Origin of the sequence: Nocardia sp. NPDC050717, assembly GCF_040654275.1 — a bacterium.
In the GTDB taxonomy this organism is placed as follows: domain Bacteria; phylum Actinomycetota; class Actinomycetes; order Mycobacteriales; family Mycobacteriaceae; genus Nocardia.
The window spans coordinates 1-55,831 of the sequence record NZ_JBFAHR010000016.1; the positions used below are offsets into that span (position 1 = coordinate 1).

General features: G+C 69.9%; 55 protein-coding genes and 1 pseudogene (1 of these 56 cut by a window edge). 35 read left to right on the top strand and 21 right to left on the bottom strand.

The window, feature by feature from the left end:
• Window positions 1-93: pseudogene (locus AB0H56_RS26290) on the bottom strand (proteasome activator); the annotation flags it as partial.
• A 175-nt stretch (window positions 94-268) separates the two neighbouring features.
• Between AB0H56_RS26290 and polA the strand changes: the two are divergent.
• From polA to AB0H56_RS26305, 3 genes are all read left to right on the top strand, one after another.
• On the top strand, window positions 269-3,001 hold the full coding sequence (polA, locus tag AB0H56_RS26295; protein WP_357168061.1) for a DNA polymerase I: 2,733 nt from the start codon (window positions 269-271) through the stop codon (window positions 2,999-3,001).
• Window positions 3,002-3,084: 83 nt separating this feature from the next.
• Window positions 3,085-3,513 carry an SRPBCC domain-containing protein gene (locus tag AB0H56_RS26300; protein ID WP_357168063.1) on the top strand — a complete coding sequence of 143 codons (429 nt, stop codon included), beginning with the start codon at window positions 3,085-3,087 and terminating at the stop codon, window positions 3,511-3,513.
• A 62-nt stretch (window positions 3,514-3,575) separates the two neighbouring features.
• Complete coding sequence (locus tag AB0H56_RS26305; protein ID WP_357168065.1) at window positions 3,576-4,340, top strand: acyl-ACP thioesterase domain-containing protein; 765 nt, start codon at window positions 3,576-3,578, stop codon at window positions 4,338-4,340.
• A gap of 28 nt (window positions 4,341-4,368) precedes the next feature.
• Here the strand turns inward: AB0H56_RS26305 and AB0H56_RS26310 are convergent, their stop codons facing one another.
• A complete protein-coding gene (locus AB0H56_RS26310; protein ID WP_357168067.1) occupies window positions 4,369-4,680 on the bottom strand; it encodes a DUF6191 domain-containing protein in 312 nt (103 codons plus the stop codon).
• A 347-nt stretch (window positions 4,681-5,027) separates the two neighbouring features.
• Here AB0H56_RS26310 and AB0H56_RS26315 point away from each other — a divergent pair, with 347 nt between their 5' ends.
• Window positions 5,028-5,450 carry a 2-keto-3-deoxygluconate kinase gene (locus tag AB0H56_RS26315; RefSeq protein ID WP_357168069.1) on the top strand — a complete coding sequence of 141 codons (423 nt, stop codon included), beginning with the start codon at window positions 5,028-5,030 and terminating at the stop codon, window positions 5,448-5,450.
• Between the two features lie 76 nt (window positions 5,451-5,526).
• On the opposite strand, the gene trxA is transcribed toward AB0H56_RS26315, so the two are convergent.
• Together trxA and AB0H56_RS26325 are read right to left on the bottom strand one after the other, a co-directional pair.
• Complete coding sequence (gene trxA / locus AB0H56_RS26320; RefSeq protein WP_110040420.1) at window positions 5,527-5,898, bottom strand: thioredoxin; 372 nt, start codon at window positions 5,896-5,898, stop codon at window positions 5,527-5,529.
• Window positions 5,899-5,946: 48 nt separating this feature from the next.
• Complete coding sequence (locus tag AB0H56_RS26325) at window positions 5,947-6,459, bottom strand: 2'-5' RNA ligase family protein (protein ID WP_357168071.1); 513 nt, start codon at window positions 6,457-6,459, stop codon at window positions 5,947-5,949.
• 64 nt (window positions 6,460-6,523) lie between these two features.
• On the opposite strand from AB0H56_RS26325, the gene AB0H56_RS26330 reads away from it, so the two are divergent.
• The 4 genes from AB0H56_RS26330 (at window position 6,524) to AB0H56_RS26345 (ending at window position 10,363) form a co-directional block, all read left to right on the top strand.
• Window positions 6,524-7,612 carry an isocitrate/isopropylmalate family dehydrogenase gene (locus tag AB0H56_RS26330; protein WP_357168072.1) on the top strand — a complete coding sequence of 363 codons (1,089 nt, stop codon included), beginning with the start codon at window positions 6,524-6,526 and terminating at the stop codon, window positions 7,610-7,612.
• 159 nt (window positions 7,613-7,771) lie between these two features.
• On the top strand, window positions 7,772-8,644 hold the full coding sequence (locus AB0H56_RS26335) for an ABC transporter substrate-binding protein (RefSeq protein WP_357168299.1): 873 nt from the start codon (window positions 7,772-7,774) through the stop codon (window positions 8,642-8,644).
• 1 nt (window position 8,645) lies between these two features.
• Window positions 8,646-9,584, top strand: a complete 939-nt coding sequence (locus tag AB0H56_RS26340) for an amino acid ABC transporter permease (RefSeq protein ID WP_357168074.1) — start codon at window positions 8,646-8,648, stop codon at window positions 9,582-9,584.
• The gene (locus AB0H56_RS26345; protein WP_357168076.1) at window positions 9,581-10,363 is read left to right on the top strand and encodes an amino acid ABC transporter ATP-binding protein; all 783 of its coding nucleotides are present in this window, start codon (window positions 9,581-9,583) and stop codon (window positions 10,361-10,363) included. The genes AB0H56_RS26340 and AB0H56_RS26345 overlap by 4 nt, the downstream gene beginning before the upstream one ends.
• A gap of 45 nt (window positions 10,364-10,408) precedes the next feature.
• On the opposite strand, the gene AB0H56_RS26350 is transcribed toward AB0H56_RS26345, so the two are convergent.
• Window positions 10,409-11,047, bottom strand: a complete 639-nt coding sequence (locus AB0H56_RS26350; protein WP_357168078.1) for a MerR family transcriptional regulator — start codon at window positions 11,045-11,047, stop codon at window positions 10,409-10,411.
• A gap of 105 nt (window positions 11,048-11,152) precedes the next feature.
• On the opposite strand from AB0H56_RS26350, the gene AB0H56_RS26355 reads away from it, so the two are divergent.
• Both AB0H56_RS26355 and AB0H56_RS26360 read left to right on the top strand, forming a co-directional pair.
• Window positions 11,153-12,103, top strand: a complete 951-nt coding sequence (locus AB0H56_RS26355) for a hypothetical protein (RefSeq protein ID WP_357168080.1) — start codon at window positions 11,153-11,155, stop codon at window positions 12,101-12,103.
• Window positions 12,100-12,546 (top strand): ABA4-like family protein, encoded by a 447-nt coding sequence (locus AB0H56_RS26360; RefSeq protein WP_357168082.1) that lies wholly within the window; start codon window positions 12,100-12,102, stop codon window positions 12,544-12,546. Before AB0H56_RS26355 ends, AB0H56_RS26360 begins: the two co-directional genes overlap by 4 nt.
• Before the next feature lie 68 nt (window positions 12,547-12,614).
• Here AB0H56_RS26360 and AB0H56_RS26365 read toward each other — a convergent pair whose 3' ends face one another.
• Window positions 12,615-13,169 (bottom strand): hypothetical protein, encoded by a 555-nt coding sequence (locus tag AB0H56_RS26365; RefSeq protein WP_357168084.1) that lies wholly within the window; start codon window positions 13,167-13,169, stop codon window positions 12,615-12,617.
• Between the two features lie 128 nt (window positions 13,170-13,297).
• Window positions 13,298-14,206 carry a LysR family transcriptional regulator gene (locus tag AB0H56_RS26370; RefSeq protein ID WP_357168086.1) on the bottom strand — a complete coding sequence of 303 codons (909 nt, stop codon included), beginning with the start codon at window positions 14,204-14,206 and terminating at the stop codon, window positions 13,298-13,300.
• A gap of 83 nt (window positions 14,207-14,289) precedes the next feature.
• On the opposite strand from AB0H56_RS26370, the gene AB0H56_RS26375 reads away from it, so the two are divergent.
• From AB0H56_RS26375 to AB0H56_RS26390, 4 genes are all read left to right on the top strand, one after another.
• Entirely contained in the window at window positions 14,290-15,645 is a 1,356-nt protein-coding gene (locus tag AB0H56_RS26375; RefSeq protein WP_357168088.1) for an FAD-binding oxidoreductase, read from the top strand.
• A 79-nt stretch (window positions 15,646-15,724) separates the two neighbouring features.
• Complete coding sequence (locus tag AB0H56_RS26380; RefSeq protein ID WP_357168090.1) at window positions 15,725-16,612, top strand: SPFH domain-containing protein; 888 nt, start codon at window positions 15,725-15,727, stop codon at window positions 16,610-16,612.
• Between the two features lie 6 nt (window positions 16,613-16,618).
• Window positions 16,619-16,789, top strand: a complete 171-nt coding sequence (locus AB0H56_RS26385; RefSeq protein WP_357168092.1) for a toxin-antitoxin system HicB family antitoxin — start codon at window positions 16,619-16,621, stop codon at window positions 16,787-16,789.
• A gap of 141 nt (window positions 16,790-16,930) precedes the next feature.
• On the top strand, window positions 16,931-17,512 hold the full coding sequence (locus tag AB0H56_RS26390; RefSeq protein ID WP_357168094.1) for a hypothetical protein: 582 nt from the start codon (window positions 16,931-16,933) through the stop codon (window positions 17,510-17,512).
• Here the strand turns inward: AB0H56_RS26390 and AB0H56_RS26395 are convergent.
• Window positions 17,509-18,360: a class I SAM-dependent methyltransferase gene (locus tag AB0H56_RS26395; protein WP_357168096.1), complete on the bottom strand. Its 852-nt coding sequence runs from the start codon at window positions 18,358-18,360 to the stop codon at window positions 17,509-17,511. The two genes, AB0H56_RS26390 and AB0H56_RS26395, sit on opposite strands and share 4 nt — an antisense overlap.
• A 285-nt stretch (window positions 18,361-18,645) precedes the next feature.
• Between AB0H56_RS26395 and rpsA the strand changes: the two genes are divergently transcribed.
• A complete protein-coding gene (rpsA, locus tag AB0H56_RS26400; protein WP_232997905.1) occupies window positions 18,646-20,115 on the top strand; it encodes a 30S ribosomal protein S1 in 1,470 nt (489 codons plus the stop codon).
• Between the two features lie 149 nt (window positions 20,116-20,264).
• On the opposite strand, the gene AB0H56_RS26405 is transcribed toward rpsA, so the two are convergent.
• Window positions 20,265-20,477 (bottom strand): hypothetical protein, encoded by a 213-nt coding sequence (locus tag AB0H56_RS26405; RefSeq protein WP_110040548.1) that lies wholly within the window; start codon window positions 20,475-20,477, stop codon window positions 20,265-20,267.
• A 152-nt stretch (window positions 20,478-20,629) separates the two neighbouring features.
• Between AB0H56_RS26405 and coaE the strand changes: the two genes are divergently transcribed.
• Window positions 20,630-21,835 carry a dephospho-CoA kinase gene (gene coaE / locus AB0H56_RS26410; protein WP_357168099.1) on the top strand — a complete coding sequence of 402 codons (1,206 nt, stop codon included), beginning with the start codon at window positions 20,630-20,632 and terminating at the stop codon, window positions 21,833-21,835.
• Between the two features lie 119 nt (window positions 21,836-21,954).
• Window positions 21,955-22,386, top strand: a complete 432-nt coding sequence (locus tag AB0H56_RS26415) for a hypothetical protein (RefSeq protein ID WP_357168101.1) — start codon at window positions 21,955-21,957, stop codon at window positions 22,384-22,386.
• A 64-nt stretch (window positions 22,387-22,450) separates the two neighbouring features.
• Here the strand turns inward: AB0H56_RS26415 and AB0H56_RS26420 are convergent, their stop codons facing one another.
• A complete protein-coding gene (locus AB0H56_RS26420) occupies window positions 22,451-22,975 on the bottom strand; it encodes a DUF402 domain-containing protein (protein WP_357168103.1) in 525 nt (174 codons plus the stop codon).
• A 44-nt stretch (window positions 22,976-23,019) separates the two neighbouring features.
• Window positions 23,020-23,637 carry a DUF402 domain-containing protein gene (locus AB0H56_RS26425; RefSeq protein WP_357168105.1) on the bottom strand — a complete coding sequence of 206 codons (618 nt, stop codon included), beginning with the start codon at window positions 23,635-23,637 and terminating at the stop codon, window positions 23,020-23,022.
• Window positions 23,638-24,031: 394 nt separating this feature from the next.
• Here AB0H56_RS26425 and uvrB point away from each other — a divergent pair, with 394 nt between their 5' ends.
• Window positions 24,032-26,212 (top strand): excinuclease ABC subunit UvrB, encoded by a 2,181-nt coding sequence (gene uvrB / locus AB0H56_RS26430; protein WP_357168107.1) that lies wholly within the window; start codon window positions 24,032-24,034, stop codon window positions 26,210-26,212.
• Window positions 26,213-26,277: 65 nt separating this feature from the next.
• Here the strand turns inward: uvrB and AB0H56_RS26435 are convergent, their stop codons facing one another.
• Entirely contained in the window at window positions 26,278-26,745 is a 468-nt protein-coding gene (locus AB0H56_RS26435) for a VOC family protein (RefSeq protein ID WP_357168109.1), read from the bottom strand.
• Window positions 26,746-26,810: 65 nt separating this feature from the next.
• Between AB0H56_RS26435 and AB0H56_RS26440 the strand changes: the two genes are divergently transcribed.
• Window positions 26,811-27,626: a helix-turn-helix domain-containing protein gene (locus tag AB0H56_RS26440; RefSeq protein WP_357168111.1), complete on the top strand. Its 816-nt coding sequence runs from the start codon at window positions 26,811-26,813 to the stop codon at window positions 27,624-27,626.
• Between the two features lie 281 nt (window positions 27,627-27,907).
• Window positions 27,908-28,360 carry a universal stress protein gene (locus AB0H56_RS26445; protein ID WP_110040443.1) on the top strand — a complete coding sequence of 151 codons (453 nt, stop codon included), beginning with the start codon at window positions 27,908-27,910 and terminating at the stop codon, window positions 28,358-28,360.
• Window positions 28,361-28,482: 122 nt separating this feature from the next.
• Here the strand turns inward: AB0H56_RS26445 and AB0H56_RS26450 are convergent, their stop codons facing one another.
• Genes AB0H56_RS26450 through AB0H56_RS26460 form a run of 3 tightly spaced genes read right to left on the bottom strand, consistent with a single transcriptional unit; the run spans window position 28,483 to window position 32,449 of the window.
• Window positions 28,483-30,744: a 3'-5' exonuclease gene (locus tag AB0H56_RS26450; RefSeq protein WP_357168113.1), complete on the bottom strand. Its 2,262-nt coding sequence runs from the start codon at window positions 30,742-30,744 to the stop codon at window positions 28,483-28,485.
• A 42-nt stretch (window positions 30,745-30,786) separates the two neighbouring features.
• A complete protein-coding gene (locus tag AB0H56_RS26455; RefSeq protein WP_357168115.1) occupies window positions 30,787-31,098 on the bottom strand; it encodes an antibiotic biosynthesis monooxygenase in 312 nt (103 codons plus the stop codon).
• A gap of 13 nt (window positions 31,099-31,111) precedes the next feature.
• Window positions 31,112-32,449: a diguanylate cyclase gene (locus AB0H56_RS26460; RefSeq protein ID WP_357168118.1), complete on the bottom strand. Its 1,338-nt coding sequence runs from the start codon at window positions 32,447-32,449 to the stop codon at window positions 31,112-31,114.
• Between the two features lie 225 nt (window positions 32,450-32,674).
• On the opposite strand from AB0H56_RS26460, the gene AB0H56_RS26465 reads away from it, so the two are divergent.
• Window positions 32,675-33,685 carry a beta-ketoacyl synthase N-terminal-like domain-containing protein gene (locus AB0H56_RS26465; RefSeq protein WP_357168120.1) on the top strand — a complete coding sequence of 337 codons (1,011 nt, stop codon included), beginning with the start codon at window positions 32,675-32,677 and terminating at the stop codon, window positions 33,683-33,685.
• A 6-nt stretch (window positions 33,686-33,691) separates the two neighbouring features.
• Here the strand turns inward: AB0H56_RS26465 and AB0H56_RS26470 are convergent, their stop codons facing one another.
• Window positions 33,692-35,515 carry a GAF domain-containing sensor histidine kinase gene (locus AB0H56_RS26470; protein ID WP_357168122.1) on the bottom strand — a complete coding sequence of 608 codons (1,824 nt, stop codon included), beginning with the start codon at window positions 35,513-35,515 and terminating at the stop codon, window positions 33,692-33,694.
• Window positions 35,516-35,667: 152 nt separating this feature from the next.
• Between AB0H56_RS26470 and AB0H56_RS26475 the strand changes: the two genes are divergently transcribed.
• On the top strand, window positions 35,668-36,447 hold the full coding sequence (locus tag AB0H56_RS26475) for a hypothetical protein (protein WP_280220749.1): 780 nt from the start codon (window positions 35,668-35,670) through the stop codon (window positions 36,445-36,447).
• Between the two features lie 3 nt (window positions 36,448-36,450).
• Here the strand turns inward: AB0H56_RS26475 and AB0H56_RS26480 are convergent, their stop codons facing one another.
• On the bottom strand, window positions 36,451-37,083 hold the full coding sequence (locus tag AB0H56_RS26480; RefSeq protein WP_232997921.1) for a response regulator transcription factor: 633 nt from the start codon (window positions 37,081-37,083) through the stop codon (window positions 36,451-36,453).
• Window positions 37,084-37,403: 320 nt separating this feature from the next.
• On the opposite strand from AB0H56_RS26480, the gene uvrA reads away from it, so the two are divergent.
• Entirely contained in the window at window positions 37,404-40,373 is a 2,970-nt protein-coding gene (uvrA, locus tag AB0H56_RS26485; protein ID WP_357168125.1) for an excinuclease ABC subunit UvrA, read from the top strand.
• 447 nt (window positions 40,374-40,820) lie between these two features.
• Here uvrA and AB0H56_RS26490 read toward each other — a convergent pair whose 3' ends face one another.
• Window positions 40,821-41,162, bottom strand: a complete 342-nt coding sequence (locus AB0H56_RS26490) for a DUF1844 domain-containing protein (protein WP_357168127.1) — start codon at window positions 41,160-41,162, stop codon at window positions 40,821-40,823.
• A gap of 357 nt (window positions 41,163-41,519) precedes the next feature.
• Between AB0H56_RS26490 and infC the strand changes: the two genes are divergently transcribed.
• The 4 genes from infC (at window position 41,520) to AB0H56_RS26510 (ending at window position 43,749) form a co-directional block, all read left to right on the top strand.
• Complete coding sequence (infC, locus tag AB0H56_RS26495; protein ID WP_110040457.1) at window positions 41,520-42,200, top strand: translation initiation factor IF-3; 681 nt, start codon at window positions 41,520-41,522, stop codon at window positions 42,198-42,200.
• Window positions 42,201-42,231: 31 nt separating this feature from the next.
• Window positions 42,232-42,429 (top strand): 50S ribosomal protein L35, encoded by a 198-nt coding sequence (gene rpmI, locus AB0H56_RS26500; protein ID WP_357168129.1) that lies wholly within the window; start codon window positions 42,232-42,234, stop codon window positions 42,427-42,429.
• Between the two features lie 100 nt (window positions 42,430-42,529).
• Window positions 42,530-42,916: a 50S ribosomal protein L20 gene (gene rplT / locus AB0H56_RS26505; RefSeq protein WP_067498536.1), complete on the top strand. Its 387-nt coding sequence runs from the start codon at window positions 42,530-42,532 to the stop codon at window positions 42,914-42,916.
• 35 nt (window positions 42,917-42,951) lie between these two features.
• Window positions 42,952-43,749: an RNA methyltransferase gene (locus tag AB0H56_RS26510; RefSeq protein ID WP_357168131.1), complete on the top strand. Its 798-nt coding sequence runs from the start codon at window positions 42,952-42,954 to the stop codon at window positions 43,747-43,749.
• Window positions 43,750-43,755: 6 nt separating this feature from the next.
• Here AB0H56_RS26510 and AB0H56_RS26515 read toward each other — a convergent pair whose 3' ends face one another.
• Window positions 43,756-44,313 carry a helix-turn-helix domain-containing protein gene (locus AB0H56_RS26515; RefSeq protein WP_357168133.1) on the bottom strand — a complete coding sequence of 186 codons (558 nt, stop codon included), beginning with the start codon at window positions 44,311-44,313 and terminating at the stop codon, window positions 43,756-43,758.
• Between the two features lie 130 nt (window positions 44,314-44,443).
• Here AB0H56_RS26515 and AB0H56_RS26520 point away from each other — a divergent pair, with 130 nt between their 5' ends.
• Entirely contained in the window at window positions 44,444-45,877 is a 1,434-nt protein-coding gene (locus AB0H56_RS26520) for an MFS transporter (protein ID WP_357168135.1), read from the top strand.
• A 67-nt stretch (window positions 45,878-45,944) separates the two neighbouring features.
• On the opposite strand, the gene AB0H56_RS26525 is transcribed toward AB0H56_RS26520, so the two are convergent.
• Window positions 45,945-46,160, bottom strand: coding sequence for a hypothetical protein (locus AB0H56_RS26525; protein WP_357168137.1), 216 nt, complete (start codon window positions 46,158-46,160; stop codon window positions 45,945-45,947).
• Window positions 46,161-46,445: 285 nt separating this feature from the next.
• On the opposite strand from AB0H56_RS26525, the gene pheS reads away from it, so the two are divergent.
• A complete protein-coding gene (gene pheS / locus AB0H56_RS26530; protein ID WP_357168139.1) occupies window positions 46,446-47,507 on the top strand; it encodes a phenylalanine--tRNA ligase subunit alpha in 1,062 nt (353 codons plus the stop codon).
• 18 nt (window positions 47,508-47,525) lie between these two features.
• Window positions 47,526-50,027: a phenylalanine--tRNA ligase subunit beta gene (gene pheT, locus AB0H56_RS26535; RefSeq protein ID WP_357168141.1), complete on the top strand. Its 2,502-nt coding sequence runs from the start codon at window positions 47,526-47,528 to the stop codon at window positions 50,025-50,027.
• Between the two features lie 61 nt (window positions 50,028-50,088).
• On the opposite strand, the gene AB0H56_RS26540 is transcribed toward pheT, so the two are convergent.
• Window positions 50,089-50,976, bottom strand: coding sequence for a ribonuclease Z (locus tag AB0H56_RS26540; protein WP_357168143.1), 888 nt, complete (start codon window positions 50,974-50,976; stop codon window positions 50,089-50,091).
• 108 nt (window positions 50,977-51,084) lie between these two features.
• Between AB0H56_RS26540 and AB0H56_RS26545 the strand changes: the two genes are divergently transcribed.
• The 5 genes from AB0H56_RS26545 to AB0H56_RS26565 form a co-directional block, all read left to right on the top strand.
• Complete coding sequence (locus AB0H56_RS26545) at window positions 51,085-52,479, top strand: TerD family protein (protein WP_357168301.1); 1,395 nt, start codon at window positions 51,085-51,087, stop codon at window positions 52,477-52,479.
• Window positions 52,476-53,243 (top strand): alpha/beta hydrolase, encoded by a 768-nt coding sequence (locus tag AB0H56_RS26550; protein ID WP_357168145.1) that lies wholly within the window; start codon window positions 52,476-52,478, stop codon window positions 53,241-53,243. The genes AB0H56_RS26545 and AB0H56_RS26550 overlap by 4 nt, the downstream gene beginning before the upstream one ends.
• Before the next feature lie 23 nt (window positions 53,244-53,266).
• Window positions 53,267-53,773, top strand: a complete 507-nt coding sequence (locus tag AB0H56_RS26555) for a hypothetical protein (protein WP_357168147.1) — start codon at window positions 53,267-53,269, stop codon at window positions 53,771-53,773.
• Between the two features lie 46 nt (window positions 53,774-53,819).
• The gene (locus AB0H56_RS26560) at window positions 53,820-54,842 is read left to right on the top strand and encodes a hypothetical protein (protein WP_357168149.1); all 1,023 of its coding nucleotides are present in this window, start codon (window positions 53,820-53,822) and stop codon (window positions 54,840-54,842) included.
• Between the two features lie 186 nt (window positions 54,843-55,028).
• On the top strand, window positions 55,029-55,831 hold the start of the coding sequence (locus AB0H56_RS26565) for a nitrate- and nitrite sensing domain-containing protein (protein ID WP_357168151.1). Its footprint extends 2,041 nt past the window's final position; the window shows 803 of its 2,844 coding nt (coding positions 1-803); it begins with the start codon at window positions 55,029-55,031; its stop codon lies off the right edge, out of view.

Here is a 55,831-nt window from a genome sequence, read left to right on the forward strand (position 1 = left end):
CCCGGGCGGCAACGCCCCCTGACGCATCTGCTCGAGCTGCGCGCGCGCCGCCATCTGCTGGGCGAACAGCGCGGTCTGGATGCCGTGGAACAGGCACCGTTTCTCGCTCCTTCGTCGCTTGCGAAACGGCGCCTGATCGACGGGACGGGCCGCGACCCCCGCTGCGCGGCGGACCCTCCTCGAGGTCGGGTCGTGGTGGTCCGGTGTGTGGGTGGCGTGGTCGGCGCGGCGTTCGACCGTGTCGGTGGGTGTCCCTACACTCATCCGGGTGAGTTCACCGACGACTGCGCAGGCATCGACCACGACCACCACCTCGGGAGGTGAGCGGCCGACGCTGCTGCTCCTGGACGGGCACTCACTGGCCTACCGCGCGTTCTTCGCGCTACCGGCGGAGAACTTCAAGACCGTCACCGGCCAGACCACCAACGCGGTGTACGGCTTCACCTCGATGCTGATCAACCTGCTGCGCGACGAGCAGCCGAGCCACGTGGCCGCGGCGTTCGACGTGTCCCGCAAGACCTTCCGCACCGAGGCCTACCCGGAGTACAAGGCCAACCGCAGCGCGACGCCCGACGAATTCCGCGGCCAGGTCGAACTCACCAAAGACGTCCTCGGCGCGCTCGGCATCCCGGTGATGGCGATCGACGGCTACGAGGCCGACGACGTGATCGCCACGCTCACCACCCAGGCCGCCGCGCAGGGGTTCCGGGTGCTCATCGTCACCGGCGACCGCGACGCCATCCAGCTGGTCAACGACGACGTCACCGTTCTGTACCCGCGCAAGGGCGTCTCCGACCTCACCCGCTTCACCCCGGCCGAGGTGGAGACCAAGTACGGGCTCACCCCGGCGCAGTACCCCGACTACGCGGCCCTGCGCGGCGACCCGAGCGACAACCTGCCCGGCATCCCCGGCGTGGGGGAGAAGACCGCCGCCAAGTGGATCCGCGAATACGGCGACCTGGCCACCCTGGTCGACCGGGTCGACCAGGTGAAGGGCAAGGTCGGCGACGCGCTGCGCGCCAACCTGTCCAGCGTGGTGCTCAATCGCCAGCTCACCGAGATGGTGCGCGAGGTGCCGCTGCCCTACACCCCCGACCAGCTGGCGCAGGCGCCGTGGGACCGGGAGAAGATCCACCAGCTCTTCGACGACCTCGAGTTCCGCGTGCTGCGCGACCGGCTCTTCGAGACGCTCGGCTCCGCCGAACCGGAGGCCGAGTCGGGCTTCGAGATCAGCGGCGCCGCGCTCGGGCCGGGCGCGGTCGCGGACTGGCTCGCCGAGCACGCGAAAGCCGGTGCCCGCCACGGCCTCTCGATCGTCGGCACCGGAACGCCGGTGCACGGTGACGCGAAGGCGCTGGCCTTCGCCGCCGCCGACGGCGAGGGCGCCTACGTCGACCTGACCGTGCTCACCCCCGAGGACGAGGCCGCGCTGGCCGCGTGGCTGGCCGACCCGGCCGTGCCCAAGGCGCTGCACGAGGCCAAGGCGGCCGGGCACGCCCTGCGCGGGCGCGGATTCACCCTCGCCGGGCTCACCAGCGACACGGCGCTGTCGGCCTACCTCGTGCGCCCCGGTCAGCGCAGCTTCAACCTCGACGACCTGTCCCTGCGCTACCTCAAGCGCGAGCTGCGCGCCGAGACCGGCGACTCCGGCCAGCTGTCGCTGCTCGACGACGAGGACACCGTCGCCGCCGAGGTCGCCCGCGAGCAGATGCTGCGGGCCCGCGCCGTGGCCGACCTCGCCGACGCGCTCGACGAGGAGCTGGCCCAGATCGAGTCGACCGCCCTGCTCGAGGAGATGGAGCTGCCGCTGCTCGGCGTGCTCGGGGTGCTCGAGGAGGCGGGCATCGCGGTCGACGTCCCCCAGCTCGAGTCACTGCAGCGGCAGTTCGCCGACCGGGTCACCGAGGCCGCGAACTCGGCGTACGAGGTGATCGGCAAGCAGATCAACCTCGGTTCGCCCAAGCAGCTGCAGGTGGTGCTGTTCGACGAGCTCGACATGCCCAAGACCAAGCGCACCAAGACCGGGTACACCACCGACGCCGACGCCCTGGAATCGCTGTTCGAGAAGACGGGCCACGCCTTTCTGGAGCATCTGCTCGCCCACCGCGACGCCACCCGGCTCAAGGTCACCGTCGACGGGCTGCTCAAGTCGGTCGCCGACGACGGTCGCGTGCACACCACGTTCAACCAGACCATCGCCGCCACCGGCAGGCTCTCCTCGACCGAGCCGAACCTGCAGAACATCCCGATCCGCACCGACACCGGCCGCCAGATCCGCGACACCTTCGTCGTCGGCCCCGGCTACGCCGAGCTGATGACCGCCGACTACAGCCAGATCGAGATGCGCATCATGGCGCACCTGTCCGGCGACGCGGGGCTGATCGAGGCGTTCAACTCGGGGGAGGACCTGCACACCTTCGTCGCGTCCAAGGCGTTCGACATCCCGCTGTCGGAGGTGTCGCCGGAGATGCGCCGCCGGATCAAGGCGATGTCGTACGGCCTGGCCTACGGCCTGAGCTCCTACGGCCTGTCGGCCCAGCTCAAGATCAGCACCGCCGAGGCCAAGGAACAGATGGAGGTCTACTTCGACCGCTTCGGCGGCATCCGTGACTACCTGTCCGACGTGGTCGACCAGGCCCGCAAGGTCGGCTACACGCAGACGCTGTTCGGCCGCCGCCGCTACCTGCCCGACCTGGACTCCAGCAACCGGCAGCGTCGTGAGGCCGCCGAGCGGATGGCGCTCAACGCCCCCATCCAGGGCACCGCCGCCGACATCATCAAGGTCGCGATGATCAACGTGCAGAACGCGATTCGCGACGCGGGCCTGCGCTCACGGATGCTGCTGCAGATCCACGACGAACTCGTCTTCGAGGTCGCCGAGGGCGAACGCGAGGCGCTCGAGGCACTCGCCAGGGAGCAGATGTCCTCGGCCATCGACCTCTCGGTCCCGCTGACCGTCTCGGTCGGCACCGGCCGCAGCTGGGACGCCGCCGCCCACTGAGTCCACACTGACGCGTTTGTCCAAGACGGCGGCGCCGCGGCGGTCGTAGGGTTGATGGTGGTCGACGGAAGGAGTTGAGCATCATGACCGGATTCGTGGCGACCGCGGAGACCGACATCAACGCCGCTCCGCAGCGGGTGTGGGCGGTGCTGACAGATCCGGCCGAGATCCGCCGGTTCATGTTCGGCGCCGAGGTGCGCACCGATTGGCAACCGGGCAGCCCGATCGTCTGGCAGGGCGAGTACGAGGGCAGGTCCTTTGAGGACCGCGGGGAGATCCTCGCGGTCGAGCCGGAGCACCTGCTGCGGATGACGCACTACAGCCCGCTGAGCGGACAGCCGGACGTGCCGGAGAACTACCACACGCTCACCTACGAGCTGGCAGGCGACGGCGGCTCGACCCACCTGACGCTGCGTCAGGACAACAACGCCAGCCCGGCCGAGGCCGAGCACGCGCGCGGCATGTGGAGCACCCACGTCGAGGGCATCAAGGCGGCGGCCGAGCGCGCCTGAGCCCGCGCGACGCGCGCCCGCCACGGCGCGAGGGCGGGGACGGAGTGTGGCAGCATCGGGGCATGCCCGCCGATGTCATCGCGACCCCGCTGCCCGACTGCCCGGATATCGAGCAGGCCTTCGCGGTGTCGTGGCCGGTGCGCCTGGGTGACACCGACGGCGACGACCGGTTGCGCCTGGACGCGGTGGCCCGGTACCTGCAGGACATCGGGTTCGACCATCTCGACGCCGTCGCCGACGGCGACCTCCATCAGGCCTGGATCGTGCGGCGCACCGTCATCGACGTCTACGAGCCGATCATGTTCGGCGACCGCGTCCAGCTGCGCCGGTGGGCCGACGCGCTGTCGAACCGCTGGTGCGATATGCGGATCCAGCTGAAGGGCGAGCGCGGCGGCCACATCGAGGCCGCGGCGTTCCTCATCCACATCGATCCGGTGGCGGGACGCCCGGCCAGGATGAGCGACGCGTTCATGGCGCCCATGCTGGCCAGCACCACCGAACACCGGCTGCGCTGGCGGGCCGCGCTCACCGAACTCGACGATCCGGACGTGGAGGCGACCTCGTTCCCGCTGCGGGTCACCGATGTGGACCGGCTCGGCCACGTCAACAACGCCGTCTACTGGGAAGCCGTGGAGGAGGCCCTGGCCGCCCACCCCGACCGGCACCAGCTGCCGTATCGCGCGATCGTCGAGCACGTCGGCCCGGTCATGGCGGGCGACAAGGTGGTGCTGCGCACGAGCCTGCGTCCGGGCGGCCTGCGGGTGCAGATGGATGTCGACGGCGTCGCCAGGGCGCTCGGCTCGGTGGACCGCCTGCCCGTGCTCTGAAATATGCTGGGGTGCAGCCGGATTGGCGTCAGTGAGGTTTGGCGACGAGCGAGGCCGAGCCCCGGGTGAGGTCGACCCGATCGCGCGGCGGCGCGCCCTCGGACGGGGTCTCGCGGTGCATGAGCGTGCTCTGCCGCTGCTCGAACTCGTGGTGCTTGGACCCCTGGAACATGGCCGTGAGGTGTTCGAATCCTGTCGCGGCGACTGCCGGTCCGGTGCGCTTGCGCGTCCACGGCAGGAACCTGGTCCCGGTCAGCCGGTTGACGACCACTTCGGCCAGCGCCAGCAGAATCAGCAGGATCGCCAGGCCGGGAATCGTCATGGCGAAGACAGTGCCCATGCGTCCACGGTACCGGCGCGCGGGGTGTGCCCGCTGAGCTGCGGTGATGGTACTCACGGGTAGACACGGCGGAACCGGATAAAGGTTGCGATTCCGCGACGATCACCCTATTGTCGTTGTCGTGCCGAATCCCGCCGACCGCTTTGCCGCGTTGCTAGTCGCCGACCGCGACAGCGCGGCCGCTGCTGTGCAGACCGCGCGGGCAGCCACCCGGCAGATTCTTCTCGTAGTAACCCGCCGTAGCGGGGTCTGATTCGGACCGGCCCCCTCGCTGCGGGCTGATTTTTCATTGTTCTGCTGGTCCCCACCTGCCAACGAAGACAATCTTCGGGAAGACCTCACCTGCAATGACATTGCTGACACTGGACCGTGCCCTGTTCGACGCCGCCCCCAGGGGCTTGCGCGCCGACACCGACAACCTGACTCCCGCCGAATTCCTCGACCGGTACACCCGGATCGAGGGACCGATCACGCTCGGCGAATTCACTTGCTCCGGAACGGATTTCACCGCCACCCTGGAGTTCGCCGACCACCTGCGCACCGTCATCTCGGCCGGTAACCCGGTCGCCGCGATGACCTCGGCGCTCTATGACGAGGGCTACCCCCTCGAGATCCTGCAGTTCCACCAGCGCCGTACCACCGAGGGCACCGCGACCTTCGTGCAGTGCGAGGTCAACGGCCGGCGCGGCTGGGCCGCCGCCATGGCCGCCGACGGCGCCGGGTCGACCGTGCGCGCGATGATCGCCTGCGTCAACCTGCTCGCGCGCTAGCCGACCACTGCGCGAAGGGCCCGTTCACCTCGAAAGGTGAACGGGCCCTTCGACGTTCGGTGCGCCGTCGGTGTTTCTACTCGGCGGCGGAGGCCTGCTCGGCGATCTGCTTGCGGACCTCGTCCATGTCCAGACCCTTCACCTGGGTCACCAGGTCCTCGAGCGCGGCCGGCGGCAGCGCGCCCGGCTGGGCGAACACGAGCACGCCCTCGCGGAAGGCCATGATGGTCGGGATGGACTGGATGTTCGCCGCGGCGGCGAGTCCCTGCTCGGCCTCGGTGTCGACCTTGCCGTACACCACGTCGGAGTGCTTCTCCGACGACGCCTCGTAGGTGGGCGCGAAGCTGCGGCACGGACCGCACCAGGAAGCCCAGAAATCGACGAGGACCACGTCGTTTCCGGTGATGACTTCGTCGAAGTTCTGCTGGGTCAGCGTCTGGGTGGCCATGACGTCCTCTCCTTGTCGGTTCCTCGGCTGTAACGCCGTGGCGTCCTTCTATCTTCCACCGAGGACCACCCGCTCCTGGCGGGCGTCCCCGTCCCAGCGGCGAACGCCCACCACAACGGCCGGAAAATCGTGATCGGCGGCGACCGCGTCCACCGCGGCCCCGAGCCGCTCCGGCGGCACCCGGCGGGCCAGCGTGACGTGCGGCGTCCAGGCGCCGGGACGCATGGTCGCCGGGACGCCGGGACAGGGTTCCACCAGGTCGTGGACCTGCCGGTGCAGCGCGAGCAGCTCCTCGGTGACCACGACCGCGCGCACCAGGATCGGCCTGCGCGCGCCGAAGACCAGCAGGCCACCGAGCCGGATCGGCAGCGGCCGGAACGCCAGCCCCGCCAGCGCGCGGTCGACGCGCGGCCAGATCTCGCGCGCCACGGCGACCGTCACGTGCGGGCGATGGGTCTCGCCACGCGGGCTGGTGACCCCCGCGCGCGCCAGCGCCGCCCACTGCTCGCGGACCACGGCCTCGCTCCGCTCGTCCAGCAGCAACTCCACCGACTGCACCATGCTCTGCAGAAAATAGTCGCTTCGGCGTGTCCCCGTGGCCGCTCCGGTGGCCGCAGGCGCGAGGATGGACACCGTGAACGCGACGAGGTCGAGCGTGCGGCTCGGAGTGATCGACGGTGACGGCATCGGCCCCGAGGTGGTCGCGGCCACGCGCGCGGTCGTCGACGAGGCGATCGGCGCGGCCGGGCTGGGGCCGGTGGACTGGGTGCCGCTGCTGATGGGCCACGAGGCCATCGCCGCGCACGCCGACCCGCTGCCCGAGCAGACCCTGGCCGCGCTCGACGAGCTCGACGCGTGGATCCTCGGTCCGCACGACAACGCCTCCTACCCGGCCGAGATGCGGGTCGCGCCCGGCGGCGCCATCCGCAAGCGTCTCGGCCTCTACGCCAACATCCGGCCGGCCGCCGCCTTCGCCGGAGTCAGGGCTAGCGCGCCCGACATCGACCTGGTGATCGTGCGGGAGAACAGCGAGGGCTTCTACGCCGACCGCAACATGTTCGCCGGCTCCGGCGAGTTCCGGCCCACGCCCGACGTCGCGATGGCGGTCGCCGTGATCACCCGGCAGGCGTGCGAGCGGATCGCGCACCAGGCGCTGCGGCTGGCCCAGGGGCGGCGCAAGCGGGTCACCGTGGTGCACAAGGCGAATGTGCTGCCGATGACCACCGGCCTGTTCCGCGACGTCTGCTACGAGGTGGCCGCGCACTACCCCGACGTGCGGGTCGACGACGAGCACGTCGACGCGATGGCCGCGCACCTGGTCCGCACGCCGGGAGACTACGACGTGATCGTCACCGAGAACCTCTTCGGCGACATCCTGTCCGACCTGGCGGGCGAGCTGGCCGGGTCGCTCGGCCTGGCCGCCTCGCTGAACTGCTCCGACACCAAGGCCATGGCCCAGGCCGTGCACGGCGCCGCACCGGGGCTGGCCGGGCGCAATCGCGCCAATCCCGCCGCCCTGCAACTGTCGGCGGCGATGTTGTTGCGCTGGTTGGCGGTTCGCGAGGGCGACCGCGCCCTGCACGACGCGGGGGAGCGGATCACCCGGGCCGTCGCGGCCACCCTGGCGGCGGGCACGGCCACCGCGGATCTGGGCGGTCTGGCTTCCACCAGCGAATTCACCGAGCAGGTCCGCGCGCGCGTGCACCGCAGGTGAAGGGACCCCTTTCACATTCGCTGATTAATCTTCGGTTACTGTCGCACCACGCTGTGTCCGGTTCGCATACATTGCCAAACAGGCGCTGACACGTGGCCGGCGTCGACGTGAAATGTGGAGGCTCCTTTGTCTGTTCGTTTTGTTCTCGGCCGCGGTGCCGTGCGGCTGCTCTGTACGGTCGCCGGAGGCGCCCTGGTGTTGAGTGGCTGTGCCAGCAACACCGAGGGGGACACCGCCGCGGTGACGAAGGTGTCGGTGGAAAAGGTCGACGAGCTCGCCGCGGCCGTCCCCGACAAGGTCAAGCAGGCAGGCAAGATCGTCGTCGGCGTCAACGTGCCGTACCAGCCCAACGAATGGAAAGACCCCGAGGGCAAGATCATCGGCTTCGATGTCGACCTGCTCGACGCGGTCGCCACGACGCTCGGACTGAAGGTCGACTACGTCGAATCCGCCTTCGAGAAGATCATTCCCGCGATTCAGGCGGGCACCTACGACGTGGGTATGTCCTCGATCACGGATTCGCGTGAACGCGAACAGCAGGTCGATTTCACGACCTATTTCAACGCGGGTATCCAGTGGGCCCAGCAAACCGGGAAAACCGTCGATCCGAACAATGCGTGCGGGCTGCGTGTCGCCGTACAGGCCACTACGGTCGAACACACCGAGGAAATCCCCGCCAAGAGCGCCAAGTGCGTCGCCGAGGGCAAGCCCGCCATCGACATGAAGCCCTTCGACGAGCAGAGCGCGGCGGCCAACGCGCTGATGCTCGGCCAGGTCGACGCCATGTCGGCCGATTCGCCGGTCACCGCGTACGCCATCAAGCAGAGCGGGGGCAAGATCGAGGCGGCCGGTCCGCTGTTCGACTCGGCGCCCTACGGCTGGGCCGTGCAGAAGGGCTCGCCGCTGGCGGCGTCGCTGCAGAAGGCGCTGCAGCACCTGATCGACAACGGCAAGTACGGCGAGATCACCACGAACTGGGGTGTGCAGGACGGTCAGATCAAGACCTCGGTGATCAACGGCGCAGTGAGCTGACGTGACCGAGCGCAACGACACGGTGGAGGTGCCCGGACCGGGCACCGAACCCGAACCGATCAAGGCGGTCCCGCTGCGCAGGCCGGGCCGCTGGATCGCGGCGGCAATCATCCTCATCCTGGTGGGATTGTTCGTCTACGGTGCCGCGACGAATCCCGCCTACCGGTGGGACACCTACGGCAAGTACCTGTTCGACAGCCGGATCACCGCGGGCGCGATCGTCACCCTGGAACTCACCGTGCTCGCCATGGCGATCGCGGTGGGCCTCGGCACGGTGCTCGCGGTGATGCGCCTGTCGCCGAACCCGGTGCTGCGCACCACGGCGTGGGTGTACCTGTGGATCTTCCGCGGCACCCCGGTGTTCGTGCAGTTGGTGTTCTGGGGCCTGGTGCCCTCGCTGTACAAGCAGATCCATCTCGGCGTCCCGTTCGGGCCGCAGTTCTTCGAGTTCGACGTGCAGAACCTGCAGGCGGCGTTCCTGTTCGCGGTGCTCGGCCTCGGCCTCAACGAGGCCGCGTACATGGCCGAGATCGTGCGGGCGGGCATCAACTCCGTCGGCGAGGGCCAGCGGGAGGCATCGGTCGCGCTGGGCATGTCGTGGACGCAGACCATGCGCCGCACCGTGCTGCCCCAGGCCATGCGGGTGATCATCCCGCCCACCGGCAACGAGCTGATCGGCATGCTCAAGACCACCTCGCTGGTCACGGCGATCCCGCTCAGCACCGACCTGTTCGGTCGCGCGCGCGACATCTACGGCGTGAACTTCCAGCCGATCCCGCTGCTGCTCGTGTGTGCCACCTGGTACCTGGCGATCACCAGCGTGCTGATGGTCGGGCAGTACTACTTGGAGCGCTACTACTCGCGCGGTGCCACCCGGCAGCTGACGGCCAAGCAGCTCGAGGAACTGGCCACGGCGCAGGCGGCGGTGAAGGCGAAATGACCGAACTGGACAAGGCCGCACCGCCGATGGTGCTGGCCGATCGGGTGTGCAAGAACTTCGGCGCGTTGCAGGTGCTCAAGGGCATCTCGCTCGAGGTGCCGCGCGGCAAGGTGCTGACCCTGGTCGGGCCGTCGGGTTCGGGCAAGTCGACGTTCCTGCGCTGCATCAACCACCTCGAGCAGGTGAACGCGGGTCGCCTCTACGTCGACGGTGATCTCGTCGGCTACCGGGAGAAGAACGGCAAGCTCTACGAGATGCACCCGCGCGAGGCGGCGATCCAGCGGCGCGACATCGGGATGGTGTTCCAGCACTTCAATCTGTTCCCGCATCGCACCGCGCTGGAGAACATCATCGAGGCGCCGACCCAGGTGCGCGGGCTGCGCAAGGCCGAGGCGATCACCAGGGCCGAGGAACTGCTGGAACGGGTCGGGCTGGCCGCCAAGCGCAACGCCTACCCGGCGCAGCTGTCGGGCGGGCAGCAGCAGCGGGTCGCCATCGCGCGGGCGCTGGCCATGGACCCCAAGCTGATGCTGTTCGACGAGCCCACCTCGGCGCTGGACCCCGAGCTGGTCGGCGAGGTGCTCACCGTCATGCGCGAGCTCGCCGACTCCGGCATGACCATGATCGTGGTGACCCACGAGATGGGCTTCGCCCGCGAGGTCGCCGACGAGTTGGTGTTCATGGACGGCGGGGTCGTCGTCGAATCGGGCCCGCCGCGGGAGCTGCTGGCCGACCCGCAGCACGAGCGCACCAAGACGTTCCTGTCGCGCCTGCTGTGACACCGGCGAGAGAAAACGGCCCCGCGGATTCCGCGGGGCCGTTTCTCATTCCGGGCGGCTGTTCAGCAGTTCCAGGGAGACCTGCGCCTGGGCGATGCGCCGGATGGCGGCGATGGCGGTGTCGCCGAGGACCGTCAGCACGACGACCGCGTCGATGATGTCGTCGCGCCCGCCCGCGGCCAGCGCGGTCGCCACATCGATGTCGGCGATCACCCGCACGCCGTCGAAGTAGCGCGGCAGGACCGTGGTGCCCCAGTCCTCGTAGCCGAGCTGGGCCAGTCGTACCAGCACCGAGGTGAGGGTGTCGATCGCGGCCGGGCTCGGCTTGGTGTCCCAGCCGCGCCGGTCCATCTCCGCGCGCACGGTGGCCGCGGCGCGTTCCCATTCGTCGTCGGCCGCGGGCGGCGGCGGTGCGGTGATGCTGTCCTGCACCACGCCGAGCAGGCTGAACATCGGCAGGTCGGGGGAGTCGACGGCGGTGAGCACCTCGCCCACGGTGGCCACCGGCAGCCCGCCGACCTCGATCAGCGCGCGCACCAGCCGCAGCCTGCGCAGATGCTGTTCGCCGTAGCTGGCCTGGTTGGGTCCGGTGCGTTCACCGGGCGGGAGCAGGCCCTCGCGCAGGTAGTACTTGATCGTCGCCAGCGCGATTCCGCTGCGCTCGCTCAACTCCGAGATCCGCACAGTTCACCTCTGCTTTCCGCCTTCCCCCTTGCTTGCCTCGAGTACAGCGGATAGTCTAACTATCCATAACAGATAGTAAAGCTATCTATCGCTGGGGAGTTCGCCATGTCAGTCCTTCCGTCCCTCGATTCGCTGCCACGCAGGCAGTCCCCGCTCCATCGCCCCCTGCTCTGGTTCGCCGCGGTCAACGCGGTGCTTGTCGTCGTCGGAGTCGTCGGGATGCTGGTCGACGACCGGGTGATCGCCGGATCGACCGCCTGGTTCAAGCCGACCAAGTTCGCGATCTCGTTCGTGCTCTACAGCGTCGCGCTGGCCTGGTTGATCTCGTTGCGGCCCAAGCCGTCCCGGCTCACCTCGGCGATGGCCACGGTCATCGTCGTCGCCGGCGCGGTCGAGCAGCTGATCATCTTCGGCCAGGTGATCCGCGGCACCCGCAGCCACTACAACGTGACCACCACGTTCGACGCGGTCCTGTGGGTCACCATGGGCAGCACCATCCTCGTGCTCTTCCTCGCCACCATGGTCGTCGCCGCGCAGCTCGCGTTCGCCAGGTTCGGCGACCTCGCGACCACCTGGTCGATCCGGCTCGGCCTGGCCATCACGCTGGTCGGGCTCGGCCTGGGCAATCTGATGCCCAACCGCGAATCGGGCGTCACCGACATCGCGGGCGCGCACACGGTCGGCGCGCCCGACGGCACGCCGGGCATGCCGCTGACCGGCTGGAGCACCACCCACGGTGACCTGCGCATCCCGCACTTCTTCGGCATGCACGCCCTGCAGGTGCTGCCGCTGTTCGCCGCGCTGCTGCTGATCCTGGCGCCGCGTATCCCGGTGCTGGCGCCGGTGCGGGCGCGTCTCGGGCTCGTCTGGACGACGGCCCTCGGCTACGCCGCGACGCTGGCACTGGTCACCTGGCAGGCCCTGCGCGGGCAGCCGCTGATCCACCCCGACCGGGCCACGCTCACCGCGGCCGCGGCGATCCTCACCCTTGTTGTCACCGGAGCGCTCGTCTCGATCGCGAGCGCGACCCTCACCCGAAAGGCGGTCACCGCGTGAGCACGCTGTTCGACCTCTCGTTCTACGTCACCGTGCCGTTCTGGGCGCTGATGATCCTGGCCCCGACCTGGCGGTACACCCGCGCGATCATCGGGTCACCGTGGATCGTGTTGCTGCCGTTGACGATCTGGGCGATCGTCGCCGTCCCGGTGCTCGGCCCGCTGTGGTCGCTGGTCACCTCGCCGTCGCTGGCCGCGATCACCGACGCCGTCGCCGATCCGGCGCTGCTCACCGCCCTGTGGGCCCAGATCCTCGCCTGGGACCTGTTCCTCGGCCGCTGGATCTACCTCGACAGCCGCGAGCGCGGAATCCATCCGCTGCTGATGGGCCCGCTGCTGGTCGGCACGATCCTGTTGTCGCCCATCGCCTTCCCGATCTACCTGGTGCTTCGCGAGGTGGCCGGGCGGTCCGCCGACAGGAAGACCGCCGTGGCCGTGACGTAGGCACCGCCCGCTGGGCCGCGCCACCGGTGAATCCGGCGACGCGGTCCACGCCGGTGCGATGGACCCGATCACATTCCCGCGGCGATGAATCCGCCGATCGCACCACCGATCACGCAGCCGACCACGGCACCCACCAGGAAGAACCAGATCCCGATGAGGATGCCGATGGCGCACCCGATCGCGACGCCCGCGACGATGGAACCCGTGGTCGCCGCCTGATGCAGGCCGAGCACCGCCGGTGCGGTGGCCGCCGCGGCGGGCGAGGGCGCCGGTGCACTGACCGGGGTGAGGGTCAGCACACGCGCGCTGCTGTCGAGAGCGGGCGCCACGGTGACGCTCTGCCCGGTCTCCATGCGCAGGGTCGTCGGAATCGCGCCGACCACCGCGCCGTTGTCGGCGAAGACGGTGACCTTGCCGTCGCCGAGCTCGAACCGTCCGGCGACGAGGTCGATCGTCGCCGTCGAATGATCCGCGGCCAGCGTCGTCGTATAGGCCAGCGGCCCGTCGATCGCGCTGAAGGTGAGATCCCGGCCCAGTTGGACCTGCCCGTTCGCCATGGCAGTGCTGACACCGGTGGCCGCGATGGCGAAGATCGCCGTTGCCACCAGTTTGTTGACGATCATTGTTTCGTCCTTTGTCCGATACTTTCGTTGTCGCCCCCCGACAGCGGCACCGGATACCTGGATTATCCGCCGTGTCCGAGGCCGAAGTCCAGAGCGAAAGGCCTGTTCAAAGCGGGTTTCTGTCTTTTTCAGTGGCGGCTGAGCGCAATGCGCAATTGGCCGAGGAGCACTTTCGCCGCCGGGCCGCCGGGGCGGTCGGTGCGCCACGCCAGCGCGAGCCTGCCACGAATTCGTGGTTCGACGATGGCGAGGGCGCGCACACCGAACGCGGCGGCCTCCTCCTCGGTGAGCGCGGGCACGACGGCGGTGCCGAGACCGTGGGCTGCCAGCCGCAGCAGCAGCGGGGGAGCGGCGGCCTCGAAGGCCACATCGGGGGTGAAACCCGCGGCAGCGCAGCTCCTTTCGAAGATCCCGCGCAGTCCGGTGCCGCGCGGGAGGCAGATCAGGCGGTGATCGGTCAGCGCGGACAGGCTGATCGTGCCCGCCGATTCGCCGGGGCCGGTGGGGGCGTCCCTGGCGACGGCGGCCACCACCGGCGTCTCCAGGATGACGTCGAGCCCGATGCCCGGACCGGGCGGCGCCCCGGTGAGGCCGATCAGCGCGATGTCGAGGTCACCGCGTTCGAGGGCCGCGAGCATCCGTTCGGCGGTGTCCTCGGTGAGGCTGATGCCGACCTGCGGGTGGTCGTGATGGAAATCCGCGAGAACGGGGGCGATGTCGAATTCGTCGGTCGCGGCGCCGGAGATCACCCCGAGCCGGACGTGGCCGCGCAACAGTCCGGTGAACTCCTGCACCGTCTCGCCGATCCGGTCGGCGGCCGCCAGCGCGTCCCGCGCGTGCGCGAGCACCGCCGACCCGACCTCGGTGGGCGCGACGGTGCGGGCGCCGCGATCGAGGAGCCGCTGCCCGAGTTCGCGTTCGAGCTGTGCGATCTGGGCGCTGAGGCCCGGCTGGGTGAGGTGCAGGCGCTCGGCGGCCCGGGTGAAGCCGCCCTCCTCGACGACGGTCACGAAGTACCGGAGCTGCCGCAGTTCCATGGCACCGACCATAACAAGTAGTTATCCGGTACAGAAGAACCATCTGTTGTACTTATGACATCCGGCGGAGCACTGTCGATGACATGACGAACAACGCCACCACGGCACCCGATTCGACTCAGTTCACCGGACCTGTCTTCACCCCGGAGGATCCCGGCTACGCCGCCGAGATCGCGGGCTTCCAGACCGCCTATGCCCATCGGCCCGCCCTCGTCGTCGGCGCCGTCCATGTCGAGGACGTGCGCGCCGCGGTGGAGTACGCCGCCCGTCACGCGCTTCCGGTCGCCGTGCAGGCGACCGGGCACGGCCTCTCGGTGGCCACCGACGGCGGGGTGCTGATCACCACGGGCCGGATGGACGCGATCACCGTCGATCCGCACACCCGCACCGCTCGGGTCGGCGCGGGCGTCCGGGCGGGCGCCCTGGTCGAAGCGGCGGCGCGGCACGGGCTGGCGCCGCTCAACGGCTCCTCGCCGTCGGTGGGCGTCGTCGGCTACGTGCTCGGCGGCGGTCTCGGGCTGCTCGCGCGCGAATTCGGGTACGCCGCCGACCATGTGCGCTCGATCGACCTCGTCACCGCCGACGGGCGCGTGCGCACCCTCACCCCCGGCGACGACCTGTTCGGCCCGGTCCTCGGTTCCGGCGGCAACTTCGGGGTGGTGACCGGTCTCGAACTCGACCTCGTCCCGGTCACCGAGGTGTTCGGCGGGCAGCTGGTCTTCGACACCCCGCTGGTCGACACGGTCCTGCGGACCTGGCGGCAGTGGACCGAGACGGTGCCCGACACCCTCACCTCCACGGTCGCGGTGCTCACCTACCCGGACATCCCGCCGGTCCCGGAACCGTTGCGCGGCAGGCACATCGCCTCGATCCGCATCGCGTTCACCGGCTCCGCGGCCGAGGGGGAACGCCTCGTCGCCCCGCTGCGTGCCGTGGGTGAGCGGCTGCGCGACGACCTGCGGACGATGCCCTACACCGAGTCGCACACCATCCACAGCGATCCCGACTTCCCGCACGCCTACGCCGCCACCAACGCCCTGCTGTCGGAGCTGAGCCCGGAGGGCCTCGCGGCACTGCGCGCGCTGACCGCGCCCGGCGGCCCGGTCGACGCGGTCGTCGACATCCGGCACCTCGGGGGCGCGCTGGCCGGGGACGGCGCGGCCACGATCGACCACCGCGGCGCCGCCTACCTCGTGCGCGTCATCACCGGTGCCGAGGGTGCCGCCGCCCCCGCCGGGCTGGCCGCGGTCCGGGAGGCGCTGGCGCCCTGGACGATCGGCCACAGTCTCAACTTCCTCTACGGTGCCGGGGCCGCCGCGGGACCGGAGCAGACCGCCGCGGGTTACGCACCCGAGACCTATGCGCGCCTGGCGGCCGCGAAGGCGGTCCACGATCCGCGCAACATGTTCCGCCTCAACCGCAATATCGCTCCGGCCTAGGCGGTTTCGTCGGTCCGCCTTGTCGAATCGCCCGATTTCTACTATCTTGGTGATATCACTCAGATATCGGGAGGATGTCATGGAGCTGCGGTCCGCTGCCCGCGTCAATGGATTCGTCGTCTTGCTGGGGTGGCTGGTGTTCACCCTGTTGTTCGGCGGCGCCGCCGTGCTGGCGTTCGTCTCGGCCGCCAAGCACGACGGCGGCGCGCTCGCCTGGGCGGGCGCGGTGGCCGCGGTGGTCGCCGTCGTCGTGGTGGCGTTGCTCGCCACGGGGCTGATCATCGTCAACCCCAACGAGGCCAAGGTGATCACCTTCTTCGGGCGCTACATCGGCTCGGTCTCCGAGCCCGGGTTCTTCTCGGTGGTCCCGCTCACCGACCGCAAGTCGATCTCGTTGCGGGTGCGCAACTTCGAGACCCAGAAGCTGAAGGTCAACGACGCCGACGGCAACCCGGTCGAGATCGCCGCGGTCGTCGTCTACAAGGTGGTCGACAGCTTCAAGGCGGCCTTCGCGGTCGACGACTACGAGGAGTACGTCGAGACCCAGTCCGAGGCGGCGGTGCGCCACCTCGCCACCACCCACCCCTACGACGCGCACGACGACGACCGCACCAGCCTGCGCGACGGCGCCGAGGTGGCCGAGGAACTCACCGTCGAGCTGCGCGAGCGCACCCTCACCGCGGGTATCGAGGTCATCGAGGCCAGGATCACCCACCTCGCCTACGCCCCCGAGATCGCGCAGGCGATGCTGGTGCGCCAGCAGGCCGCCCAGGTGGTCGCGGCCAGGGTCAAGATCGTCGAGGGTGCCGTCGGCATGGTCGGGCTGGCCCTGGATCGCCTCGCCGAGGCGGGCACCGTGGAGCTGGACGAGGAGCGCAAGGCCGCCATGGTCTCGAACCTGCTCGTGGTGCTCTGCGGCGATCGCGCCACCCAGCCGGTGGTGAACACCGGATCGCTCTACGCCTGAGGTCCGATGACCGCGCCGAAGAAGGAACCCAAGAAGATCCTGCTGCGGCTCGACCCGGCCGTCCACGAGGCCATCGCCAAGTGGGCGGCCGACGACCTGCGCAGCGTCAACTCCCAGATCGAATACGCCCTGCGCCTGGCCTTGGACCAGGCGGGCCGAAAACCCAAGCGCGACTGAGGCGGCCGGCGGCGCAGGTTCGTCGTGACTCGTCATCAATCGCGGGCGGCCGACCTGGCCGGACAGCGCGGTCCGGCTCGAGCGACGCGCCCTACGGCGCACGGGGACAACTGAACTCGGTCGCGCCGGTAGGTTGTTGCGGTGCCCATCTCATTCGACATCCGTGGAATGCAGCAGTTGGACAGCACGACCTGGGGGGATCCAGCCACTCGTGATGTCGTCGCGATGACCTATGTCCACGGCACGCCCGACCTGCCCGCCCGGCTGCACGACCTGTCGCGGCTGCGCAGGCGGCTCGCCGAGCACCACGCCAGGACCGGCTGCCTGATCGAGGCGTTCGTGGTGTGGGTCGACAGCCTGCCCGCGCTGCTGCGGGTGGAGAAGACCCGGATGCCGGGCTCACCGGTCGGGCTCGTGTTCGCCGCGTCGATCGTGGTGCCGCGCGACCGGTGCAGCGCCGTCTTCCAGATCATCTGCCCCGAGACGGGCGCGCCGGGGGTGCGCGAGGCCGTCGTGGGCAGCCGGGTGCGGCCTGCCGAGATGTACCCGCCGCATCCGTACGCGCCCGGCCTGCGCGGACGCCTGCCGTACACGCTCTCCGACGACATCCGCTACGACGAGACGTTCCCCGACCATCCGCTCACCCGGGCCCGCCGCTGGATCGCCGACACGGTGCCTCAGGTGCGGGTCGACCCGAGCTTCGCCGCGTTGCCGGAGTTCTAGCGCGGCTTCTCGGTGACGAAGATGGCGGTGCCGGGGAAGATCTGCCCGCGCAGGGGTGACCACTGCCCCCACTCGCGGTCGAGCCACTCGGGCCAGTCGGGTTCGACGATGTCGAGCAGCGTCAGCCCGGCGCCGACGATCTCGCGGACGCGATCGCCGATGGTGCGATGGTGCTCGACATAGGTGGGTTCGCCGTGGCCGTCGACCTCCACGTAGGGCGTGCGGTCGAAATACGGGATCGTCGCGGTGAGCCCGCCCGGGCCCGGATCGTCGGGGAAGATCCAGCGCATCGGGTGGTTCACCGAGAACACCCAGCGCCCGCCCGGCTTCAGCACCCGCGCGACCTCGCGCATCACCAGCGCGGAGTCGGCGACGAAGGGCACGCCGCCGAAGGCCGAACAGGCCAGGTCGAACGAGGCGTCGGCGAAGGGCAGCGCCTCGGCGCCCGCCTGCACCAGCGGCACCCGCGGCCCGCCGCGCTCCATCGCCGCCACGCCGCGCACCAGCATCCCCATCGAGATGTCGAGGCCGACCGGTCGGGCGCCCTGGCCGGCCAGCCAGCGCGAACACGGCGCCGAACCGCAGCCGATCTCGAGCACGGTCCGCCCGCTCAGCTCCCCGAGGAACGCCATGTCGCCCTCGTGCAGGCCCTCGGGACACCACACGAACTCGCCGCCGGGGGAGTCGACGCCGAGGAAGTCGGCATGGGTCTGGTGATACTGGTCGGCATCGGCGTCCCACCAGCGTCTGCTCGCCCGCTCGCTGGCCGCGGAACCGATCTTGGTCCGGGCGGTCGCGGTGGTTCCCAGCAGCGCGTTGGCCTGCGCGTGGCGTTCGTCATCGGACACGGCGGCCAGCGTATCGGCGCGGTGCGGGGGGTGGTTTGCCCGGCTCGGCCGACGTGCCGTACGCTGAGGCACGCGAGTGTCTTTCGAGGACCACTGTGCGCCGGGGTTGAATGCGTACGGTATCCGATGACGGAGTCGCCCGTGCTGAGTTCGATCACCAGCAAGTGTGGCGGTCCGTGCGATACTTACCCGGTATCCTTCGTCGCCTCGTCGCGGTGATCTCGCAGCGTACCGAAAGTTCCAATGTCCGCAACCGACCACAATCCGTCCGGAGCAAATCCACATATGCCCACCACCGTCACCTCGCCGCAGGTAGCCGTCAACGACATCGGCTCCGCCGAGGACTTCCTCGCCGCCATCGACGCCACGATCAAGTACTTCAACGATGGCGACATCGTCGAGGGAACCATTGTCAAGGTCGATCGTGACGAGGTCCTGCTCGACATCGGTTACAAGACCGAAGGCGTCATCCCCTCCCGCGAACTCTCCATCAAGCACGATGTCGACCCCAACGAGGTCGTTTCCGTGGGCGATGAGGTCGAGGCCCTGGTTCTCACCAAGGAGGACAAGGAAGGCCGCCTGATCCTGTCGAAGAAGCGGGCGCAGTACGAGCGCGCGTGGGGCACGATCGAGGAGCTCAAGGAGAAGGACGAGGCCGTCAAGGGCACCGTCATCGAGGTCGTCAAGGGCGGCCTGATCCTCGACATCGGTCTCCGCGGCTTCCTGCCCGCCTCGCTCGTCGAGATGCGTCGTGTCCGCGACCTCCAGCCGTACGTCGGCAAGGAGATCGAGGCCAAGATCATCGAGCTCGACAAGAACCGCAACAACGTGGTCCTGTCGCGTCGCGCCTGGCTCGAGCAGACCCAGTCCGAGGTCCGTTCCGAGTTCCTGCACCAGCTGCAGAAGGGCCAGGTCCGCAAGGGTGTGGTCTCCTCGATCGTCAACTTCGGTGCCTTCGTGGACCTGGGTGGCGTCGACGGTCTGGTGCACGTCTCCGAGCTGTCCTGGAAGCACATCGACCACCCGTCCGAGGTCGTCGAGGTCGGCAACGAGGTCACCGTCGAGGTTCTCGACGTCGACCTGGACCGCGAGCGCGTCTCCCTCTCGCTCAAGGCCACCCAGGAAGACCCGTGGCGTCAGTTCGCCCGCACCCACGCGATCGGCCAGATCGTGCCGGGCAAGGTCACCAAGCTGGTTCCGTTCGGTGCGTTCGTGCGCGTCGAAGAGGGCATCGAGGGCCTGGTGCACATCTCCGAGCTGGCCGAGCGCCACGTCGAGGTCCCGGACCAGGTTGTCGCCGTCGGCGACGACGCGATGGTCAAGGTCATCGACATCGACCTGGAGCGTCGCCGGATCTCGCTGTCGCTGAAGCAGGCCAACGAGGACTACCACGCCGAGTTCGACCCGTCGAAGTACGGCATGGCCGACAGCTACGACGACGCGGGCAACTACATCTTCCCCGAGGGCTTCGATCCCGAGACCAACGAATGGCTCGAGGGCTTCGACAAGCAGCGGGAAGAGTGGGAAGGCCGCTACGCCGAGGCCGAGCGTCGCCACAAGATGCACACCGCGCAGATGGAGAAGATGGCCGCCGACGCCGCCGCCGAGGCCGCCAACGGCGGTGCCACCTCGGGCAACTACTCCTCCGAGAGCGGCTCGCAGGCCTCCTCCGGCCCGGCCGAGTCCGCCGGCGGTTCGCTCGCCAGCGACGCGCAGCTCGCGGCTCTGCGGGAGAAGCTCTCCGGCAACGCCTGATTCGGGTAGAGCAGTACCGAAGGCCCCGGTCCACACGGACCGGGGCCTTCGGGCATTTTCCGGGGGCTGATCACCGTGGGCACGACCCGGCGCACGACAAGGAGCGGGCCCGGCGAGAAGTCGCCGGGCCCGCTCGAGTCTGCGCGCGATCAGCTCGCGGCGGCGGGCACCCAGTAGTTCGAACTCATGCTGGGGCGTTTGCGCATCGCGGCGAAGCTGTGTCTGGCGGGGGAGATCAGGGCGGTGAACCACGATCGGCGGTATTCGGCGAGAGTCGCCGCGACAGCGGGGAATTCGACGCAATGCACACCGCCGGGCATGCCCAGGCGGTGGCGAGCCGTCCGGTGGTCTGTGGTGCCCATGATCATCCTTCGGTAGCTGGAGCTGGCCTTCTCGCCTGCGCGAAGGTTAGTCGACGCGACGCGCCGAACCCCGGATTTTGCGTTTTGGCCCCCTGGCGTGTCGGATTGATGCCGTTTCTTGCGCGATCCCCGGTTCTGCGAGACTGTGACCCATGTTGCGGATCGGCCTCACCGGAGGCATGGGAGCGGGTAAATCCACAGTGGCGCGGACCCTGGTCGAGCTCGGGGCGGTCCTGATCGACTCCGACGTGATCGCGCGCGAGGTCGTCGCACCGGGGACGCCGGGACTGGCCGCGCTGGTCGAGGCCTTCGGCGCGGAGATCCTCGCCGACGACGGCAGCCTGAACCGGCCCGCCCTGGCCGCGGTGGCCTTCGCCGACGACGAGTCGCGGGGCAAGCTCAACGCCATCACCCACCCGCTCGTCGGCGCCCGCACCACCGAGCTGATCGGCGCGGCCCCCGCGGACGCCATTGTGGTGCAAGACATCCCGCTGCTGGTGGAGAACGGGCTCGCGCCGCTCATGCAACTGGTACTCGTGGTCGGCGCCGAGGTGGAGACCCGGCTGCGCAGGCTGGTGGAGCACCGTGGCATCGACGAGGCCGACGCGCGGACGCGGATCGCCGCGCAGGCCACCGACGATCAGCGCCACGCGGTCGCCGATGTCTGGCTGGACAACAACGGCGCCCCCGAGATCGTCGAGGCCCAGGTGCGCGCGCTGTGGGAGCGGCGGCTGGTGCCGTTCGAACGCAATCAGCGCGAGGGAGTGCGGGCCGGGACCGACTACCGGCTGGTGCCCGCGGATCCGGAATGGGCCGCGCAGGCGCGCCGGATCATCGCCCGGCTGCACCTGGTGTGCGGCGCGTCGGCGGTGCGCATCGACCATGTCGGGTCGACGGCGGTGCCGGGGCTGCCCGCCAAGGACGTCATCGACGTCCAGGTGACGGTGGCGGACCTGACCACGGCCGAGTCGCTGGCCGGAGCGCTGGCGGCCGCGGGCTTCCCGCTCGCGCCGCAGGTGACCCACGACAATCCGAAGCCGACGCCCGGTGACCCGGCGGGCGCCGATGTCGGCCGGTGGGGCAAGCGCCTGCACGGCAATGCCGACCCCGCGCGTCCGGCGAACATCCATCTGCGCGTTCAGGATTCGCCGGGCCAGCGCTTCGCGCTCGACCTGCGTGACTGGTTGCGGGCCGAGGAGTCCGCGCGCCGGGACTACCTGGCCGTCAAGCGCGAGGCCGAACAGGCGGCCGCGGACAAAGCGGGCGAGGCGGCGGCGGAGGCGTACTACGCGGTGAAGGAGCCCTGGTTCGACGCGGTGTATCCAGCTGTCACCGCGTGGGCTCGCGCCCGCGCGTAACCAGCCCCGCAACTGTTAAACATCAATGTTTCGGAAACCCGTCGATCGAGGTCACGCGCTGTGTACATTGTGGCGGGTCACCAAGGGGTGACTCGATTCACAGGGAAGTTGTAGCGCGTATGACATCACATCACCGTCAGCTCGGCCGTGCGGGCTTCGGACTCACTGCCTTCGGTGCCGTCGCCGCCAGCGTCGTGCTGGCCGCCCCGCAGGCCTCGGCCTGGGTCGGCAACCTCGGTGTGGCCGGCACCGACCACAAGGTGGGCTGCAGTTACAAGCTGACCGCCAGCGTCGAGGTCGACCGGCTCACCTCGGTGAAGTTCACCGACAACGGGGTCGACATCCCGGGCAGCCCGGTCTCGCCGTCGCTGCTGTCGGGCACCGTGAGCATCACCTGGAAGCCGACCACCGCGGGCCAGCACAAGCTCGAGGCCCGTCAGCTGCTGATCAGCGACTCGATCACGGTGACAGTGGGCGAGTCCTCCGCGACCGGCAGCCTGGGCTGCGGCGGCGGGCTGGCGGATCTGTTCCCGAGCCTGTCGGCGGGCTGACCCGGCCGCCCGGCGGAACGACGACCGCCCGGACCCGATCGCGGGTCCGGGCGGTCTGTTCGTCTCAGCGCCAGGTGATGGTCATGCCACGGCCGGCCAGCCAGGCCTCGAGTGAGTGTCCGTGGGCGGCCATGCCGTCGATCGCGGCGGTCGCGTGCTGGACGGCGGCCTGGCAGGCCGCCGTGTCGAGCAGCCCGTCGGCGTGCGCGGCCAGGAGTTCGTCCACATCGACGAGTTCGACCTCGCGGCCCGTGCGCACCAGCAGGTCCAGATAGTGGTCGACGGACTTGTACAGCGTGGCCGACTCCCTGGTGAACGCGCCGACGTCGACGTAGACGTCCTGCCACTGGTCCACGCCCGGGTTGTACTGGAATTTCGTCGCCCGCAGCGACAGCTCGGGCAGCACCCACGACTCGAGGTAGTGGAAGTTCGCGTGATCGGAGTGGCGGGCCATGTACAGACCCCACGGCTCCTCGCGATAGACCTCCACCGGGCGGACGAATCCCTTGGGGTCGGTGTTCGTCCGCGCCGCGATATCGAAGTACTCGATCTTGGGCGGATGCACGTGCACGGTGGATGCCTGCGTCATGACCGGGAAATCTACCGGCGACGAGGCGTGCGCGCCCGGTCGCGTCACATCCAGGTGAGTGCGATGTTCCCGGCGCGCAGCCACCGTTCGACGTCGTGATCGTGCGCGGCCAGCCCGTCGAGCACCGTGGCGGCCCGTTCGAACGCCCGGTCGGCCGAGGCGGTGTCGACCTGGCCCGCGGCGTGGGCGGCCAGCAGTTCGCCGGTGCCGAGCAGCGTCGCCGAGCGGCCGCGCCGCACCGCGACGTCGAGGAAGTAGTCGGTGGCCCGCCAGCGTTTGGGCCCGATCCGCTCGACCTCGACGATGTCGAGCACATAGTCGTGGCTGCGGTGATGACCTGGGCTGTCGTGCGCGACGGTCGCGCGGACACCTGGTTCGGGCAGCAGCCAGCACTCCTCGTAGCGGGCCCGCGGGCCGACCGTGCGGGCGAGGTAGAGCCCCCACGGCTGGACCTCGTACCGGTCGACGGGCCGGATGAAGCCCCTGGTGTCGGTGCTGGTGAGTTCGGCCACGTCGAAGAACTCCACCCTGGGCCTGCCCGGCGGCGCGGCGGTGGGCGCCGCGACGGCCCGCGGCTGCGGGCCGCGGATCTCGCGCGCGAAGTATCCCGCGAATCCGGTGACCGCCGGAGCCGCGACGAGCAGGGGAAGCAGTGCGCTCATGGCCTTGTCCTTCACCACGTGCCGATGATCAGACCAAGGGTACGCCGGATCGGTGCGCCCGCACGGGGTCCGCGCTGCCCCCTTGGTATGAATGGTCTTGCGACATGGGATCTTTCGGACACAGCCGCGCGACGCCGGAAGGTTGCCCGAACGCGGCGCGTTCCGGTCGCGAGGTGCCCGGACCTGGCGATCGGCGCGGCGGGACCGGATCGCCACGATGCTGCGAGCCGTCGGACCGCGCTCGCCGCGCTCCGCGACCCATCCGGCGCGATGAGCGGAAATTCATCGGGACGACACCGGAGCGCGCGCGGACCGGCGGCGTGGCGGGCTGGCGTGTCGCCGCGGCGGCGCTGCTCGTCGCGACTTGTCGGTGGTCGCGCCTAACCTGGTAGTCATGGCATTCGCAACCGAGATCCCGGCGGAAGGGTATGAGGACCGGGGGCATCCCCTCGCCCATTCCGAGCATCGCCCCGTCGGCACCATCGAGCGTGCGGGCGGGAAGTTCGAGGTGGTCAGCGAGCACAAGCCCGCAGGCGACCAGCCCGCCGCCATCGCCGAGCTCGAGCGGCGGATCACCGCGGGGGAGAAGGACGTCGTCCTGCTCGGCGCCACCGGTACCGGTAAGTCGGCGACCACGGCGTGGCTGATCGAGAAGCTGCAGCGGCCGACGCTGGTGATGGCGCCGAACAAGACCCTGGCCGCCCAGCTGGCCAACGAGTTGCGGGAGATGTTGCCGCACAACGCGGTCGAGTACTTCGTCTCGTACTACGACTACTATCAGCCCGAGGCCTACATCGCCCAGACCGACACCTACATCGAGAAGGACAGCTCGATCAACGACGACGTCGAGCGGCTCCGGCACTCGGCGACCTCGAGCCTGCTCTCGCGCCGCGACGTGGTCGTGGTGGCGTCGGTGTCGTGCATCTACGGCCTCGGCACCCCGCAGTCCTACCTGGACCGTTCGGTCCAGCTCGAGGTCGGCACCGAGATCGACCGCGACGCGCTGCTGCGCCTGCTCGTCGACGTGCAGTACACCCGCAACGACATGGCGTTCACCCGCGGCTCGTTCCGGGTCAGGGGCGACACCGTGGAGATCATCCCGTCCTACGAGGAGCTCGCGGTCCGCATCGAGTTCTTCGGTGACGAGATCGAGGCGCTCTACTACCTGCACCCGCTCACCGGTGACGTCGTGCGCCAGGTCGACTCGCTGCGCATCTTCCCGGCCACCCATTACGTGGCGGGTCCGGAGCGGATGGAGCGCGCGGTCGCCGACATCGAGGCCGAGCTGGCCACGCGGCTCGCGGAGCTGGAGAAGCAGGGCAAGCTGCTCGAGGCCCAGCGGCTGCGCATGCGCACCGAATACGACCTGGAGATGATCCGGCAGGTCGGGTTCTGCTCCGGCATCGAGAACTATTCGCGCCACATCGACGGCCGCCCCGCGGGATCGGCGCCGGCGACGCTGCTGGACTACTTCCCCGACGACTTCCTGCTCGTCGTCGACGAATCGCACGTCACCGTGCCGCAGATCGGCGGCATGTTCGAAGGGGACATGTCCCGCAAACGCAACCTGGTCGAGTTCGGGTTCCGGTTGCCGTCCGCGGTCGACAACCGCCCGCTGACCTGGGAGGAGTTCGCCGATCGGATCGGCCAGGCGGTGTATCTGTCCGCGACGCCCGGCCCGTACGAGCTCGGTCAGGTCGGCGGCGAGGTCGTCGAGCAGGTGATCCGCCCGACCGGCCTGGTCGATCCACAGGTCGTGGTGAAGCCGACCAAGGGCCAGATCGACGACCTGGTGCACGAGATCCGCGGGCGCACCGAGCGCGACGAGCGCGTCCTGGTCACCACCCTGACCAAGAAGATGGCCGAGGACCTCACCGACTATCTGCTGGGGCTCGGCGTGCGGGTGCGGTACCTGCACTCCGAGATCGACACCCTGCGCCGCGTCGAGCTGCTGCGGCAGCTGCGGCTGGGCGAATACGACGTGCTGGTCGGCATCAACCTGCTGCGCGAGGGTCTCGACCTGCCCGAGGTGTCGCTGGTGGCGATTCTCGACGCCGACAAGGAGGGGTTCCTGCGCTCGAGCACCAGCCTCATCCAGACCATCGGCCGTGCGGCGCGCAACGTCTCCGGCGAAGTGCACATGTACGCCGACAAGATCACCGACTCGATGCGGCACGCGATCGACGAGACCGACCGGCGCCGGGCCAAGCAGATCGCCTACAACGAGGCCAATGGCATCGACCCGCAGCCGCTGCGCAAGAAGATCGCCGACATCCTCGACCAGGTGTATCAGGAGGCCGACGACGAGGTGGCCGTCGGCGGTTCCGGCCGCAACGTCAGCCGCGGCAGGCGCGCCCAGGGCGAGCCGGGCCGCGCGGTGAGCGCGGGCATCTACGCCGAACGCGATGTGAAGTCGATGCCGCGCGCCGAGCTGGCCGACCTGGTCGCCTCGCTCACCGAGCAGATGATGAACGCGGCGCGCGAGCTCCAGTTCGAGCTCGCGGGCCGTCTGCGCGACGAGATCGCCGACCTGAAGAAGGAACTACGCGGCATGGACGCCGCGGGTCTGAGCTAGGGATGCGGGTACCGGGGACCGTGGGACGGCCGTCGGCTCGGCGCCGACGGCCGCGAACCCGGCGGCTAGCCCTGCTCGGCCATCCAGGCGGCGATCCTGCGGTCGGCTTCCTCGCGCGAGATCTCCTCGAGCCGGGTGAGCACCGCCCAGCGGTGGCCGAACGGGTCGATGACCACGCCGAAGCGCTCGCCGTTGACGAAGGTCTGCGGCTCCTCGGCGCTGCGGGCGCCCTGCGCGATCGCCCGGGCGACGACGGCGTCGACATCGGGGCAGTAGTGCACGATCGAGGTGTGCACCCAGTCCCCGGGCGCGAGCACGTTGTTCTCGGGGATGGGCATTCCGAGCTGGATGGTCGAATCGCCGATCAGCAGTTCGGCGTGCGCGGGCTGGCCGTCGGGCCGATCGGCCCGGCTGAGCAGCTTCGCGCCGAAGACCTCGGTATAGAAGTCGATGGCGGCGTTGCCGTCCGGCACGGCGAGGAAGCAGCTGATGGAGTGGTAGCCCTCCGGGATGGGCGCGACGGGGTTGGTCATGGATTCGATCTTCGTCGGCGCCGCGGTCGGGGTCTTGTAAGAACGCGACAGATCGGATGACCGCGGTGACCGTGCCGGAACCCGGTGACATGAAGGGCATCCTGCACCCGGGTGAGCAGGCCAGGCACCGATCGCTGGACCGGCTCGCGGTGGGCCCCGGGCTGTCGGAGTTCGCCGACCGGTACTGGGTCGTGCGCTGGGATCTGCGCGGTAGGCCCGCCTACCGCGCCGAGGTGCTGTCGTTCCCGTGCGTCAACGTGACCTTCGAGCGCACGCACACCCGCACCGGTGGGTTCGTCAACGGCGTGTGCACGACGAAGTACGTGCGTGAGCTCGCGGGGGAGGGCGAGACCTTCGGTCTCCGGTTCCGGCCCGGCGGCTTCGGCGCGTTCACCGGCACGGATGTCGGTGTGCTGCGCGATGATTCGGCCCCGCTCACCGATGTCCTGCCCGAGGCGGACGGGCTGGCCGAACGAGTCCTCGCGGAGCCGAGCGACCTGCGCAGGCGCGCGATCGTCGAGGAGTTCTTCACCGGTCGCGGGCGTGGCGAGGATCCACGGTTCGCGCAGGTGTCGCGGATCGTGGCGGCGATGGCCGCGGACCCCGAGCTCACCCGCGTCGACCAGGTGACCGAGCGGTTCGCCGTTCCGGTGCGCAGCCTGCAACGATTGTTCCGCCGCTATGTCGGCGCCGGACCGAAGTGGGTGCTGTGCCGGTTTCGTCTGCAGGACGCGGCCGATCTGCTCGCGCGGGGCGAGCGCGTCGATCTCGCGGAACTCGCCGCCCGGCTCGGCTATTTCGATCAGGCGCATTTCAGCCGGGAGTTCACCGCCGAGATCGGGATGACGCCGACCGAATACGCGCGCTCCGCCGCACGGTAGGACGATGCGTCGGTGTGATGGAAGTCCTACTCGCGCAGCGCCGTTGATTGTGTTGTGATAGACCACAGTTTTTGTGATCCGCCGTTCGATTCGCGCAGGTGGATTCGCCGATGGTCGCGAACAGCACCCGCACCAGCGAATACCAGGGCGAACACTCACTGTGTGATCTGTCGCGATTTCTGATAAATCGGCCTGTTTTGGCGTTAGGGTCGACGCAATTGCCGCGCTGACGCTCGATTCCCGGGTCGTTCATCGTCGGCACCGACCAAGTTGGAGGAGAGATGACCGCCTACCGGACCATTGTCGTCGGTACTGATGGCTCGGATTCGTCGTACGTCGCGGTGGAGAAGGCCGCGGCGCTCGCTGCCGACGCGGACGCGACTCTCGTGCTGGCCTGCGCCTACTTCCCGACCGATGATCGCGATGTCGCCGCCGCGGCCGACGTCCTCAAGGACGAGGCGTACCAGGTGCGTGGTTCCGCGCCGACCAACGAGATCCTGCACATCGCACGGGAGAAGGCCGTCGCCGCCGGTGCGAAGAACATCACCGAGCGCGCGATCGTCGGCGAGCCGGTGGATTCGCTGCTCGATCTCGTCAACGACACGAAGGCCGACCTGCTGGTCGTCGGTAACCGGGGCCTGAACACCCTCACCGGCCGCCTGCTCGGTTCGGTCCCCTCGGACGTCGCCCGCAAGTCGCGCTCGGACGTCCTGATCGTGCACACCGTGCGCTAGCACGTCGAACACCCGAGGGCGCCGCGTGATCGCGGCGCCCTCGCGTCGTTTCCGGCGGATCGGGCCGGCCACGGCGACGCACGACACGGAATTCGATGCCGGGAGCACGGATGCCGCCGCGCTTACGCGAGGCGGGACAGCACCTCGGGTAGCTCCTCGGTGTGCACGACCGACAGTCGCTGGGTCGCGCGGGTGAGCGCGACGTAGAGGTCGTTGAGTCCACGCGGGGACTCGGTGAGCATCTGCTGCGGTTCCACCAGGTACACGCGGTCGAACTCGAGGCCCTTGGCGTCGTGCACGGTGAGGACCTGCACGGATTCACCCGCCAGCGAGGACAATTCGCCGATCAGCGCGGCGGGGGCGAGGACCGCGCTGGTGCCGGGCCCGTGCTCGGCGTCGAGCAGCCGCGCGAGTTCGCCGGTCACCTCGTCCGGCCGCACCCGGTACGCGCGCGGCGGATGACCGGAGTCGCGGACCGAGCGCGGCACCTGGACGCCGGGATCGATCGCGGCCAGCACATCGGCGGCGACGGCCATGATCTCGGCGGGCGTGCGGTAGTTCACGGTGAGCTCGGTGAGCTTCCAGCGTTGCGCCACATAGGGTTCCAGCACACGCTGCCACGACGACGCGCCCGCCGGGTCACCGGTCTGGGCCACGTCGCCGACCACGGTGATCCACCGGTTCGGGATGCGCCGCATCACCATGCGCCAGGCCATCGCCGACAGTTCCTGCGCCTCGTCGACGATCACGTGCCCGTAGGTCCAGGTGCGATCGCCCGCGGCGCGTTCGGCGGTGGTCTGGCGGTTGCCGAATTCCTGGCGCTGGGCCAGCTGGGAGGCATCGATGAGGTCGTAGGCCATGAGGATCTCGGGGTCGAGTTCGTCTTCGATGTCCTGCGGCGCCGAGCCGGTGAGGATGTCGAGCGCGTCCTGGGCCTCGGCCAGCTGGGCTCGCCAGCGGCGGCGGGCGCGTTCGCGTTCCTCGGTGTCGTCGACGCCGAGCAGCTCGGCCAGCTCGTCGAGCAGGGGCGCGTCGGCCGCGCCGAAGGTGCCGTCGTCGGAGCGCACGAGCTCGGCGCGGTCCTCGGGGCTCAGTGCCTTCGCCGCGCGGTCGAGCCGGGCCGGGTCGGCGAGCAGGTCGGCCAGCACCTCCTGCGGCGACAGGATCGGCCACAGTGCGCTGATCGCGGCCTGCACCTGCGGGTCGGCGCGCATCTCGTCGCCGATCTCGCTCAGATCGGCGGAGCTGAGCAGGCTCGTGCCGCCGGACAGGTCGGCGCCCATGGTGGCCGCGAGCTGATCGGTGAGCGCGTCGATGACCGAGGACGCGAAGATCGGCCGGGCCAGGTTGTGCGGGCGGCGCGAGGAGCGGGCGCGGCCGCGCGCCTTGGTCGCGATCTTGCGGTCCAGCGTCACCGGATAGCCGTCGAAGGTGAGCCGGACCGGCTGTGCCGGGACTTCCTGGCGGTCGCGGACGGCCTGCTTGAGCACCTCGAGCATGTCGAGCGAACCCTTGATCTCGCCCGCGCGCAGCGAATCCTCGCGCACCGCCTTCACGCCGGGGTAGAGATCGCCGATGGTGGACAGCAGCACACCGGTCTCACCGAGCGAGGGCAGCACCTGGCCGATGTAGTCGAGGAAGGTGGCGTTCGGGCCGATGATCAGCACGCCGCTCTTGGCCAGCTGCTGCCGGTAGGTGTAGAGCAGGTAGGCGGCGCGGTGCAGCGCGACCGCGGTCTTTCCGGTGCCGGGGCCGCCCTGCACCACCAGCACGCTCTTGTGCTCGGACCGGATGATCGCGTCCTGCTCGGACTGGATCGTCTCCACGATGTCGTTCATGTGCCCGGTGCGGGCGGCGTTGAGCGCCGAGAGCAGCGCGCTCTCACCGCCGACGCCGTCGTCGGTGCCGACCACCCCGTCGGCCTCGGCGGCGGCCAGATCCAGGTACTCGTCGTTGATCGCGGTGACCGATCGGTTGCGCGAGCGGATGTGGCGGCGCCGGACCACGTCCTCGGGATTGGCGGTGGTGGCCAGGTAGAAGGGGCGCGCCAGGGGCGCGCGCCAGTCCAGCAGCAGCGGTTCGTAGTCGTTGTCCTCGTCGAGGATGCCGAGCCTGCCGATGTAGCGCGCCTCGGGCTCGCCGCCGTTCAGATCGATGCGGCCGAAGCACAGACCGTGCTCGGCGGCGTCGTATTTGGCCAGGTCCTCGCTGTAGAGCGCGGTGAACGACTCGCGTTCGCTGCGGGCCTGCGGTGTGCCGCCGGTCTCCAGCAACACGGTCTTGAGCCGGTTCTGCGCGTAGTCGCGCATGCCGTCGAGCCGGGCGTAGAGCACCGAGAGGTACTGCTGTTCCGCGGCGCGATCATCGGCGAGGCGGTCGGGCAAAACAGGACTCCTTTGTCACCGGCGAGAACAGAGTTGTCGAGTCTACTCGGACACGACATCGTCGCCGACGATCGGCGCGAAGTGGTCGACCTGGGGAATCGGGTCGTAGAAGTGGTGCAACAGCGCGCGCCAGCGCTGGTATTCCGGCGAACCGCGGAACCCCTCGGTGTGGTCGGTCAGCGTTTCCCAGCGCACCAGCAGCAGATAGTCGTCCGGGCGCTCGATGCCCTTGGCCAGCGACAAGCCACCGAAACCGGGCATCGACGCGATGATCGGGTAGGCCTCGGCGAAGGCGGCCTCGAAGGCGTCGGCGAGTCCGGGGCGAACGGGCAGCATCGCGTGTTCGACGATCACGCCGACCAGTCTGTCAGGAGGCGTGGGTGTTGTTCGAGCGTCGATTCTGACCGAGACCGAGGTCACGATGGCCCGCGGGCTTGTCGCGGTACATCGCCAGGTCGGCATCGTGCAGGACGGCCTCGGGGGTGCGGTGTTCGTGCGGGCCCAGCTCGGTGATGCCGAGCGAGGCGCTCACCTCCAGGCGGTGGCCGCGGGCGATGATGGGCTCGCCGATCGTGGCGCGCAGCCGATCGATCAGCGCGGGCAGGTCGGCTCGCTGGGGATGGCCTGCGAGCAGGATCAGGAACTCGTCGCCGCCGAGGCGCCCGACCAGGTCCTCGGCGCGCAGGGCGCGCTGCAGCCGCTGCGCCACGATCTGCAGCACGGTGTCACCGATGGCGTGGCCGAGGGTGTCGTTGATCGCCTTGAAGCCGTCGAGGTCGAGGAACAGCACTGTGGTGACCGTGTCGCCGCCGTCGTCGTCGAGCGCGGTCGCGAGCTGCGACAGGATCAGCGAACGGTTGGCCAGGCCGGTCAGCGCGTCGTGGGTGGCCTGGTATTCGAGCTGGCGGCGGCTCTCGCGGAAGTCGGTGATGTCGGCGAAGGACGAGACCCCGGAGGAATCGGGGCTGTCGGGGTTGAGCAGCCGGCAATTGCACGACAACCACACCTGCCGTCCGTCGGTGCGTTCCACGCCGAAGACGAAGTGGGTGACCGCCTCGCCAGTGGCCAGGGTGTGCGCCATCGGATGCCGGGTCGCGGGCAGCGGCTGCCCGTTGCGGTCGATCATCGTGGCCGGCAGCTCGTCGATGGTGCGCCCGACCACCTGCGCCCCGTCGTCGAGTCCGAGAATCCGCTTCCCCGCCGGGTTGATCGACTCGAGCCTGCCCTTGCGGTCGACGACGAGCACACCCTCCTCCAGCTGCGACACCACGGTGGTGAAGTGCGCCTCGGCCCGCCGCGCCGACGCCTCGGCGGCGCGCTGCGCGGTCAGGTCGTGCACCACCACCTGGTAGGCGAGCTCGTCCTGCCACGCGGTGAGTACCGAGACCGTCTGCACCGGCACGGTGCGGCCGTCGACGCGCACCAGATCCATCTCGGTCGGCGGGGAGGCGGCGCCCTCGGCGGTCAGCTGGGCGATGCGGTCGAGCATGGCGGGCACCGAATCGCGGTGCACGAAGGTCGTGATGGACAGCCCGAGCAGGTCGGCGGGCGAATGCGCGCCGAGCAGCCGCACCATCGCCGGGTTGACGTAGACGATGGTGCCCGCCTCGTGCACGCAGATCGCGTCGGGCATGTGCTCGACCAGCGAGCGGTAACGCTGCGCGAGTTGCTCGGCGTTTGCCGTCTCGGCGTGCGCTTCTGCCATGCGTTACCCCCGATCTCGACGTTGCCCGGCTGTGAACGGGACTAAGGTGGAGACGTGCTTCCCAGCGGCATGAACCACCCCCTCGATTCTATGTCGATCGCCGGGCTCGGTGTCGTCTCCGGCTACGGGTGGGGACGCGAACGGCTCTGGCGGGGGATAACCGGCGGGAAACCAGCCGCCGGTTTGTACCCCGGATACGGCCCAGGACGCGATGAGCACGCCTGGGTGGGCCGGATCCCCGCCAGCCCGGAGCCCACCGACAATGCCGGACTGTTCGGGCGCGCCGTGCGCGCGGCGGCCGTCGAGGCGATCACCGACGCCGAGACCCGCGGCTGGCGCCGGGCGGGCCGCACGGTGGGCCTGGTCCACGCGATCACCCTCGGCGACGTCGCCGACTGGCGCGACTTCTATCTCGTCGACGGCGGGCATCGGCGCTCCCGCGACTACCTGCCCCTGCTGCCCTCGACGCCGATCTCGGTCGTGATGCAGGAGTTCGGCTTCCACGGCCCGGCGATGAACGTCTCGGCGGCGTGCAGTTCGGGCGCGGCCGCCCTGCTCACGGCGCAGCTGTGGCGGGCCGCCGGACTGGTCGACGACGTCCTGTGCCTCACCACCGACATCTCGGCGACGCCGGAGATGCTCGAACACTTCGTCGGCATGGGCGCCGCCGTCGCACATCTCGACCCGTTCACCGCGTGCAGGCCCTTCCAGGCGGACACGCACGGCTTCGTCATGGCCGAGGCGTCGGTGGCGTTCCTGCTCAGCGACGCCGTCGACGCGCCGTACGCCCGGGTGCTCGGCGGTGCGATGACCAACGACGCGTACCACGTGGTCTCGGTCGACCCGGAGCACACCCAGATCATCGCCTGCGCGCGGCGCGCGCTCACCGCCGCCGGGATCGACGCGGGCGAGGTGGCCTACGTCAACGCGCACGGCACCGGCACCCGTCAGTGCGACGCCGCCGAACGCGACGTGCTCACGACCGTCTTCGCTGACCGCCCCGCCGTCACCGCGCTCAAGCCGCTCACCGGCCACTGCCAGGGTGCCGCCGCGGCGGTGGAGGTCGCCGCGATCGCGCTGTCCTACGAGCGCGAGCTGGCGGTGTCGGCGCCGATCGTGGCACCCGCGCATCCGCGCCTGCTCGACGGCACCGCGCCGATGACGGGCGGGCTCACGGTGAAACTGTCGATGGGGATGGGTGGCAACAACGCCGCGGTCGTGCTCGGTCCGGCCTGAGCGCGGTCAGTCCTCGCCGGCCTCGGGACCACCGGCGAGCTCGTAGCCGTCGGTAGCCGGCGCGTCCTGGGGGAGCGGGACCGCCCAGCGCAGCCGGGTGCCCGGCATATCCGGGTGATTGCCGTCGGCGTCGGGCCGCTTCGCCGGTCCGATCTCGAAGCGCCCGCCCGCTTCCTGCGCGCGCTGCTCGAGATTGCGCAGCCCGCTGCGGATCACGTGATTGGGGATGCCCCAGCCGTTGTCGGTGACCGCGATGGACAGGTCGTCGGCGACCTCGATGACGATCGCGACCGTATCGGCCCCGGAGTGGCGCACCGCGTTGCTCACCGCCTCGCGCACCACCGCCTCGGCGTGGTCGGCCAGCTGCGGGTCGAGCACCGACAGCGGCCCCGACACCTGGATCGTGGCGCGCAGCGCGATGTCGGCGGTCTGGCGCCGGATCGCCAGCTCGAGCCGCTGCTGCAGCCCCGCGCTGTGTTCGGGACCGCTGGCGTGCAGGTCGAAGATGGAGGTCCGGATCTCCTGCACCACCTCCTGCAGGTCCATGATCACGGTCGAGAGTCGTTGGCGCACTTCGGGAACCACGGCCTTGGGCAGGGTGGCCTGAACGGTGAGGCCGATCGCGAACAGGCGCTGGATCACGTGGTCGTGCAGGTCGCGGGCGATGCGGTCGCGGTCGGCGACGATGTCGAGTTCGCGCATCCGGCGTTGCGCATCGGCCAGCCGCACGGCCAGCGCGGCCTGATCGCAGAAGGCCGCGGTGAGCTCGAGCATCTCGTCGGAGTACGGCGCGAAGCCGGGCGGGCGGATGGTCACCAGCACGCCGAGGGTGGCGTCGGGAGTGCACAGCGGCAACACGAGAGCCGGTCCGGCGCCCGGTGATTCGGCGCCGGCGAACTCGACACCGAGCGTCGCGGACGACAGGTCGTCGAAGCGCAGGGGAGTGCGCCTGCTGAACGCGTCGCCGAGCGCGGTGCCCGCGATCGGCACGGTCTGCCAGTCCTGCCCGGCGTCGGGACCGGTCCACTGCGTGATCACCAGTTCCGAGATCTCCGCGGGTGATTCGTCCGGTACCGGTACCGAGGCCAGGAAGGCCTGGTGCGAGCCGGTGAGCCCGCGCGCGTGGTCGACCACGTGGGCCAGCACCCGGTCCGACTCGGTGCCTGCGAGGAATTCGGTGGCGATGTCGCGGGTCGCCTCGATCCACGCCTGCCTGGTGCGCGCCTGCTCGTAGAGGCGCGCGTTGTCGACCGCGATCCCGGCCGCGGCGGCGAGGGCGAGCACGAGGACCTCGTCCTCCTCGGTGAAGGGCTGCCCGTCGGACTTCTCGGTGAGATACAGACTGCCGAAGACCTTGTCCCGGATCCGCACCGGCACACCGAGAAACGTGTGCATCGGCGGGTGGCCCGCCGGGAATCCGACCGAGGTCGCGTGTTCGGTGAGATCGTCGAGACGCAGCGGCGCCTTCTGCGCGAACACCGCGCCGAGCACGCCGTGGCCCGCGGGTAATCGCTCGATCCGATCGCGGATGTGTTCGGGCATGCCCTCGTCGATGAACTGCGAGACCTGCTGACCGTGTCCGCGCACCGCCAGCGCGCCGTAGCGGGCGTCGACCAGATTCATCGCGGTCCGCACGATCGTGCGCAGGGTGTCGTCGAGATCCAGGCCCGCGGTGACCGTGAGCATGGCCTCCACGAGGCCGTCCATCCGGTCGCGCGAGCCGATCATCCCCTCGACGCGGTCGGCCACTTCGCCCAGCAGGGCGCGCAATCGCTGTTGCGAGGCGGTCCGGCCCACCGAATAGCGGCCACCCCGACCGTCATTCGTCATCGCCGTCATCCCCTCGCCGCGCCGCCCCGCCGTCCTCGCAGAGTCTAGTCCGCGCCCCGGTCCGCTGTTCGGTGACTTTCGGCCCTTCACGCACGGGAAGGGGAGTGGTGGCATAGGGCACCGGGAAAAGGGATCGAGAAGTGGGGCAAGAGATGAATTCGTTGTCGACTACCCAGCACTGGACGACCGCCGCGGACCCGGAGCTCGCGGTGACCACCCGCGGCGAGGTACCACCCCAGGACGTCACCAGGGCGGTCCGCGCCATCACCCGCGTGATGCGCAGGCACCATCTCGACAGCCCGGCCCGGGTGCGCGTCACCGCGCCGCAGGGCTCCGACGAACCGACGCTGGTGCAGGCCAACATCCGGACCAACGACACCCTGACCCGCGTGCAGGTCACCGGGCCCGGCGGCTTCGCCGTCACCTTCGCCGCAGAGCGGCTCGACCGGCAGCTGGCCCGGCGCGCGGGCAAGGAGACGCGCGGCGCCTGGCCCGATCCGGCCCGGCGCCCCCTGGCCGAGGTCACCGAGACCCGCCCGATCATCCGCCGCAAGGACTGCGCCCTGATGACGGGCACGCCGCTCGAGGCGAGCACCGTCCTCGACGCCATGGACTACGACGCGTACCTGTTCACCGACGCCCAGACCGGTGAGGACGCGATCGTCACCTGGGCCGATCCGCACGGCGTCAGTCTGGCCAGGCAGCGCCACACCGCCGCCGCGGGCGGCACGGCCGAGCTGCCGCTGACCGTCAGCGCGATGCCGGTGCGCGTGGTCCAGGACGCCGCCCCCGTCTACGCCGAGGACGAGGCCTCCGACGTGCTGTGCACCGCGGGCCTGCCCTATCTGTTCTTCACCGACGTCCACACCGGGCGCGGCAATCTGCTCTACCGCCGCTACGACGGTGATCTGACCATCGTGGTCCCCGCCTGAGTCCTACGGTTCGCGCAGCTTGGTCGCCAGCACGGCGGCCTGGGTGCGCCGCTCCACGCCGAGCTTGGCCAGCAGCCGGGAGACGTAGTTCTTCACCGTCTTCTCGGCCAGGAACATCCTGGCCGCGATCTGCCGGTTGGTGAGTCCCTCGCCGAGTAACTCCAGCAGTCTGCGTTCCTGTTCGGTGAGCCCGGCCAGCGCGCCCGAGGGCTCGGTGCTGCGGCGCAGCCGGGCCCGCAGGGCGTCGGCGGCGCGGGTGTCGAGCAGGGAGTGCCCGGCGCCGACCTGCTTGATCGCGTCGGCGAGCTTCATGCCGTCGATGTTCTTCACCACATAGCCGCTGGCGCCGGCGAGGATCGCGTCGAGCATGGCGTGCTCGTCGGAGAACGAGGTGAGGATCAGGCAGTGCAGGTCCTCGAATTCGGCCAGCAGATTGCGGCACAGCTCGATGCCGTTGCCGTCGGGCAGGCGCACGTCGAGGACCGCGACATCGGGTCTGGCCTCGCGGATGCGCACCATCGCCTCGGCGACGCCGCCCGCCTGACCGATCACCCTGAGTTCTGGATCACCTTCGAGCAGGTCGATCAGGCCGCGCCGGACGATCTCGTGGTCGTCGACCAGGAACACCTCGAGCACTTCGGCTCCTTCATCATGTCGATCGTTCCCGCCCCACGGTCAAACATAATCCGCGGACCGAAAGAGCGTGCGTAGACCGGGAACCCGGCCACGACGACCCGACCGCGAGGAGGGTCCCGTGGCGCGGCGGCCGTCCCTCCGATCAGGCGCCGTTGCACAAGTGACGGAGGAGCGGGAAACGGTGCCTGATCGACGGGACACCAGGGGCCGCGGACTCGAGCGCGCGAGCGCTCCAATATTTCTGTCGGTGGGTCGGCCTAGCATGGCTGGCGGGGGTTCATGTCCGGTCGGCGGATGACGATGGAGAAGGGATTCACCAGGTGGCGGAACGCCTCACTGTGCGCGGAGCTCGGGAACACAACCTCAAAGGTGTCGATCTCGATCTGCCGCGTGACAGCCTGATCGTGTTCACCGGGCTGTCCGGTTCGGGTAAGTCGAGTCTGGCGTTCGACACGATCTTCGCCGAGGGACAGCGCCGCTATGTCGAGTCGCTGTCGGCCTACGCGCGGCAGTTCCTCGGACAGATGGACAAGCCGGATGTCGACTTCATCGAGGGCCTCTCGCCCGCGGTGTCGATCGACCAGAAGTCGACCAACCGCAACCCGCGGTCCACGGTCGGCACCATCACCGAGGTCTACGACTACCTGCGCCTGCTCTATGCCCGCGCGGGCACGCCGCACTGCCCGGTGTGTGGCGAGCTGATCGCCAAGCAGACCCCGCAGCAGATCGTCGACCAGGTGCTGGCGATGGACGAGGGCCTGAAGTTCCAGGTGCTCGCGCCGGTGGTGCGCACCCGCAAGGGCGAGTTCGTCGACCTGTTCGACCAGCTGAAGACCCAGGGTTACTCGCGTGTGCGGGTCGACGGCGTGGTGTATCCGCTCACCGACCCACCGAAGCTGAAGAAGCAGGAGAAGCACGACGTCGAGGTCGTGGTCGACCGGCTGGCGGTCAAGCCCGCCTCCAAACAGCGGCTCACCGACTCGATCGAGACGGCGCTGCGGCTGGCCGACGGCATCGTGGTGCTCGACTTCGTCGACCGCGACGAGCACGCGCACGACCGCGAGCGCCGCTTCTCCGAGCGGCTGGCCTGCCCGAACGGCCACCCGCTCGACATCGAGGATCTCGAGCCCCGCTCGTTCTCGTTCAACTCGCCCTACGGCGCCTGCCCCGACTGCACCGGCCTCGGCATCCGCAAGGAGGTCGACCCGGAGCTGGTGGTGCCCGATCCGGAGCTGAGCCTGGCCGACGGCGCGATCGCGCCGTGGTCGCGCGGGCAGACGGCCGAGTACTTCAACCGGCTGCTGTCGGGCCTGGCCGACGCGATCGGCTTCTCGATGGACACCCCCTGGCAGGACCTGCCCGCCAAGGCCCGCAAGGCGGTACTCGAGGGCAGCTCCGATCAGGTGCACGTGTCCTACGTCAACCGCTACGGCCGCAAGCGGTCCTACTACGCCGACTTCGAAGGCGTGATGCCGTTCCTGCACCGGCGGATGGACAACACCGAGTCCGAGCAGATGAAGGAGCACTACGACGGCTACATGCGCGACGTGCCGTGCCCGGTCTGCCACGGCGCTCGCCTGCGCCCGGAGATCCTGGCCGTCACCCTCGCCGCGGACGGGACCGACAAGTCGATCGCCGATGTCAGCGATCTGTCCATCGGTGAGTGCGCGCACTTTTTGAACTCGCTCACGCTGGGGGAGCGCGAGGCCGCGATCGCAGGCCAGGTGCTCAAGGAGATCCAGGCGCGGCTGGGCTTCCTGCTCGATGTCGGCCTGGAGTATCTGACGCTCTCGCGCGCGGCGGCGACGCTGTCCGGCGGTGAGGCCCAGCGCATCCGGCTGGCCACCCAGATCGGGTCCGGCCTGGTCGGTGTCCTGTACGTGCTCGACGAGCCGTCGATCGGCCTGCACCAGCGCGACAACCGCAGGCTCATCGAGACGCTGCTGCGGCTCAAGAAGCTGGGCAACACCCTGATCGTGGTGGAGCACGACGAGGACACCATCCGCGCCTCGGACTGGGTGGTCGACATCGGCCCGCTGGCGGGTGAGCACGGCGGCCGGGTGGTGCACAGCGGTCCCTACGCCGAGTTGCTCACCGAGCCCGAATCGCTCACCGGCGCTTACCTTTCCGGCCGCGAGCAGATCGAGGTGCCGATGGTGCGCCGCCCGGTGGACAAGAAGCGCAAGCTCACCGTCGTCGGCGCCACCGAGCACAATCTGCGCGGCATCGACGTGGCGTTCCCGCTCGGCGTGCTCACCGCGGTCACCGGGGTGTCCGGGTCGGGCAAGTCGACGCTGGTCAACGACATCCTGGCGACGGTGCTCGCGAACAAGCTCAACGGCGCCCGCCAGGTGCCGGGCAGGCACACCAGGATCAACGGTCTCGATCACCTGGACAAGCTGGTGCAGGTGGACCAGTCGCCGATCGGCCGCACCCCGCGCTCGAACCCGGCCACCTACACCGGCGTCTTCGACAAGATCCGCACCCTGTTCGCCTCGACCACCGAGGCGAAGGTGCGCGGCTACCAGCCGGGCCGGTTCTCGTTCAACGTCAAGGGCGGCCGCTGCGAGGCCTGCTCGGGTGACGGCACGCTCAAGATCGAGATGAACTTCCTGCCGGACGTGTACGTGCCGTGCGAGGTGTGCCACGGCGCCCGCTACAACCGGGAAACCCTCGAGGTGCACTACAAGGGCAAGACCATCGCCGAGGTGCTGGACATGCCGATCGACGAGGCCGCGGAGTTCTTCGAGCCGGTGACCTCGATCCACCGGTACCTCAAGACGCTCGTCGAGGTCGGCCTCGGCTATGTGCGCCTCGGGCAGAGCGCGCCGACGCTGTCCGGCGGCGAGGCGCAGCGCGTGAAACTGGCCGCCGAGCTGCAGAAGCGCTCGACTGGTCGCACGGTCTACATCCTCGACGAGCCGACCACCGGTCTGCACTTCGAGGACATCCGCAAGCTGCTGAAGGTGATCAACGGGCTGGTCGACAAGGGCAACACGGTGATCGTCATCGAGCACAACCTCGATGTCATCAAGACCTCGGACTGGGTCGTCGACATGGGTCCCGAGGGCGGTTCCGGCGGTGGCACCGTGGTCGCCTCGGGCACCCCCGAGGACGTCGCGCAGGTGTCGGGCAGCTACACCGGGCAGTTCCTCAAGGAGGTCCTGGCCGCGCCCGCGCCCGTGCGCACGGCGAAGAAGGCCGCCAAGAAGGCGCCCGCGGCGAAGAAGGCACCGGCCGAGACCCCGGCCGCCAAGAAGCTCGCGCGAAAGGCGGCCGCGCTGCGCTGACGACCGCTAACCTCGCGAGCCGGGGACTTTCCGAAAACACGACAAAGTGAAACACGTCTGGGTAACATTCGCCTCGGCGCGATCGCGATGTCGTGCAGTACGAAAGGAACGTCCCCATGGATGAAGCCACCACGGCGCTCATCGGCCAGATTCTGTCTTTCCTCAGTGGTGGGTCCTCGTTGGCCTACGAGCCCACCAAGCCGACCGCCTGACCGGCGGAATCGAAAGGAACCACTGAGAAATGGACACCGGTAGCGCGGCGCTGTTCGCCGCCATCGCCAATATGATCACCTCCGGCTCCGCGGTCTCGGTCACCCCCGGGCAGCCGCCGACCACCACCCCGCCGCCCGCGGTCTGAGAACACAGCCGCCACCGCGGCCCGTGAACGCGAAAGATCCGCCGACACTCCCGTCGGCGGATCTTTTCGTGTCTGTGGTCCGGAGCGGCTCAGTACACCGGGCCGGTGTACTTCTCGCCGGGGCCCGCGCCCGGCGCGTCCGGCACCGAGGAGGCCTCGCGGAACGCGCGCTGCAGGGCCTGCAGGCCGTCGCGAATCGGACCGGCGTGCGGTCCGAGATACTCGACCGACGCGGTGACCAGCCCGGCCAGTGCCGTGATCACCCGGCGGGCCTCGTCGAGATCGATGTGCTCCCCGGCGTGCGGGTCGTCGGCGGCGAGGCCGAGCTTCTCCGCGGCCGAACTCATCAGCATCACCGCGGCCCGGCTGATCACTTCGACCGCGGGGATGTCGGCCAGGTCGCGCACGGGGGGATCGAGCTCGTCAGTCATGGCGACAAGGCTATAGCCAGGCGGGCCGGGCCCGTCGGCACCGGGCCGATTCGGCGATAGCGGAATGCGATGCTAGACTTTCCGCTGACGACCGCCCCTGGTTGTGTCATGCACGGCTGGGGGCAGATAAGTGGAGCCCGACTCCCACCGTTACCGACGAGCAATCGTACTGGTCAACGGTCCCGGTCACCCGCCCGATGTGGCGGGTTCCCTGTGTGCCTCGCACGCGGGGGTCGACACCGAGCTCGCGAGGGCATCGGGTGTGGGCGATCGGTCGACTCGGGCCCCGTCGCGGAGAAATACCGCAACGGGGCTTTCGTGTTGAAGCAGGGGTTGCAGTTATTGCGTGCGGTCGTTATGACGACACCGCTTGACCTAGGAGGCCCCATCAGCACTGAGACCCGCATCAACGATCGCATCCGTGTTCCCGAGGTTCGACTCATCGGACCCGGCGGCGAACAGGTTGGGATCGTGCGTGTTGAAGATGCACTTCGCGTCGCGCTCGAAGCCGACCTCGACCTCGTCGAGGTGGCACCCGATGCCCGTCCGCCGGTCTGCAAGATCATGGACTACGGCAAGTTCAAGTACGAGACGGCGCAGAAGGCGCGCGAGTCCCGGAAGAACCAGGTCCAGACCGTGATCAAGGAGCAGAAGCTCCGCCCGAAGATCGACGACCACGACTACGAGACCAAGAAGCGCAACGTCGTTCGCTTCCTCGAGGCCGGGTCGAAGGTCAAGGTCACGATCATGTTCCGCGGTCGCGAGCAGTCGCGACCCGAACTCGGTTTCCGGCTGCTGCAGCGTCTGGCCTCCGACGTCGCCGAACTCGGTTTCGTCGAGACCTCGGCCAAGCAGGACGGCCGCAACATGACCATGGTCCTCGCTCCCCACAAGGGCGCGAAGACGCGGGTGAAGGCCCAGCAGGAATCGGCGCCGGCGGCACGGCCGCTGCCGACCGGTCCCGCGAGCGCCGAACCGGCTGCGACGGCCGAGCCGAGCGCGCCTGCCGAGCAGGCGGCGTCGGCCGACCCGCAGTAACACCGATTTCAACGACTAGATAGAGGAATCCATGCCGAAGAACAAGACCCACAGCGGCGCCAAGAAGCGATTCAAGGTGTCGGGCCGGGGCAAGCTGCTTCGTGAGCAGGCGAACCGTCGCCACCTCCTGGAGCACAAGTCCTCCCGCCGGACGCGTCGTCTGGAAGGCACGGAGTCCGTCGCCGAGGTTGACGCCCCCCGCGTGAAGCGGCTGCTCGGCCTCGCCTGAGGCTGTCGCAACCCGACGAATCCGCGGCCGGGATGACCGGACGCCGACAACTACCGAACTCGGGCGCCGCCGCGCCCCCAGATGATCAAGGACTGACACAGTGGCACGCGTCAAAAGGGCCGTCAACGCTCAGAAGAAGCGCCGTTCCATCCTCGAGGCCTCCAAGGGCTACCGGGGCCAGCGCTCGCGCCTGTACCGCAAGGCCAAGGAACAGCAGCTCCACTCGCTGACCTACGCCTACCGCGACCGCAAGGCGCGCAAGGGTGACTTCCGCAAGCTGTGGATCGCTCGTATCAACGCCGCCGCGCGTCTGAACGACATCACCTACAACCGCTTCATCCAGGGCCTCAAGGCCGCCGGCGTCGAGGTGGACCGCAAGATCCTCGCCGAGCTCGCCGTCTCCGACGCGGAGGCCTTCGCCGGCCTGGTCGCCGTCGCCAAGGCCGCGCTGCCCGCCGACGTCAACGCCCCGGCCTCGGCCGCCTGAGCTTGACGCCGCACAGCGATCTGTCGGAACGACCCGTGGACGCGCTCTCCGAGCGCAATCCGCGGGTCGTTTCCGCTGTCAAGCTCCAGCGCGCCACGCAGCGCCGCAAGTCCGGCCGGTTCCTCGCCGAGGGCGCCAACGCCGTGACCGCCGCGCTCGAGACCGGCCGCGTGCGTGAGCTGTTCTACTCGCTGGCCGCCGCCGAGCGTGAGACCGCGCTGATCGCCGGCGCCGCCGCCGACGGCGTGCGGACCACCCTGGTCAGCGATCGTGCCGCCGAGCATCTCGGAGAGACCGTCACCGCCCCCGGCCTCGTCGCGGTGTGCGACCTGGTCGACGTCGGCCTCGCCGACATCCTCGACCGCGGCCCACGCATGCTGGCCGTGCCGGTCGAGATCGCCGAACCGGGCAACGCGGGCACCCTCATCCGAGTCGCCGACGCGGTCGGCGCCGACGGCGTGGTGCTCGCCGGCGAGACCGTCGACCCGCACAACGGCAAATGCGTGCGCGCCAGCGCGGGCAGCCTCTTCCACGTGCCGATCGCCCGCGGCCGCGACATCGCCGCGACCCTCGACGCCGTCGCCGCGGCGGGCGTGACGATCCTGGCCACCGCCGCCGACGGCGAGGTCGACCTGGACGCGGCCGACGACATCCTCACCGGCCCGGTGGCCTGGCTCTTCGGCAACGAGGCGCACGGCCTCGACCCGGCCGTCGCCGCGCGGGCCGACCACCGCGTGCGGATCCCCATCCACGGCCGCGCCGAAAGCCTGAATCTGGCCGCCGCCGCGGCGATCTGCCTCTACGCGAGCGCGCGCGTCCAGCACGCGCGCTAGGACGCGTCAGCAGCGCGGGTCGACGTCGTCGCGCAGGTCCTCGAGGATCTCGGTGGCCCAGGGGAGCGGGATCGCCTCGGCGCCGGCGACCTGCATGGCCGTCATGATCGTGAGCAGCATGCCGGTGGCGACGAAGTGGCGTGCCTGCGCCGCGTCGGCGCCGGTGAGCTCGCGGATGAGCAGGTACATCCGCCCGAACCGTTCCCGCATGTGTTCGCCGATCGCAGGATCGGCGCTGGCGGCGGCGCCGTGCAGCATGTTGAGCGGGAGCTCGCGCTCGTCGAGAAAGATCTCGTAGGCCTTGCCGAGTGCGACCAGCGCCTCGTCCGGGTCGGAGTCCGGCGCGATCTCGGCGCTGCGGAACACCTCCTCGATGCGGCCGCACACCCGATGCAGCACCTCGATGAACAGCTGCTGCTTGCTGCCGAACAGGCGGATGACATAGGGCTGCGAGACCCCGGCCAGGCGGGCGATGTCGTCGGTTTTCGTCGCGGCGTACCCGGATTCGGCGAAGGCTCGCACCGCGGCGTCGAGTACCTGGGCGCTGCGTTGCGCCGCTGTCATCCGGGTCCTCGTCGTGCCGGCCATCTGGTGGCCACCTCCTCGTCGGGGATTCTTCCTCTTGACATGTTATCAGCCGATGCATAACTATTGATTCGTAGTTATCAGTGAATAACAACTCAGGGGCCTCAGCATGACGCAAACACTCGATCCCGGTGGTACGGCCACCGCCGCGACGCCGCCGGACGCGGGCGGGAAGAGCAAGCCGGTCGGGGCGGTCGTCGCCGCGGTGGCGGTGCCGATGTTCATGGTCACGCTCGACAATCTGGTGATCACCAACGCCTTGCCGGTCATCAAGACCGAGCTGGGCGCGTCGCTGTCGGACCTGCAGTGGTTCGTCAACGCCTACACGCTGTCGTTCGCGTCGCTGCTGCTGACGGCCTCAGCGCTCGGCGACCGGATCGGCCGCCGTCGCGTGTTCCTCGCCGGCATCGCGCTGTTCGTCGTCGCGTCCGGTGCCTGTGCGCTGGCCACCGACCCGTGGATGCTCATCGTGGCGCGCGCCATCCAGGGCGCCGGCGGCGCCGCGGTGATGCCGCTGTCGTTGACGCTGCTCGCGGCTGCGGTGCCCGAGCGGATGCGTAGCGCAGCGATCGGCATCTGGGGCGGTATCGCCGGTCTCGGCGTCGCGGTCGGCCCGGTGGTCGGCGGGGCAGTCGTCGAGGGACTGAACTGGCAGTGGATCTTCTGGCTCAACGTGCCGGTCGGGCTGCTGGCGCTGCCCTTCGCCGCGCGCATGCTGTCCGAATCGTTCGGCGCCGCCCGGCGGCTCGACCTCGTCGGGCTGGTGCTCTCGGCCGGTGGGGTGCTGGCGCTGGTCTGGGGTGTCATCCACGGCGCCGACGACGGCTGGACCTCCGTCCCGGTGCTCACCGCGCTGATCGGCGGCGGCGCGCTGCTCGCCGCGTTCGTCGGCTGGGAGGCGCGCGTCACCGATCCGATGCTGCCATTGCGGATGTTCGCCTCGCGGGGGCTGAGCCTGAGTTACGTGGTGTCGTTCGGGTTCTCGGCGGGTGTGTTCGGCGCGATCTTCCTGCTCGCGCAGTTCTTCCAGGTGGTGCAGGGGTATTCACCGCTGGAGAGCGGTGTGCGGACCCTGCCCTGGACGCTGGTGCCGATGGTCGTCGCGCCACTGGCCGGTCTGGTCGTCGACCGGGTCGGTGCCCGGGTGCTGATCGCCGCCGGGCAGGTCTGCCTCGCGGTCGCGCTCGGCTGGATGGCGCTGATCATCACTGTCGACGTGCCCTATCTCGGTTTCGTCGCGCCCTTCGTCCTCGGCGGCATCGGCATGGGCCTCACCTTCGCCCCGTCCTCGACGATCGTGATGGCCAGCGCCGCCCCCGCCGATCAGGGCATGGCCTCTGGCATCAACAGCACCGTTCGCGAGGTCGGCGTCGCGATGGGCATCGCCGTCCTGGCCTCGGTCTTCGCCTCCCACGGCGCCTACACCGACCCGCAGTCCTTCGTCGACGGCCTCGTTCCCGCGGTCTGGGTCGGCGCCGCCCTGGTCGTCGTCGCGGCCGTCGTCGCGGCCTTCCTCCCCGGCCGCCTCCGCCAGGCGGTCTGACCCGCTCCCGACGGCCCGCGCGCTCCGGCACGCGGGCCGTCGCCGTGTCGTGGCGGCCCCGAGTCGTTCAGTCGGTGCCCTCCGGGCTGGTGGTCGTGCCCGCTTCGGGGAGTTCGTCGCCCGGTGCGACGGGCGGGTTCGGGCACAGTCCCGCCGCGCGGGGGTACGGGCGGGGGCGGCGGGGGTGGATGCCGAGGCCGCAGAGGGCGAGGCCGCTGCCCGCGGCGGTGCGGCGGGTACGTCGGCCCTGGGGCGAGGGGGAATCGCAAGTCTGTTCCGGCATCGAGTCGTCCTGTTCTCGAGTCGAACACGCTGGTGTGTTTGAACGGTTGGACGGCCGGAGAATCCATTCGGTTCCCTCGAATTCCCCGGACCGGCTCCGGTACCTCGAAATCGGCCATGACCTGGACTTGTGAGTCCTTGTCAGGACTGGCTGCCCGGCCCCTCGGCGACCCACCGGTAATCCGGATGAACCGCGCCGACCCCATCCCATAGGATTTGTGCAGCACCGATACGGGTAGGCAATGACGCACCCGTGAACCGATCCCCAGGGGAGAGTCGAACGATCGTGGCCGACGACAACAGTGGAGTCGAGCAGAACGCCTCGCTGACCGAGGAGGCACTCGCGGCGGCGGCAGCGGAGGCCGAGAAGGCGTTCGCCGCGGCCGCTGATCTGGATGCGCTCGCGGTCGCCAAGACCGAATACATCGGCGGCAAGTCGCCGATCGCGCTCGCGCAGCGTGGCCTCGGCGCGCTGCCCAAGGAGGAGAAGGCCGAGGCGGGCAAGCGGGTCAACGTCGCCCGCAAGCGCGTCTCCGACGCCTTCGAGTCCCGCCGCGCCGCGCTGCTCGAGGAGCGCGATCAGGCGGTGCTGGTGGCGGAGAAGATCGATGTCACCCTGCCCGCGCGGCGTCAGGCGGTCGGCGCGCGCCACCCCATCACCGTCATCTCCGAGGAGATCGCCGACGTGTTCGTCGGCATGGGCTGGGAGGTGGCCGAGGGTCCCGAGGTCGAGACCGAGCACTTCAACTTCGACGCGCTGAACTTCCTGCCCGACCACCCGGCGCGCACCATGCAGGACACCTTCCACATCGCCCCGGAGGGTTCGCGCCAGGTGCTGCGCACGCACACCTCCCCGGTGCAGGTGCGCTCCATGCTGGAGCGGGAACTGCCGATCTACGTCGTGTGCCCGGGCCGCACGTTCCGGACCGACGAACTCGACGCCACCCACACCCCGGTGTTCTCCCAGGTGGAGGGTCTGGCGATCGACAAGGGCCTGACCATGGCCCACCTGCGCGGCACCCTGGACGCGTTCGCGCGCGCCCTGTTCGGCCCCGACACCCGAACCCGCATGCGCCCCAACTACTTCCCGTTCACCGAACCCTCGGCCGAGGTCGACGTGTGGTTCCCGGACAAGAAGGGCGGCGCGGGCTGGGTCGAGTGGGGCGGCTGCGGCATGGTCAACCCGAAGGTCCTGATCGCCAGCGGCATCGATCCCGAGGAGTACTCCGGGTTCGCGTTCGGCATGGGCATGGAGCGCACGCTGCAGTTCCGCAACGGCATCCCCGACATGCGCGACATCGTCGAGGGTGACGTGCGGTTCACCCTGCCCTTCGGTATCCGGTCCTGAGAGAGAGCGAAAAGTCACGTGCGAGTAGCGCAGTCCTGGCTGACCGAGATCCTGCAGCGCACCACCCCGGAATGGTCGGTGTCCGCCGAAGAGCTCGATGCCGGTTTCGTCCGCGTCGGCCTGGAGGTCGAGGAGGTCGACAAGCTCGAGCCGATCGGCGGTGACATCGACAAGCCGCTGGTCGTCGGCCGCGTCGCCGAGATCACCGAGCTCACCGAGTTCAAGAAGCCGATCCGCTTCTGCAAGGTCGACGTGGGCAACCCCGAGCTGCAGGAGATCGTCTGCGGCGCCCGCAATTTCGCGGTCGGCGACCTCGTGGTGGTCGTGCTCCCCGGCGGCGTGCTGCCCGGCGGATTCAAGATCTCGTCGCGCAAGACCTACGGGCACACCTCCAACGGCATGATCTGTTCGGTCGCCGAACTCGGCATCGGCAAGGATCACGACGGCATCCTGGTGCTCGAGCCCGGTTCGGCGGAGCCCGGTGACGACGCGAACGTGCTGCTCGGCACCGACGACACCATCATCGAGCTCAACATCACCCCCGACCGCGGCTACTGCTTCTCGGTGCGCGGCCTGGCCCGCGAACTGGCCTGCGGCTTCGACCTCGAATACGCCGACCCCGCCGTGCGCACCCTGCCCGACGGTGACTCCGAGGCGTGGCCGGTGCGGCTGGAGGCCGACTCGGAGTGCACCCGCTTCGGCGCGCGCCGCGTCACCGGGATCGACCCGAACGCGGTGAGCCCGCTGTGGCTGCAGCGCAGGCTGATGCTGTCTGGCATGCGCCCGATCTCCCCGGCCGTCGACGTCACCAACTACGTGATGCTCGAACTGGGCCAGCCGCTGCACGCCTTCGACGCCGCGAAGCTCAACGGCGGCTTGGTCGTTCGCTCGGCACACAAGGGCGAGACCCTGCGCACCCTCGACGACACCGAGCGCACGCTCGACGCCGAGGACGTGGTGATCGCCGACGATTCCGGTGTCGTCTCCCTCGCCGGCGTGATGGGCGGGGCCAGCACCGAGGTGGGCGCCGACACCACCGACGTGGTGCTCGAGGCCGCGACCTGGAATCCGTTGCGGGTGTACCGGACCGCGCGCAGGCACAAGCTGGTCTCGGAGGCGGGCAAGCGCTACGAGCGCGTCGTCGATCCGGAGATCAACATCGTCGCGCTCGACCGCGCGGCCACCCTGCTGGCCGAGATCACCGGCGGCACCATCGAATCCACGCTCACCGACGTGCGCGTTCCGCTGGAGCCGGTGGCGCCGATCGCGATGGACATCGACCTGCCCGACCGCGTCGCCGGCGTCACCTACCCGGCGGGCACCGCCGTGCGCAGGCTCGCCCAGATCGGCGCCGCGGTGGAGATCGAGGTCAACGACGCGGGCCGGACCCAGCTGCTGGTGACTCCGCCGAGCTGGCGGCCCGACCTGGCCCAGCCCGCCGACCTGGTCGAAGAGGTGCTGCGCCTCGAGGGACTCGAGCAGATCCCGTCGGTGCTGCCGTCCGCGCCCGCCGGTCGTGGACTGACCGCGTCGCAGCGGCGGCGCCGCGCCGTGAGCCGCGCGCTGGCCTTCGCCGGTGGCGTCGAGGTGCCCGCGCCGGTGTTCCTGCCCGCCGGGGTGTTCGACGTGTGGGGCCTGGACGCCGACGATCCGCGCCGCACCACCACCCGCGTGCTCAACCCGCTCGACGCCGAACGCCCCGAGCTGGCCACCACGCTGCTGCCCGGTCTGCTGGAAGTGGCCGCCCGCAACATCTCTCGCGGCGCCCGCGACCTCACGATCTACGGCATCGCGCAGGTCGTCCAGCCCGATGCGCGGACCCACGCCGTCGAGGCGCTGCCGGTGGACCGGCGGCCCACCGACGAGCAGATCGCCGAGTTGAACGCCTCGCTGCCCGCGCAGCCGGTGCACGTGGCCGCGGTGCTCAGCGGCAAGCGGGACCCGCGTGGTCCGTGGGGTCCTGGCCGCCAGGCCGAGGCCGCCGACGCGTTCGCGCTGGTGGACGAGGTCGCCGCGGCGGCCGGTGTCACCATCGAGCGCCGGGCGGCCGCCTACCTGCCGTGGCATCCGGGACGTTGCGCGGAGCTGGTCGTCGACGGTGTCGTGGTCGGCCACGCGGGCGAGCTGCATCCGGCCGTGCTGGAGCGGGCGGGCCTGCCGCCGCGCACCTGCGCGCTCGAGCTCGATCTCGACGCGTTGCCGCTCGTCGCGGCCCGTCCCGCGCCCATCGTGTCGGCGTTCCCCGCCGTGCTGCAGGACGTGTCGATCAGTGTCGAGAAGGCGGTGCCCGCCGCGAGCGTCGAGTCCGCGCTGCGCAGCGGCGGTGGCGAGCTGCTCGAGGACATCGCCCTGTTCGATGTCTACGAGGGCGCCCAGGCCGGTGAGGGACGCAAGTCGCTCACGTACGCGCTGCGTTTCCGGGCACCCGACCGGACCCTCACCGAGGACGAGGCCAGTGCCGCGCGTGACGCGGCGGTGGCTTCGGCCTCCGCGGCCGTCGGCGCGGAACTGCGCGGATAGCCCGGTCCGACACCGGTTTTCGAGGCCCGCCCGATCTTCGGGCGGGCCTCGTCGCGTCGGATCAGCTCGCCCGGCGGGCGGGCAGGGGGATCCGGTCGAGGTCGTGGGCGAGCACCGCGCCGGGGAATCCGGCCTGTTCGAGGAACAGCGGGTCGTCGGATTCGCCGTAGCGCTCGGAGAAGTGTGTCAGGACCAGGGTTTTCACCCCGCAGGCGCGCGCCACGTCGCCGGCCTGCCTGGCCGTCAGGTGGCCGCGTTCCATCGCCTGGTCGAGTTCGGAGTCGAGGTAGGTGGATTCGATGATGAGCATGTCGACGCCGTCGGCGAGGGCGAAGACGTTGTCGCACAGGCGGGTGTCCATCACGAACGCCACCTTCTGGCCAGGGCGCGGCACCGTGCATTCCTCGAGCAGCGTCCCCGACAGTTCGCGGACGGCCGCGCCGGAGATGCCGTGCGCGCGCAGGCGCTCGGGCAGGAAGGTGCGGCCGTCGGGTTCGGCGACGCGGTAGCCGTAGGTGGGGATGCTGTGCTCCAGCGGCAGTGCCGTGACGGTGAAGCCGTCGCCCGGCAGGGTCGCGCCGGACCCGGCGACCGGGTGTTCGACGATGGTGGCCGAGCCGTAGTAGCTGGTCGCGTACCGCAGCCGCGTCCAGTACTCGGCGCCCTCGGCGGGGAACACGGCGTGCACGTCGTGCGGGACACCGTCGCGACCGAGCCGTTGCACGATGCCGGGCACGCCGAGCGAATGGTCGCCGTGGAAGTGCGTGACGCACAGCCAGTGCAGTTCGGTCGCCGACGCCCCGGCGTGCGCCATCTGGCGCTGGGTGCCCTCGCCCGGGTCGAACAGGATCGCCTGGCCGCCCCAGCGCAGCAGGTAGCCGTTGTGGTTGCGGCGGCGGGTCGGTACCGCCCCCGCCGTACCGAGCACGATGAGTTCCCGCGTCGACATGACCCCATCCTCGTCGGTCGTGGCGACGCTGTCAGGTCCATGCGGCGGTCTGCGTGGCGACGGGTTGGGCGTGGCGCCGGGGTCGCGGCTAGGTTGGCTGGTGTGTCGATGATGAAAGGCGCCAATCTCGCGGTGCCCGCCGCCGCGGTTCGCGTCGAAGTGGGCTGGCAGTCCGGCGCCGGCGTGCCCGATGCCGATGCCTCGGCCCTGCTCCTCGCGGGTGCGAAGGTGCGGTCCGATGACGACTTCGTCTTCTACAACCAGGCGGTGCATCCCTCCGGCACGGTGCGGCACGAGGGAAAACACCAGGGCCCCACCGTCATCGACGTGCTGTCGGTACACCTGGCGCAGGTGGAACCGCAGATCGAGACCATCGTGCTCGCCGCCTCCGCCGACGGCGGCACCTTCGGGCAGTTCCGTGGCCTCTACATCCGGTTGCTCGACGCGGCCACCGGCGCGGAGATCGCGCGCTTCGACAGCACCGGCGCCACCACCGAGACCGCGTTCGTGCTCGGTGAGCTGTACCGGCGCCAGGGCGCGTGGAAGTTCCGCGCGGTCGGCCAGGGATACGACACCGGATTGGCCGGATTGGCAACAGATTTCGGCATCTCCGTCGACGACGCGCCCGCGGCTCCGCCCGCGCCGTTCACACCGCCGACGCCCCCGCCGTACGTTCCCCCGCCGCAGCCGCACCAGGCCACCACGCCACCGCCTGCGCCGCCGCAGCCCTACGCACCGCCACCGCAGTTCGTGCCGCCGACCCCGCCACCGTTCGTATCGCCACCACCACCACCACCACCGCAGCAGCAGTTCGCGCCGCCACCACCGCCGCAGCAGTTCGCCTCGCCGACCCCGCCGCCGACGCCCCCGGTGAACCTGGCCAAGGTCTCGCTCACCAAGGAGTCGCCCTCGGTCTCGCTCACCAAGCACGGTGCGACGGGCGGTGTCATGCGGGTGAATCTCAACTGGACCTCCATGGCCGCGACCGGCCGCCTGTTCGGCAAGCTGCGCGGCAAGAACATCGACCTCGACCTGTGCTGCTTCTTCGAATTGGTCAACGGCGCGATCGGGTCGGTCCGCGCCCTGGACCGGCGCTTCGGCGCGCTGTACGAGCCGCCGTTCATCCACCTCGACCAGGACGACCGCACCGGCGCCAGCGTCACCGGCGAGAACCTGTCGATCAACCTCGACTACACCCGGTTCTTCCGCCGCATCCTGGTGTTCGCCTCGATCTACGACGGCGCGAGCGACTTCCGCGGCGTGCACGCCACCGTCACCCTGCATCCGGTGAACTCGGCGCCGATCGAGATGATCCTCGACGGCTGCACCGACAACTCCCGCGACGCCGTTCTCGCGGTGCTCGAGAACGTCGACGGTGAGCTGGTGGTCCGGCGCGAGGGCGCCTTCGTGCGCCCGCCCGCCGGGCAGCCGGGCGGCGGTGTCATGGAGATCGCGCGGCTGTACGGGTGGGACTTCGGGTTCCAGGCGGGACGGGGTAAATGATGCGGCACCCCGCCACAAGGGTGCTCAACGCGCTGGTCTATCACCCGGACAAGCACGTCGCGCAGACGCCCGCGGCGTTCGGTCTCGACCACCGCGAGCTCACCATGCGCACCGCCGACGATGTCGACGTGCACGGCTGGTTCGTGCGCGCCGAGCGGCCGCGCGGGCACATTCTCTACGCGCACGGCAACGCGGGCACCATCGGCGACCGCGTCCCGATCATCGCCCTGCTCGTGGCGGCGGGGTTCGACGTGCTCGCCTTCGACTACCGGGGCTTCGGGCACAGCACCGGTATGCCCGAGGAGCGGGGCACCTACCTCGACGCCAGGGCCGCTCGCGCCGCGCTGCTCGATCAGCCCGGGGTCGATCCGGCCAGGGTGATCTATCTCGGCAAGTCGCTCGGCGGTGGCGTCCTGCTCGAGCTCGCCACCGAGCACCCGCCCGCGGGCATGCTGCTGATGTCGACGTTCAGCAGCATGCGGGCGGCCGCCCGCTCGGTCTACCCGTTCCTGCCGCCGCCGCTGATCCCGAACGCCTATCCGAGCCTGCGCCGGATCGCCGCCCTGCGGGTGCCGGTGCTGATGTTCCACGGCGACCGGGACGAACTGCTCCCGCTGCGCCACGCCGAGCGGCTGTTCGCGGCGGCGCGCGAGCCGAAGGAACTGGTCGTGGTTCCGGGCGCGGGCCACAACGACGTGATCGACGCGCTCGGTCCCGACTGGCCGCGGCGCATCGTCGCGTGGAGCGACGGGTTCCTGCGCTGACGCCGCGTGCGTAGCCTGGCGGTATGAGTGATGTGAGCGGGATCCTCGGTCAGCTGGCCGCCCTGCCGGACGCCGAACTGGTGTCGGTGCTGCGTGCCGCCGTCGCGGGCAGGCCGGGACTCGGCGCGGTCGCGGCCGCGCTCGCCCAGGTCGAGGCGGGTCATGCCGAGACCGGGCCGCCTGTGACTCTCGACACGGACGTCATCGACGCCGATGTGGTGCCCGTCGCATCGGAGCAGGTCGGAGGCACGTTCCCGGTACCGCCGGTACCGCATGGCGCGCCGGGGACCGCCGCACCCACCGCGACCGGCGGCTATTCGGCGTCCGGAGTGCCGACATTCGACGCGGTTCGCGATAAGGTCGAGCAGCGTTTCGGCACCGCGCAGGGCATGGGTGAGCTCGACCGGCAGACCCCGGCGGGGCGCAGTGCCGACGAACAGTGGGAGGCGCGGGAGAAGGCCGCGCGCGAGCGTCTGGCACAGATCCGGAAATCGATGCAGGGCAACGATTCCGGCGCCGACGAGACGTAGCCGTCCGGCCTCCCGTCCGAGCAACGACCGTGATGGGTGGACCCAGATGACACAGGCGCGCCAGATCGCCGACCGACTGCTCGACGCGCAGGTGGACTTCCTGCTCGCCGAGGTGACCGGCGACCGGTTCGCCGAGGTGATCGCCCGCGACGTGGCTGCCGTGCTGAGCGTGGGCGAGACCATCGTCTTCGGTGACGTCGTCAGCCTGGAACAGGGCGAGCAGACCGTGGCGACGGTGTTCGACCGCATCGGCGGCAGCCCCGTCATCGCCGACACCGTCGGTGTCTTCGCCGACGCCATCTACGACCACATCGCCGCCAACACCGAGTACACCCTCGGTGACGTCGTCGACCGCGAGCCTGTGGAAGCGCTGCTGGAGAAGATCTTCGGCATGCACCAGGCCCAGGAGCGGATCCTGGACCGGCTCACCGAGAGCCCGCTCGTGGCCACCGTCGCCGCCCGCTTCGTCGACAAGCTGATCGGCGACTTCATGCAGGCCAATCGTGAACGCGCCGAGAAGATCCCGGGGGTGTCGTCGCTGATGTCGCTGGGCCAGTCCGCCGCCAACCGCGCCAAGAAGGTCGCCGACAGCACCTTCGTCGGTGACCTGGCGGGCAAGGGCGCGCTGTTCGCGCTCAAGCGCACCAACAACGCCATCCGCGACATGCTGCGCGACGCGCCGGTGCACTCGGCCGCCATGGAGTTCTGGGACCTGCACGCCGACGAGCCCGTGGCCGGGTTGCGCGAGTACCTCACCCAGAAGGACCTCAACGAGCTGGTCCAGATCTGCTACGAGATCGCGGTGACGACCAGGGAGAAGGAATACTTCGGCATGCTCGTGCGCGAATGCGTCGAGGTGTTCTACGAGCGCTACCGCGGCCACACGCTCACCGCCATGCTGCCCGAACTGGGGCTGAGCGCCGAGGACATCAGCACCGAGATCCTGCGCTACGGTCCCGCGGTCATCGAGTCGGCCAAGCGCAACGGCGTGCTCGCCGGGCTGATCCGCGAGCGCCTCGAACCGTTCTTCTACTCCGAGCAGGTGCTGGGGATTCTCGGCGGGGAGTGACGCGCGGCCGCTGTGAGGTTTCGGATACAGAAGGCGCCGTTCGTTTCCGGCGTGTTGAGATCAGTGCACGAAACCCGCACCGGGCCCGCCCCGGATTGACCGCCGCGGTGGGCGCGGGCAAGTTGACACCTGACTGTCGCCGAGCCGCTGGATGACCACCCGCGGTGTCTTCCGAGGAGCAGGTGGGTGCGTTCTCTTTCCCGACGGTGGGCCGCGGGCGGGCTGATCCGGCCGCGCACCATCGCCGGCCAGCTGGGCCGGATCCTGGCGGTGTCGCTGGTGCTGGTGCTCGTGCTGCTCGGGCTCACGATGGCCACCCAGGTGACGGCGTATCGGCGCAGCGGCGAGACCGTCGACGCGGTGGCCTTGGCGCTGCTGGCCCAGGATCTGGTGCACCAGGCGCAGCGGGAACGCGGCCTGAGCAACGGCCTGCTCGGCGGCGACGATCGGCTCGCGCAGCCGGTGCTCGATCAGCGCGCCGGCACCGATGCGGCGCTGCGGATTCTGGCCGACGCCGTCGCGACGAGACCGCCGGGCGCCACCGCGCTGGGCGCGGCGCTGAGTCAGCTCGCGGGGTTGCCGGGGCTGCGCGCCCGGATCGACACCCGCACGATCACGCGGCAGGCGGCGTTCCAGTTCTATTCCGACGGCATCGACGCGGTGAACCGGGCGGCGCTCGGCCTCGACCAGGCCCGCGACCCCGCGATCCGGCACGGCCTGCAGGCGCTCTACGCGCTGGGCGACGCCAAGGAGTTCACCGCACGCGAACGCGGGTTCCTCAACGGGGTGTTCGCGGCGGGCGCGTTCGCCGAGGGGGAGTATCTGCAGTTCCTCGACATCCGGGCCGCCCGCGCCGCCGCGTTCGCCCAGTTCGACCGGGACGCCACCGCCGCGCAGCGCGACCGCGTCGACGCGGTGCGCACCGGCGCGAGCGCCGCGCTGGCGGCCAGGGCGGAGAACATCGCGATCGCCTCGATGGCCGGGCCGCT

Excerpts from the sequence above, each read along its gene's own strand:
- AB0H56_RS26300 (WP_357168063.1), top strand. The coding sequence starts at position 3,085 with ATGACCGGATTCGTGGCGACCGCGGAGACCGACATCAACGCCGCTCCG.
- AB0H56_RS26305 (WP_357168065.1), top strand. The coding sequence starts at position 3,576 with ATGCCCGCCGATGTCATCGCGACCCCGCTGCCCGACTGCCCGGATATC.
- AB0H56_RS26310 (WP_357168067.1), bottom strand. The coding sequence starts at position 4,680 with ATGGGCACTGTCTTCGCCATGACGATTCCCGGCCTGGCGATCCTGCTG.
- AB0H56_RS26315 (WP_357168069.1), top strand. The coding sequence starts at position 5,028 with ATGACATTGCTGACACTGGACCGTGCCCTGTTCGACGCCGCCCCCAGG.
- trxA (WP_110040420.1), bottom strand. The coding sequence starts at position 5,898 with ATGGCCACCCAGACGCTGACCCAGCAGAACTTCGACGAAGTCATCACC.
- AB0H56_RS26325 (WP_357168071.1), bottom strand. The coding sequence starts at position 6,459 with ATGGTGCAGTCGGTGGAGTTGCTGCTGGACGAGCGGAGCGAGGCCGTG.
- AB0H56_RS26330 (WP_357168072.1), top strand. The coding sequence starts at position 6,524 with ATGGACACCGTGAACGCGACGAGGTCGAGCGTGCGGCTCGGAGTGATC.
- AB0H56_RS26345 (WP_357168076.1), top strand. The coding sequence starts at position 9,581 with ATGACCGAACTGGACAAGGCCGCACCGCCGATGGTGCTGGCCGATCGG.
- AB0H56_RS26355 (WP_357168080.1), top strand. The coding sequence starts at position 11,153 with ATGTCAGTCCTTCCGTCCCTCGATTCGCTGCCACGCAGGCAGTCCCCG.
- AB0H56_RS26365 (WP_357168084.1), bottom strand. The coding sequence starts at position 13,169 with ATGATCGTCAACAAACTGGTGGCAACGGCGATCTTCGCCATCGCGGCC.
- AB0H56_RS26370 (WP_357168086.1), bottom strand. The coding sequence starts at position 14,206 with ATGGAACTGCGGCAGCTCCGGTACTTCGTGACCGTCGTCGAGGAGGGC.
- AB0H56_RS26375 (WP_357168088.1), top strand. The coding sequence starts at position 14,290 with ATGACGAACAACGCCACCACGGCACCCGATTCGACTCAGTTCACCGGA.
- AB0H56_RS26380 (WP_357168090.1), top strand. The coding sequence starts at position 15,725 with ATGGAGCTGCGGTCCGCTGCCCGCGTCAATGGATTCGTCGTCTTGCTG.
- AB0H56_RS26385 (WP_357168092.1), top strand. The coding sequence starts at position 16,619 with ATGACCGCGCCGAAGAAGGAACCCAAGAAGATCCTGCTGCGGCTCGAC.
- rpsA (WP_232997905.1), top strand. The coding sequence starts at position 18,646 with ATGCCCACCACCGTCACCTCGCCGCAGGTAGCCGTCAACGACATCGGC.
- AB0H56_RS26405 (WP_110040548.1), bottom strand. The coding sequence starts at position 20,477 with ATGGGCACCACAGACCACCGGACGGCTCGCCACCGCCTGGGCATGCCC.
- coaE (WP_357168099.1), top strand. The coding sequence starts at position 20,630 with ATGTTGCGGATCGGCCTCACCGGAGGCATGGGAGCGGGTAAATCCACA.
- AB0H56_RS26415 (WP_357168101.1), top strand. The coding sequence starts at position 21,955 with ATGACATCACATCACCGTCAGCTCGGCCGTGCGGGCTTCGGACTCACT.
- AB0H56_RS26420 (WP_357168103.1), bottom strand. The coding sequence starts at position 22,975 with ATGACGCAGGCATCCACCGTGCACGTGCATCCGCCCAAGATCGAGTAC.
- AB0H56_RS26425 (WP_357168105.1), bottom strand. The coding sequence starts at position 23,637 with ATGAGCGCACTGCTTCCCCTGCTCGTCGCGGCTCCGGCGGTCACCGGA.
- uvrB (WP_357168107.1), top strand. The coding sequence starts at position 24,032 with ATGGCATTCGCAACCGAGATCCCGGCGGAAGGGTATGAGGACCGGGGG.
- AB0H56_RS26435 (WP_357168109.1), bottom strand. The coding sequence starts at position 26,745 with ATGACCAACCCCGTCGCGCCCATCCCGGAGGGCTACCACTCCATCAGC.
- AB0H56_RS26445 (WP_110040443.1), top strand. The coding sequence starts at position 27,908 with ATGACCGCCTACCGGACCATTGTCGTCGGTACTGATGGCTCGGATTCG.
- AB0H56_RS26460 (WP_357168118.1), bottom strand. The coding sequence starts at position 32,449 with ATGGCAGAAGCGCACGCCGAGACGGCAAACGCCGAGCAACTCGCGCAG.
- AB0H56_RS26470 (WP_357168122.1), bottom strand. The coding sequence starts at position 35,515 with ATGACGAATGACGGTCGGGGTGGCCGCTATTCGGTGGGCCGGACCGCC.
- AB0H56_RS26475 (WP_280220749.1), top strand. The coding sequence starts at position 35,668 with ATGAATTCGTTGTCGACTACCCAGCACTGGACGACCGCCGCGGACCCG.
- AB0H56_RS26490 (WP_357168127.1), bottom strand. The coding sequence starts at position 41,162 with ATGACTGACGAGCTCGATCCCCCCGTGCGCGACCTGGCCGACATCCCC.
- infC (WP_110040457.1), top strand. The coding sequence starts at position 41,520 with ATGACGACACCGCTTGACCTAGGAGGCCCCATCAGCACTGAGACCCGC.
- rpmI (WP_357168129.1), top strand. The coding sequence starts at position 42,232 with ATGCCGAAGAACAAGACCCACAGCGGCGCCAAGAAGCGATTCAAGGTG.
- AB0H56_RS26515 (WP_357168133.1), bottom strand. The coding sequence starts at position 44,313 with ATGACAGCGGCGCAACGCAGCGCCCAGGTACTCGACGCCGCGGTGCGA.
- AB0H56_RS26520 (WP_357168135.1), top strand. The coding sequence starts at position 44,444 with ATGACGCAAACACTCGATCCCGGTGGTACGGCCACCGCCGCGACGCCG.
- AB0H56_RS26525 (WP_357168137.1), bottom strand. The coding sequence starts at position 46,160 with ATGCCGGAACAGACTTGCGATTCCCCCTCGCCCCAGGGCCGACGTACC.
- AB0H56_RS26540 (WP_357168143.1), bottom strand. The coding sequence starts at position 50,976 with ATGTCGACGCGGGAACTCATCGTGCTCGGTACGGCGGGGGCGGTACCG.
- AB0H56_RS26545 (WP_357168301.1), top strand. The coding sequence starts at position 51,085 with ATGATGAAAGGCGCCAATCTCGCGGTGCCCGCCGCCGCGGTTCGCGTC.
- AB0H56_RS26550 (WP_357168145.1), top strand. The coding sequence starts at position 52,476 with ATGATGCGGCACCCCGCCACAAGGGTGCTCAACGCGCTGGTCTATCAC.
- AB0H56_RS26555 (WP_357168147.1), top strand. The coding sequence starts at position 53,267 with ATGAGTGATGTGAGCGGGATCCTCGGTCAGCTGGCCGCCCTGCCGGAC.
- AB0H56_RS26560 (WP_357168149.1), top strand. The coding sequence starts at position 53,820 with ATGACACAGGCGCGCCAGATCGCCGACCGACTGCTCGACGCGCAGGTG.